Annotated in this window: 45 protein-coding genes (2 of these 45 running past the window's edge); 21 read left to right on the top strand and 24 right to left on the bottom strand. The window is 44.6% G+C overall.

Annotated elements, in window-relative coordinates:
* The 3 genes from NCI00_RS22385 to rsmA form a co-directional block, all read right to left on the bottom strand.
* A protein-coding gene (locus tag NCI00_RS22385; RefSeq protein WP_253531421.1) for a DNA cytosine methyltransferase crosses the window boundary here: on the bottom strand, positions 1 to 959 show its 5' portion. The gene continues 46 nt to the left of window position 1, outside the view; the window shows 959 of its 1,005 coding nt (coding positions 1–959); its start codon is at positions 957 to 959; the stop codon falls past the left edge of the window.
* 102 nt (positions 960 to 1,061) lie between these two features.
* A complete protein-coding gene (gene mgtE, locus NCI00_RS22380) occupies positions 1,062 to 2,411 on the bottom strand; it encodes a magnesium transporter (protein WP_166560729.1) in 1,350 nt (449 codons plus the stop codon).
* A 75-nt stretch (positions 2,412 to 2,486) separates the two neighbouring features.
* Entirely contained in the window at positions 2,487 to 3,362 is an 876-nt protein-coding gene (rsmA, locus tag NCI00_RS22375; RefSeq protein WP_253531418.1) for a 16S rRNA (adenine(1518)-N(6)/adenine(1519)-N(6))-dimethyltransferase RsmA, read from the bottom strand.
* Between the two features lie 313 nt (positions 3,363 to 3,675).
* On the opposite strand from rsmA, the gene NCI00_RS22370 reads away from it, so the two are divergent.
* From NCI00_RS22370 to NCI00_RS22360, 3 genes are all read left to right on the top strand, one after another.
* Positions 3,676 to 7,293: a PAS domain S-box protein gene (locus NCI00_RS22370; RefSeq protein WP_253531415.1), complete on the top strand. Its 3,618-nt coding sequence runs from the start codon at positions 3,676 to 3,678 to the stop codon at positions 7,291 to 7,293.
* Between the two features lie 307 nt (positions 7,294 to 7,600).
* A complete protein-coding gene (locus tag NCI00_RS22365; RefSeq protein WP_253531412.1) occupies positions 7,601 to 12,649 on the top strand; it encodes a 3-coathanger stack domain-containing protein in 5,049 nt (1,682 codons plus the stop codon).
* 167 nt (positions 12,650 to 12,816) lie between these two features.
* A complete protein-coding gene (locus NCI00_RS22360; RefSeq protein WP_253531410.1) occupies positions 12,817 to 13,794 on the top strand; it encodes a 3-hydroxyacyl-CoA dehydrogenase family protein in 978 nt (325 codons plus the stop codon).
* 36 nt (positions 13,795 to 13,830) lie between these two features.
* Here NCI00_RS22360 and NCI00_RS22355 read toward each other — a convergent pair whose 3' ends face one another.
* Together NCI00_RS22355 and pdxA are read right to left on the bottom strand one after the other, a co-directional pair.
* Positions 13,831 to 14,718: a YicC/YloC family endoribonuclease gene (locus tag NCI00_RS22355; protein ID WP_253531409.1), complete on the bottom strand. Its 888-nt coding sequence runs from the start codon at positions 14,716 to 14,718 to the stop codon at positions 13,831 to 13,833.
* A gap of 118 nt (positions 14,719 to 14,836) precedes the next feature.
* The gene (pdxA, locus tag NCI00_RS22350; protein ID WP_253531408.1) at positions 14,837 to 15,922 is read right to left on the bottom strand and encodes a 4-hydroxythreonine-4-phosphate dehydrogenase PdxA; all 1,086 of its coding nucleotides are present in this window, start codon (positions 15,920 to 15,922) and stop codon (positions 14,837 to 14,839) included.
* Between the two features lie 166 nt (positions 15,923 to 16,088).
* Between pdxA and NCI00_RS22345 the strand changes: the two genes are divergently transcribed.
* The gene (locus tag NCI00_RS22345) at positions 16,089 to 17,027 is read left to right on the top strand and encodes a 2-hydroxyacid dehydrogenase (RefSeq protein ID WP_253531407.1); all 939 of its coding nucleotides are present in this window, start codon (positions 16,089 to 16,091) and stop codon (positions 17,025 to 17,027) included.
* Positions 17,028 to 17,139: 112 nt separating this feature from the next.
* Here NCI00_RS22345 and NCI00_RS22340 read toward each other — a convergent pair whose 3' ends face one another.
* The 4 genes from NCI00_RS22340 to NCI00_RS22325 all read right to left on the bottom strand — a co-directional run bounded on the left by NCI00_RS22340 (position 17,140) and on the right by NCI00_RS22325 (position 20,019).
* On the bottom strand, positions 17,140 to 18,621 hold the full coding sequence (locus NCI00_RS22340) for a cryptochrome/photolyase family protein (RefSeq protein WP_253531406.1): 1,482 nt from the start codon (positions 18,619 to 18,621) through the stop codon (positions 17,140 to 17,142).
* 69 nt (positions 18,622 to 18,690) lie between these two features.
* The gene (locus tag NCI00_RS22335; RefSeq protein WP_253531405.1) at positions 18,691 to 19,314 is read right to left on the bottom strand and encodes a succinate dehydrogenase/fumarate reductase transmembrane subunit; all 624 of its coding nucleotides are present in this window, start codon (positions 19,312 to 19,314) and stop codon (positions 18,691 to 18,693) included.
* Between the two features lie 3 nt (positions 19,315 to 19,317).
* Positions 19,318 to 19,536: a helix-turn-helix domain-containing protein gene (locus tag NCI00_RS22330; protein ID WP_166560738.1), complete on the bottom strand. Its 219-nt coding sequence runs from the start codon at positions 19,534 to 19,536 to the stop codon at positions 19,318 to 19,320.
* A 3-nt stretch (positions 19,537 to 19,539) separates the two neighbouring features.
* Positions 19,540 to 20,019, bottom strand: coding sequence for a DUF2975 domain-containing protein (locus NCI00_RS22325; RefSeq protein ID WP_253531404.1), 480 nt, complete (start codon positions 20,017 to 20,019; stop codon positions 19,540 to 19,542).
* 202 nt (positions 20,020 to 20,221) lie between these two features.
* Here NCI00_RS22325 and NCI00_RS22320 point away from each other — a divergent pair, with 202 nt between their 5' ends.
* Positions 20,222 to 20,647 (top strand): transposase, encoded by a 426-nt coding sequence (locus NCI00_RS22320; RefSeq protein ID WP_253531403.1) that lies wholly within the window; start codon positions 20,222 to 20,224, stop codon positions 20,645 to 20,647.
* 264 nt (positions 20,648 to 20,911) lie between these two features.
* Here the strand turns inward: NCI00_RS22320 and NCI00_RS22315 are convergent, their stop codons facing one another.
* The 9 genes from NCI00_RS22315 to NCI00_RS22275 all read right to left on the bottom strand — a co-directional run bounded on the left by NCI00_RS22315 (position 20,912) and on the right by NCI00_RS22275 (position 28,836).
* Positions 20,912 to 21,541 carry a hypothetical protein gene (locus tag NCI00_RS22315; RefSeq protein WP_253531402.1) on the bottom strand — a complete coding sequence of 210 codons (630 nt, stop codon included), beginning with the start codon at positions 21,539 to 21,541 and terminating at the stop codon, positions 20,912 to 20,914.
* Positions 21,542 to 21,739: 198 nt separating this feature from the next.
* Positions 21,740 to 22,480, bottom strand: coding sequence for a hypothetical protein (locus tag NCI00_RS22310; RefSeq protein ID WP_253531401.1), 741 nt, complete (start codon positions 22,478 to 22,480; stop codon positions 21,740 to 21,742).
* A 31-nt stretch (positions 22,481 to 22,511) separates the two neighbouring features.
* The gene (locus NCI00_RS22305) at positions 22,512 to 22,712 is read right to left on the bottom strand and encodes a hypothetical protein (protein WP_253531400.1); all 201 of its coding nucleotides are present in this window, start codon (positions 22,710 to 22,712) and stop codon (positions 22,512 to 22,514) included.
* Between the two features lie 2 nt (positions 22,713 to 22,714).
* Positions 22,715 to 25,297 (bottom strand): calcium-translocating P-type ATPase, PMCA-type, encoded by a 2,583-nt coding sequence (locus NCI00_RS22300; protein ID WP_114237598.1) that lies wholly within the window; start codon positions 25,295 to 25,297, stop codon positions 22,715 to 22,717.
* The gene (locus NCI00_RS22295; protein WP_114237599.1) at positions 25,294 to 25,770 is read right to left on the bottom strand and encodes a DUF2062 domain-containing protein; all 477 of its coding nucleotides are present in this window, start codon (positions 25,768 to 25,770) and stop codon (positions 25,294 to 25,296) included. Before NCI00_RS22295 ends, NCI00_RS22300 begins: the two co-directional genes overlap by 4 nt.
* Entirely contained in the window at positions 25,767 to 26,597 is an 831-nt protein-coding gene (locus tag NCI00_RS22290) for a universal stress protein (RefSeq protein WP_114237600.1), read from the bottom strand. The genes NCI00_RS22295 and NCI00_RS22290 overlap by 4 nt, the downstream gene beginning before the upstream one ends.
* Before the next feature lie 51 nt (positions 26,598 to 26,648).
* Positions 26,649 to 27,116: a DUF2062 domain-containing protein gene (locus NCI00_RS22285; RefSeq protein WP_114237619.1), complete on the bottom strand. Its 468-nt coding sequence runs from the start codon at positions 27,114 to 27,116 to the stop codon at positions 26,649 to 26,651.
* 300 nt (positions 27,117 to 27,416) lie between these two features.
* Positions 27,417 to 28,496, bottom strand: a complete 1,080-nt coding sequence (locus tag NCI00_RS22280) for a tyrosine-type recombinase/integrase (protein WP_253531399.1) — start codon at positions 28,494 to 28,496, stop codon at positions 27,417 to 27,419.
* A complete protein-coding gene (locus NCI00_RS22275) occupies positions 28,489 to 28,836 on the bottom strand; it encodes a single-stranded DNA-binding protein (RefSeq protein WP_253531398.1) in 348 nt (115 codons plus the stop codon). The genes NCI00_RS22280 and NCI00_RS22275 overlap by 8 nt, the downstream gene beginning before the upstream one ends.
* Positions 28,837 to 28,977: 141 nt before the next feature.
* Between NCI00_RS22275 and NCI00_RS22270 the strand changes: the two genes are divergently transcribed.
* The 9 genes from NCI00_RS22270 (at position 28,978) to NCI00_RS22230 (ending at position 40,170) form a co-directional block, all read left to right on the top strand.
* Entirely contained in the window at positions 28,978 to 31,377 is a 2,400-nt protein-coding gene (locus NCI00_RS22270; RefSeq protein ID WP_253531397.1) for a penicillin acylase family protein, read from the top strand.
* Positions 31,378 to 31,461: 84 nt separating this feature from the next.
* Entirely contained in the window at positions 31,462 to 32,673 is a 1,212-nt protein-coding gene (locus tag NCI00_RS22265) for a glycosyltransferase family 4 protein (RefSeq protein ID WP_253531395.1), read from the top strand.
* Positions 32,670 to 33,776, top strand: a complete 1,107-nt coding sequence (gene wecB, locus NCI00_RS22260; protein WP_253531393.1) for a non-hydrolyzing UDP-N-acetylglucosamine 2-epimerase — start codon at positions 32,670 to 32,672, stop codon at positions 33,774 to 33,776. The genes NCI00_RS22265 and wecB overlap by 4 nt, the downstream gene beginning before the upstream one ends.
* A gap of 29 nt (positions 33,777 to 33,805) precedes the next feature.
* A complete protein-coding gene (locus NCI00_RS22255; RefSeq protein WP_253531391.1) occupies positions 33,806 to 34,537 on the top strand; it encodes a class I SAM-dependent methyltransferase in 732 nt (243 codons plus the stop codon).
* Between the two features lie 2 nt (positions 34,538 to 34,539).
* Positions 34,540 to 35,649, top strand: a complete 1,110-nt coding sequence (locus NCI00_RS22250) for a glycosyltransferase (RefSeq protein WP_253531388.1) — start codon at positions 34,540 to 34,542, stop codon at positions 35,647 to 35,649.
* Positions 35,634 to 36,902: a LamG domain-containing protein gene (locus tag NCI00_RS22245; RefSeq protein ID WP_253531386.1), complete on the top strand. Its 1,269-nt coding sequence runs from the start codon at positions 35,634 to 35,636 to the stop codon at positions 36,900 to 36,902. Before NCI00_RS22250 ends, NCI00_RS22245 begins: the two co-directional genes overlap by 16 nt.
* Positions 36,903 to 36,954: 52 nt before the next feature.
* Complete coding sequence (locus NCI00_RS22240; protein WP_253531384.1) at positions 36,955 to 37,851, top strand: class I SAM-dependent methyltransferase; 897 nt, start codon at positions 36,955 to 36,957, stop codon at positions 37,849 to 37,851.
* A 69-nt stretch (positions 37,852 to 37,920) separates the two neighbouring features.
* Positions 37,921 to 38,658, top strand: a complete 738-nt coding sequence (locus NCI00_RS22235) for a TylF/MycF/NovP-related O-methyltransferase (RefSeq protein WP_253531382.1) — start codon at positions 37,921 to 37,923, stop codon at positions 38,656 to 38,658.
* A gap of 9 nt (positions 38,659 to 38,667) precedes the next feature.
* Positions 38,668 to 40,170: a lipopolysaccharide biosynthesis protein gene (locus NCI00_RS22230; protein WP_253531380.1), complete on the top strand. Its 1,503-nt coding sequence runs from the start codon at positions 38,668 to 38,670 to the stop codon at positions 40,168 to 40,170.
* Positions 40,171 to 40,256: 86 nt separating this feature from the next.
* Here the strand turns inward: NCI00_RS22230 and NCI00_RS22225 are convergent, their stop codons facing one another.
* The 6 genes from NCI00_RS22225 to NCI00_RS22200 form a co-directional block, all read right to left on the bottom strand.
* Positions 40,257 to 40,736: an META domain-containing protein gene (locus tag NCI00_RS22225; protein ID WP_253531378.1), complete on the bottom strand. Its 480-nt coding sequence runs from the start codon at positions 40,734 to 40,736 to the stop codon at positions 40,257 to 40,259.
* Between the two features lie 94 nt (positions 40,737 to 40,830).
* Complete coding sequence (locus NCI00_RS22220; RefSeq protein ID WP_253531376.1) at positions 40,831 to 42,849, bottom strand: alpha-amylase family protein; 2,019 nt, start codon at positions 42,847 to 42,849, stop codon at positions 40,831 to 40,833.
* A 60-nt stretch (positions 42,850 to 42,909) separates the two neighbouring features.
* Positions 42,910 to 45,303, bottom strand: a complete 2,394-nt coding sequence (locus NCI00_RS22215; RefSeq protein ID WP_253531374.1) for a glycoside hydrolase family 127 protein — start codon at positions 45,301 to 45,303, stop codon at positions 42,910 to 42,912.
* Between the two features lie 143 nt (positions 45,304 to 45,446).
* Positions 45,447 to 46,181, bottom strand: coding sequence for a carboxypeptidase-like regulatory domain-containing protein (locus NCI00_RS22210; RefSeq protein ID WP_253531372.1), 735 nt, complete (start codon positions 46,179 to 46,181; stop codon positions 45,447 to 45,449).
* A 135-nt stretch (positions 46,182 to 46,316) separates the two neighbouring features.
* Positions 46,317 to 48,608, bottom strand: a complete 2,292-nt coding sequence (locus tag NCI00_RS22205) for a S9 family peptidase (protein WP_253531369.1) — start codon at positions 48,606 to 48,608, stop codon at positions 46,317 to 46,319.
* Positions 48,609 to 48,752: 144 nt separating this feature from the next.
* Positions 48,753 to 49,796 (bottom strand): helix-turn-helix domain-containing protein, encoded by a 1,044-nt coding sequence (locus NCI00_RS22200; protein WP_253531366.1) that lies wholly within the window; start codon positions 49,794 to 49,796, stop codon positions 48,753 to 48,755.
* Positions 49,797 to 50,220: 424 nt separating this feature from the next.
* Here NCI00_RS22200 and NCI00_RS22195 point away from each other — a divergent pair, with 424 nt between their 5' ends.
* From NCI00_RS22195 to NCI00_RS22165, 7 genes are all read left to right on the top strand, one after another.
* Complete coding sequence (locus NCI00_RS22195) at positions 50,221 to 51,480, top strand: DEAD/DEAH box helicase (RefSeq protein WP_253531363.1); 1,260 nt, start codon at positions 50,221 to 50,223, stop codon at positions 51,478 to 51,480.
* 121 nt (positions 51,481 to 51,601) lie between these two features.
* Positions 51,602 to 52,762 carry an aldose epimerase family protein gene (locus NCI00_RS22190; protein WP_253531360.1) on the top strand — a complete coding sequence of 387 codons (1,161 nt, stop codon included), beginning with the start codon at positions 51,602 to 51,604 and terminating at the stop codon, positions 52,760 to 52,762.
* A gap of 218 nt (positions 52,763 to 52,980) precedes the next feature.
* The gene (locus NCI00_RS22185; RefSeq protein WP_166560782.1) at positions 52,981 to 53,943 is read left to right on the top strand and encodes an alpha-E domain-containing protein; all 963 of its coding nucleotides are present in this window, start codon (positions 52,981 to 52,983) and stop codon (positions 53,941 to 53,943) included.
* Positions 53,944 to 54,049: 106 nt separating this feature from the next.
* Positions 54,050 to 54,784 carry a proteasome-type protease gene (locus NCI00_RS22180; RefSeq protein WP_114463022.1) on the top strand — a complete coding sequence of 245 codons (735 nt, stop codon included), beginning with the start codon at positions 54,050 to 54,052 and terminating at the stop codon, positions 54,782 to 54,784.
* Between the two features lie 65 nt (positions 54,785 to 54,849).
* Positions 54,850 to 55,692, top strand: a complete 843-nt coding sequence (locus NCI00_RS22175; RefSeq protein ID WP_253531357.1) for a transglutaminase family protein — start codon at positions 54,850 to 54,852, stop codon at positions 55,690 to 55,692.
* Between the two features lie 151 nt (positions 55,693 to 55,843).
* Positions 55,844 to 57,184, top strand: a complete 1,341-nt coding sequence (locus tag NCI00_RS22170; protein WP_253531353.1) for a proprotein convertase P-domain-containing protein — start codon at positions 55,844 to 55,846, stop codon at positions 57,182 to 57,184.
* Between the two features lie 284 nt (positions 57,185 to 57,468).
* On the top strand, positions 57,469 to 57,671 hold the beginning of the coding sequence (locus tag NCI00_RS22165; RefSeq protein WP_253531349.1) for an SdrD B-like domain-containing protein. 3,001 nt of this gene lie beyond the right edge of the window; only the first 203 of its 3,204 coding nucleotides appear in the window; the start codon lies at positions 57,469 to 57,471; its stop codon lies beyond the right edge, outside the window.

Raw genomic sequence — 57,671 nt, 5'->3', positions numbered from 1 at the left:
ACGTTTTTTTGCACCAGATAATTTTTTATGTTTTTGGCCAGATGAAATGCGAAATACGGGGCGACCGCATTGCCAATTTGATTATATTGGTTTGTTTCAGTTCCTGAAAAGCCAAACCAATCGGGAAAACTTTGCAGCCTTGCCGCTTCCCGAACTGTAATTCGTCTTCGTCTTCCGTCACTTAATCTTACTCGGTGCATATCTCCAGTGGCTCCGGCCAAATTTCGGCAGGTCAATGTTCGCGCAGGTCGGTCTAAATATAAATCGCGTGGATTAATGCATTTTGAAGCCTTTTCATAGTTAGCGACATACCTATCCATAGATTCGGTGAAAAATTTTGACTCCTGATCAAATTGGAAAGCAAGCTCACCTAAGGCTTGTCCAGCGGTGATTATACGATTTGCTTTGCTTGGCAAGTTGATTTTGTTTTTAGAGCCAATGACAATGACTCGTTCTCGATTTTGGGGCACTTCATAGTTTACGGCATTGAGCAAAGCATAATTAATGTAATACCCTAGTTTTTCCAGTTCTTCAATCACTTCTTTTAAGTACCACTTATTTTTATAAAGCATTCCCCGTACATTTTCAAATAGAAGTACTTCGGGATTTAATTGTCGGATGGCGGATAGGAAGATAGGGAAACCGTCTCGTGAATCTTTAAGACCAAGTTGCTTGCCACCCACACTGAACGGTTGGCAAGGCGGGCCTCCTATCACAATATCTGCTCTAGGATAGGTTGAGTCCGTGGTCAATTTTTCATTTATACATGCTCCAATTAGATTTTGATTATAGGTTTCGCACGCGTTTGCATCCATTTCATAACCTATTGTTTTAAATCCATTTGCTTCAAAACCAAGGGAAAGCCCTCCACAACCAGCAAAAAGATCAACCACTGTTTTGTTCAAATCAGGATCAACCCAAGGCTTTAATTTTACATTTATTTCTTCCCAATATTCCATGTAGTAAAGTTACAAGTTTCTTTTATTTCTGTTACAATGAATAACGCTGAGATTATAGGTTGTCTTTTTGAACTGCTTGTCTAGTTGTTAATCCTCCTGTTTTTATATCTTCAACAAAAAATGCGCAATCATGAAGTAAGTGCCAATACCGACCAAGTCGTTGGCGGTGGTGATGAAAGGGCCAGAAGCCACGGCGGGATTGATGCCAAAGCGGTTGAGAATCAGTGGCGTAATGGTTCCCATGAAAGAAGCTAACAACACCACGGCCAATAATGATAAACTCACGACCCAGAAAAGCTGGGTTTCGCTGAAAATAAGTACGTATACACCCGCCAAAATACCGATAATCAGGCCGTTGAGGGAGGCAATGGCTACTATTTTTAGTAAACGTTCTTTCCAACTTATTTCCAGACCTGTTTTGTCGGCGAGGGCTTGTACGATGAGCGAAGCGGTTTGGATGCCTACGTTGCCACCCGTAGAACCCATGATGGGAATAAACATGGCCAACGCGGCGATTTTGGTCAATTCTCCTTCAAAAAAGCGAATGACCGTGGCGGCCATCAAGCTGCCGATTACGCCCACGATGAGCCACGGTAAACGCGCCTTCACTTGGTCCCAAAGGCTGTCGTCTTCTTCGACCTCGCCCGTAATACCCGAAATCGCCTGAATGTCTTCTTCGGCTTTTTCGGTCACTACGTCCAAAATATCGTCAATCGTAATTCGGCCCAGCAGGCGTTTTTGGACGTTGACGACGGGAATGGCTTCCAAGTCGTAGCGCTGCATGATTTCGGTGACTTCTTCTACGGGGCGGTAGGTTTCGACATAATGAATGTCTTCGTCAAAAATGTTGCTGATTTTGGTGTTTTTGCGGGCCAGCACCAAGTTTTTTAGTGAAATTAGGCCTAAGAGCGTTTGTTCATCGTCGACTACGTACACGGCGTAGACTTTTTCAACGTCTTCGGCTTGTTTTCTGATTTCTTCGATGCACTCGTTGACGGTCCAGTTGGCGTTGGCTTTGACCAACTCTTTTTGCATCAATCCCCCCGCCACGTCTTCGTCGTAGGGGAGAAGGTCGATGATAAAACGCGCTTGCTCGCGGTCTTGCAACAAACCGATGACCTCTTCGCGAATCTGGATGGGCTGCTCTTTGAGCAAATCCACGGCGTCGTCGGAGTCAAATACCTCGATGTAACGGGCGATTTCGACGGAGGAAAAATCCTGAAGAAAGCGGCGGCGGTCATCTTCGTCGATGTTGGCCAGAATCTCCGCCCCAATTTCCGTCGTCAACAAGCTAAACAGATAATGCGCTTGTTCGGTATCGAGTTCGTACAAAATGCTGCTGATATCGGCTGGATACAATTCCTCCATGGCCGCGCGCAGATACTTTTCGTCGTGCGCTTCAACGGCTTTTTCAATTTCCTCAAGGTATTCTTTGGTCAACTCAAACGTCATTGCGCGTCAATGGTCAGGATGTGGGGGGTAAGTTTGGAAAACAGACGGAATGTTGACTCCGGACGATATATTAGACTAAAAAAGGTCTTCTTCAAACGATAGATTGTCAGCCTCAAGCTGCGGACTTTTATCAGCGGTTGTTTGACTATGAGTGGTGACTAAGTTTGTCAGTAATACAAATTCTGCCACGCCTAGTTGTTCGGCCCGTTTGTCCAACAAAGGATGGTCAAACTGAATTCCCAAGGGTTTTAGGGCGTTTCGCAGGGTTTTGCGTCGTTGATTGAACCCTGCCTTTACGACCTGAATAAACTTCTTTTCGTCACATTCCAAGTGCGTTACGGCGTTGCGTTTCAGTCGAATCACGCCAGAAGTCACCTTTGGAGGCGGTTCGAAGGCTTCGGGCGGAACCGAAAAGGAATATTCAATGTCGTAGTACGCCTGCAACAAAACGCTCAAAATTCCGTAATCTTTTTTTCCGGGTGGCGAGGCAATACGCATCGCCACTTCTTTCTGGAACATACCGACAATTTCGGGTACGAAATCTTTGTATTCCAGTGCTTTAAACAAGATTTGGGACGAAATGTTATAAGGGTAATTGCCGATAATAGCGAATTTGGGCGATTCTCCGTCAATTGCGTTCGCTTCTTTTTGGGTCACAGATTCTATCCATTCTTTCAAATTCATGCGCAGAAAATCACCTTCAATGATGCGGCCTTCCAGCGCAGGAAAATTGACTTTCAGGTAAGCGACCGACTCGCGGTCTATTTCGATGACGTAGGTAGTATATTCTGATTTTGGCAATATAAATTGCGTCAGTACGCCCATTCCGGGGCCAATTTCCAGAACAGTGTCGTACTTTCCGTGTCCTGACAACAAATCAGCGATGCGTTTTGAGGCGTCAAGGTCACGCAAAAAATGTTGTCCTAAGTGTTTTTTGGGTCTTACTTTCATGCTTTCGGGGGCAAGCCATTGGCTTGTTTAAGCGATTATGGCACGAAAGTACGTTAGTTTTGGCTAAATTGAATCACGCAAAGACGCAAAGTATTAAGGCGGCCGCTCTGCCTTGGCTTGTCTGCGGGTTGAACCTTGATATAGTCTGGTATAATTTCAAGAAATGATTGATTTTATTCATAAACGACCTTGCCCTAGCACAAACAACGTTAGAATTTAATAATTTGCTGCCTTAATGTTGGATGACGAAAAATAGTGGCCGGAAATCGGCAAGCAAAAATCACCCATTGTAAATCACAAATCGGAACGCATTGTGGAAACCCCAATCATTATCGAATCGAACCCTTTTCTTGAACAACTAAACCTTTTTGGCTTAACGGTCACGCCCGGCGGGACCATCCGCTACGCCAATGCGTACACCATCAGGATGTTGGGATGGGGAGTGGAGGACCTGCAACGGTTCAATTTTTTTGAAGATTTGCTCGCAACTGAACAAAGGGATGAAATACAGGCTTTTTTAAACGAATCGCTCGAACGTGGGCAATTGGCCGAGTTTCGGGAAATTCCGCTGGTAGCCAAAAACAAGAATTTAAGGAGAGTTCAGGTCAATTCGTTGATTATCAATAAAAAATCAGGAGATGTTGCCGACTTTACGTTGATTGGCGAAGATGTGACCAACAAGTTGCGCGTCACCAATGCGCTCAATAAATCCAATGCGCAGTTGCAAGATTTAATTGACAACACCAGCGACTTGATTCAATTGGTATCGCTTGACGGACGGTTTTTGTTTGTGAATCGGGCGTGGCGCGAGCGACTTGGGTATGAGCTAGACGAGCTCGTGTCACTTTCGCTCAAAGACGTGCTGTGGCCCGATGCCGCAGACGCAACCCTGCAACTGCTCAAACGGGTGGAAGAAGGAGAGAAAGTTCCTGATTTTGAGACCATTTTCTGGAGCAAACAACGCAAAAAAATCTACCTGACGGGGAGTGTGACCTGCCGCTATGAAAACGATAAACCGACGGCTTTTCGGTGTATTCTTCACGATGCCACTAGTCGGGTACGGGCCGAGCGTTCGCAAAGTTTGTACTATAGCATTGCCAACTGGATGATTAAAACGCAGGATTTGGACGAGTTTTACGCCCGGGTCCACGAAGAATTAGGGAAGGTAATCGACGCCCGGAACTTCTTCATTGCGCTCTACGACCCTACTAAAAGCTTTATGTATTTTCCGTATTACGTGGATGAATATTTCAAAGGAAATGTTCGATTTACCAAACGTAAAATCGGTAATGGACTCACCGAATACGCGATTCGAGCCAATAAACCCTTGTTTTTGTACGAAAAAGACATTGAAGAACTGGCCGAAAAACAAGGTCTTTATATGTACGGGAAAATCCCCAAAGTGTTGCTGTGCGTCCCTTTGCGCATCGGCGACCGGGTCACGGGAATCATTGGCGTAAAATCGTATTCAAACCCCAATCAATACCGCCCGCGAAACCTCGAAATGTTGGAGTTTATCTCGGGGCAGGTGGCGTTGGCGATTGCCAGAAAGCAAAACGAAGCGGATTTGAACCGCCAAACGGCACGCCTAAACGCCATTTTTGACAGCAGTGCCTACCTGATTTGGTCGGTAAATAAGGCACTGCAACTCACGTCATTCAATAAAAATTATTCGGCTTTTTTGCAACAGCACCTTCGTACCACGCCGGCCATCAACACCACCACCGAGCGTTTGGGGTGGCAATTGATGACCACCGAAAATCGTCGGCAGATGGAAGAGCGCTACCGGCAGGCGTTTAAGGGAAATCCACAGGGGTTTGAAATGAAAATAGAGACCCGTAACGGAGAAGGCGATATGTGGCTAGAATTCAGCTTAAACCCGATTCAGCCCAAAGAAGGAGTGATAGAAGAAGTATCGGGTGTGGCGCGCGACATTACTCCGCGCAAATTGGCCGAACTGTCGATGCAACAAAGCGAAGAGAAGTTTAGAGGGATTTTCGTTAATCTTCAGGATATATACGTGCGGACCGACCGCAGCGGCAAAATTACGATGATTAGCCCCTCCGTACTCAAGCGCACGGGCTACACCATTGAGGAGGCGATGGGGACCAATATTACCGACTATTTCGTAGACCAAGGTCGCATTCACGCGGCGCTTGTGCGACTTCGTCGGGATAAAAGTCTGCGGAATTTTGAGGCCGAGCTGCGCATCAAAGATGGCACCGTTCGACAGTTTATGTTTAATATGCTCCTTCTGCGCGATGAAGACGGAGCGCCTATTGTGGCAGCCTTGGCGCGGGACATCACCGAATTAAAACGTAACCAAGAAGAACTCGTCAAAGCCAAAGAAGAAGCCGAACGCTCCTTGAAAGTGAAGGAACGGTTTTTGGCCAACATGAGCCACGAAATCAGGACGCCCATGAACGGCATCATCGGGATGATTGATTTGCTGAACGAAACCCCGCTGAATCCCGAACAAAAAGATTATATCCTGACCATGCGCCGCTCGTCGGGCACGTTGCTCAATATTTTGAACGATATTCTGGATTTGTCGAAAATCGAAGCGGGCAAAATGGCGCTCAATGAAGCCCCCGTGGCCTTGGAAGAAATATTTGAAAAACTGACGGCGTTGTTTGCCCAAACCGCCCGTAATAAAAACAATACGCTCAGCTATCATTTTGCCGAAAACCTGCCGCAGTTTATCATTGCCGACCAAACGCGTTTGCTGCAAATTCTTTCTAATTTGACCTCAAACGCCATTAAATTTACGGAAAACGGCGCGGTAAAACTCAAGGTGTCGTCGGTCTGGACGAAAGGTAAGTTCCATAAAATCAAGGTGGAAGTGCAAGATTCGGGCATTGGGATTTCGACCGAGAACTTGAATCTACTGTTTAATGCCTTCAGTCAGGTCGATACTTCCTCGCGCAAAACCTTTGGCGGAACGGGGTTGGGGTTGGCCATTTCAAAGGAGCTTTGCCGCCTGATGAAGGGCGAAATCGGGGTGGAGTCAAACGTAGATCGGGGCAGTACGTTTTGGTTTACGTTTGAAACCAAAGAAACAATGATCAGCCCTACTCAGCAAAAAGCCGACAATCAAGAGATTAGATTTGAGAATTTCTTTAGCGATTTTCACCCCCGACTTTTGTTGGTAGATGACAACTTCGTGAACCGAAAAGTAGCGAGCGAAATCCTCAAAAAGTCGGGATGCGTGGTCGATACGGCCGAAAGCGGCAAGCAGGCCATTCAGTTGGTGAATGATAATTTTGCCTCGGCGGGGCCTTATTATAACGCCATATTCATGGACATACAGATGCCCGACATGGACGGCATCGAAACCACCCAGCGCCTACGCGAGCTGTTTGGTACCAAGCTCCCTACGGTAGTGGCCATGACGGCCTATTCGATGAAAGAAGACCGCGAGCGCTTTCTGAGTCAGGGGATGGACGACTACGTGCCTAAGCCGATTCGGGCGCAGGTGTTGATTCAAAAAGTAAAGGAAATCATTGATGCAGGCAAAACCTTTCAGGAGGGAGTTGTTTTGCAGAAAAAGCAAAAAGAAATTGCGCAGGAGCTTCAATTGCCCATCGTTGATTTAGAGATTGTTGGGCAGTTGCGACAACTGGGCGGCATGGAGTTGGTCAGTTCTATTTTTGAAGATTTTGTGGCCGAGGCTACCGAGTTGGTCAATGAAGCCGTGGCGGCATTTGCAGACCATGACATAGCCACGGTAAAAAGCAACCTGCACACGCTCAAAGGAAGCGCGGGCACCATCGGGGTAGCGCGCGTGGCCGAGATTGCTCGTATTGGCGAAGGGAAATTAAAAACCAACGATACGAGCACGCTAGGCAAGGATTTGCCAAAACTAGAGCAGGAATTCAAGGTGTTTTTGAAGGAATACCAGACCATACTGGAAGAATTTACGCAGAAATAGCGGAATAGGTTGGGGGTGAGAACACCCTCCAAAGGCAAAATTTACGCATAAATGATAAAATAGATTGTGGGGGGAAATACTCCGCTAACGGCAAAAAAGTAGATAAATTAGACCCACTAGACACCGCCAACTTCTGTAATGAAGCATTGGCGGTGTTTTTTATTCCAAATGGGTTCAATAAAACCTTGTTTAAGTTATATTTTAATAAAAAAAATGCTATTATTGTTTTTAAGTATATAATTCCTGCTTTCTAGGGCTGAATTTTAGCTTATTCACTTCACGATTGTTAAACTCTAAACCTCAAAATATGAAAAAGTTACTTCTATTATTATTCTGCTTATATAGTTTGGCGAGTGTTGCCCAAAATCCCGCTAGTAAACTTAGTTATGAGTTGCAAAGACTGGTCCCAGGGTTTATTCCTATTCAAACGGAAGGAGATGAGATGGTCTTTGATCAAATCATGTACGATACCAAAGGAAATATAGTGGTACAGTTACTTGCAAAAACTGGTTCTGAGGTTTTGGTGAATGAATTAAGAGCCAAAAACTTCGAAATAATAGTAACCACTAAGTTTACGGTAACCATTTCGGTTCCAGTTTCCCGGATCAATGAACTGGAGAATGTTCAGGAAATGCGAAAAGCTAGAGCTGAATATAAGCCGGGCCACGGGGCGGTGGTTTCTCAGGGAGATACCGCCATGAAAAGCCATCTGGCGCGCGTTACCTACGGGGTAAACGGAGCCGGGGTAAAAGTCGGTGTCCTTTCTGACAGTTACAATCGTCTGGGAGGCGCCGCCGCAGGGGTTACCAATGGCGAATTGCCTGGTCCCGGTAATCCCAACGGCTTTACAACCCCCGTTGAATTATTGCAAGAAGGCCCCAGCGGTTCCATTGATGAAGGGAGGGCCATGATAGAAATAGTACACGATGTGGCCCCGGGGGCCACCAAAGCATTTGCTACTGCTTTTGTAGGCGGACAGGCCGGTTTTGCCAACAACATCATTGCCCTAAAAGATGCGACCTGCAAGGTCATCGTCGATGATGTTTTTTACTTTGCCGAGCCGTTTTTTCAAAATGGCTTCATTGCCCAAGCCGTCAACACCGTCAAAGCGGCCGGAGTTGCGTATTTTTCACTCGCAGGCAATCACGCCAGAGCGGCTTATGCCAATTCCTTTCGAGCGGGTTCTTTTACGTTTCCGGCGGGGGTAACTGCGGGAAATGTTCCTGCCCATAACTTTGCCGCTCCCGGAGATCCAGACGTGTATTTGTTGCAACTAACGGGATTAGCTGCCGCCCGCTATACGATAACCCTTCAATGGGATGAGCCTTTCCCTTCGGTAAGCGGGGGAGCAGGAGCGCAGACTAACATGGATATGTATTTGTACAATTCTGATGGTACAAGTATATCGGGTTCCGCAACCACCAATAATCTTGGAGGGGATCCGATAGAGATAATACAATTAAATCTCAGCGGAGGTACAAGAAATATCGCGATTCGACATACCGCGGGTCCAGCGCCTCAAAATTTGCGCATTGTCATTTATACCAATGGACTGCCGCTTACTTTTGGCAACACTGCTGTGCCGGGTATTAATGCCTCTACCCTCGTAGGTCATCCCAATACTCCAGGAGCTATATCGGTTGGTGCTGTACCTTGGTTTCGCACCCCAGCGTATGGGGTCAACCCACCAGTCATTGAATCGTTTTCATCTCTTGGCGGTACACCCATCTTGTTTGATGATGCTGGAAATCGTTTACCAGCACCCATTGTTTACTCAAAACCTGAAATTACGGGCCCCGATGGAGGAAATAACTCTTTCTTTGGTGGTGATAGCAACCAAGATACGGATACATTTCGTAATTTTTTCGGGACTTCGGCCTCGGCACCCCATGCTGCGGCAGTAGCGGCCTTGATGATTCAGTCGCGCAATGGACAATCACCGCTTACGCCTGATCAAATCAAAACCGTGATGGAGAACTCGACCATCGACATGGACGACCCCGACATTGCGGGCTTCCAAACGGGCTTTGATTTCCGTACAGGCCACGGGCTTTTGCAAGCCGATCTTGCGCTTGCGCAGGTAAATTGTACAACCCCTATCACCCTCACTACGGGTACTATTCCTAATATTTGTCAGGGAACAAAGTCGTTCACCATTCCTTACACGGCTACTACTGGCAGCCCCATAAGCTATTCAATTTCTGGCCCGGGGATTACTTCGGTCAACGATGTAGCTTTAGCAGCAGCGCCTTCTTCGATTACGGTTAATCTCATAGGTGGTGCAACTTTACCATCTATGGCGTTTAATCTGCAACTCAAGAATGCAAATGGTTGCTTTTCCGATACCATTAAAGGCACGGTAACCGTTGACCCCGCGTCGATAGTCGATGCGGGACCCGACCAAACCGTCTGCGATTCGGATACGATTTATCTCAACGCGACGCTTTCGGGGGTAGCTACCAACATGGTTTGGCAGAAAAATGCGGCATTTGGCACGTTCATAGGCCCTGATACACAGCCTCAAGCCAAGTTTGTGCTCAATGCGGCGGGAAAAATGCTAGATAGCCTGAGTTTCGGAGCTATGAGCAACGACCCCGGGGGCAACGTGTGTCAGGGGGGATTGGATACGGTCAAAATTTATATTATACACGGTCCTACGGTTGAGGCAGGGCCTGAACAGAGGGTTTGTGCAAGCAGTCCAACGGTTACTTTAGCGGGTAGCAAGGGCGGTACGGCCACGGTGGCGACATGGAGCGGCGGTGCGGGTACATTTCTTCCCAACAATACTACGCTCAACGCCACCTACACGCCAACCCCCGGCGAAATCGCGGCGGGAAGTGTGAAACTGAAATTAACCACCGACGACCCCGCAGGCATCTGCAAAGCCGCTGTCGATTCGGTTGTTATCAAATACGACCCAGCGGCCATTGTCGATGCGGGGCCCGACCAAACCGTCTGCAATTCGGACACGATTTATCTGAGTGCGACGCTTTCGGGGGTAGCTACCAACATGGTTTGGCAGAAAAATGCTGCCTTTGGCACGTTCATAGGGCCTGATACACAGCCTAATGCAAAATTTGTGCTCAATGCAGCGGGAAAGATGCTGGACAGCCTCACTTTTGGCGCTATGACCAACGACCCGGGGGCCAATGTGTGTCAGGGGGGATTGGATACGGTCAAAATTTATATTATACACGGGCCTACGGTTGAAGCAGGGCCTGAACAAAGGGTTTGTTCAAGCAGCCCGACGGTTACTTTAGCTGGTAGCAAGGGCGGGACGGCTACGGTGGCGACATGGAGCGGCGGTGCGGGGACTTTCACCCCCAACAATACCACGCTCAACGCCACCTATACGCCAACCCCCGGCGAAATCACGGCGGGAAGTGTGAAGCTGAAATTAACCACCGACGACCCCGCAGGCATCTGCAAAGCCGCTGTCGATTCGGTCATCATTACTTACGACCCCGCGTCGATAGTCAACGCGGGGCCTGACCAAGCCATTTGCAATACGGATACAATTGTGTTGAACGCGACGCTTTCTGGGGTAGCCACCAACATGGTTTGGCAGAAGAACGTCGCCTTTGGGACCTTTATCACCCCTGATACACAGCCCTTCGCTAAATTTGTGCTCAATGCCACGGGAAAGCTACTGGATAGCCTCAGTTTTGGCGCCATGAGCAACGACCCAGGGGCTAATGTATGTCAAGGGGGATTGGACACGGTTAAGATTTACATTTTGCATCCTGCGGTGCCCCTAGTGGCGGAGGGCGATACCATTAATGCGGGCAGTTCAATAAACTTGACAGCCACTGGATGTACTGGGCCGAGTTTCACGCTGCGTTGGTACCAAGTCGCCGACGATGCTCCCGTTTCGATGCCAGTCAGTCCCTTGCAAACTACCGCTTATTATGCCCGTTGCGAACAAACCCGTCTCAGTGTAACTTGTCAAAGTGGCAAGTCAACGGAGTTTATTGTGACGGTTTTACCCAGTTCTACCAGCATAATTTATGTCAACGTGGCCAACAACGCTCCTGCTCAGGACGGCAGTAGTTGGAGCAAAGCCTTCGCCTCCTTGCAACAAGGACTGACCGCCGCCGCCGCCTTACATGCTTCGGCAAGCATGGTGCAGGTTTGGGTGGCGCAGGGTACTTACAAGCCTGGCACATTGCGCAAAGATGTTTTCTCTATTCCATCAGGCGTGAAAGTATTCGGCGGATTTGTTGGTACAGAAACCCTCCTTGAAGAACGCAACTGGAAAACCAACCTGACCATCCTCAGTGGCGAGATTGGGACCAGCGTTCCAGATGACAATACGTACCACGTCGTTTTGTTTAAGTCTACCAACGACACCACCCAACTCGACGGATTCCGAGTCGTAAGAGGTTTTGCTGAATTTTTCGCAGGCAACCAGACCAATAACTTGGACGACCCTAGTATTCAGGCCTCAGGAGGAGGTATTTTGGCGATTGAAAAAAGTAAAGGACTCATTATCAATTGTACCATCACTGACAACCGAGCTACTGGCGGTGGTGGGATGCACCTACGCGACAGCTCCCATCTTCACATCATCCAGAGTGTTATTTTTGGCAATGAAGCTACCTTTGGTGGTGGGGTGTATGTGTTGGGTGGAAGCCAACCGTATTTTGAAAACGTATTGTTTGCCATCAACAAAGGGTTGGGGGGAGGACTGTACGTCAACCAAAGCCAACCTAGGTTGATGAATTGCACGATTGCTTCCAACAAAGATGGAAGCAATAACGTGGGTGGCGTTTATAACTCCAATGCGACAACGACGATTCAGAACAGTATTTTGTGGGGCAATACGCCGCTGCAATCCACCGCTGGCAGCAACATCACCAACAGTATTGTGGAGGGAGGCTATACCGGTACGGGCAACCTGAGCCTGAATCCGTTGTTTGTCAACCCCAATCCTACAGGACTGGCCCCTATGGGTGTGTTGGGTGATTATCATTTGCAGGTTTGTTCTCCAGCCATCAACTCGGGCAGCAATGCTGGTGCACCAAATGTAGATTTGGACGGTAATGCACGTCCTTTTCCGATTGGTATCGGTATTGCCGACATGGGCGTGTACGAAAGTCAAAGTGCGGGTAGCAGCGGACCCAATAGTCTGACCGTGACGGAGCCCATTACCTCAGGCACAGTGTTGAAAGTGGCGGGTAAGATTACGGCGACCAATCAGATTTCGGGCGCGAAGGTGGTGTATCAGGCCACCAATTCAGTGACACTATCCCCTGGTTTTTCAGCCACTGGGAATAGCTTTCTGGCAGTCATTGGTGATTGTTCAACTCCAGTTCCAGCATCAGCAGGTTCGGAAGAAAGTTTGAACCAAAAATAAATTACTGTCAAATACCTCCTCATCCCTTTGGTGAAAGCATGACAAATTTGACGTCATGCTTTGCCAAAGGGATTGTTTATTTGCGGCCAAACTCTTTTATCTTTAGCAGATTACCACCTATATTGAAGATTTTTAAGGTTTAATTTTATTGGAATTAAAAAAAACGTATGAACCCTTCCCAACTTTCTATCGGCGTCGTTGGACTCGGCTTGATGGGCTGCAGCATCACAACTTGTTTGTTATTGGCGGGGCACCGAGTGGTGGCCGTGGCGCCGCTCCCGCTGGATGTACCCACGGCACACCCACGCATCCATGAACACCTCAAAAAATCGTTGGAAGAGGGACTAACCACGCAAACCCCCGACCATTTTTTTGAAGCACTGTTGATTTCCGAAGACTACGGTGCGCTTGTCGATTGTCAACTGGTGATTGAATGTACGCTAGAAAATCTTGACATCAAGAAATCCGTGTACGAAAAAATAGAGGCTGTGGTGACGACGGAGGCCGTGATTACGAGCAATACGTCGGCCATTCCCATCAGTATTTTACAAAAAGAAGTACGTCGTCCTGAGCGTTTTTTGGGGTTGCATTGGGCAGAACCCTCCCATACAACGCGCTTTTTGGAGGTGATTTGCGGAGACCTCAGCGACGTGACCAAGGGCGAGTGGCTGTACGAACTTTCTCATGCTTGGGGCAAAGAACCCACGCTTGTACGTAAAGATATTCGGGGTTTTATTACCAATCGCCTCATGTATGCGCTGTATCGGGAAGCGTTTAATCTGGTCGAAAATGGCTACGCCACGGTCGAAGATGTAGACCGTGCCTGTCGCAACAACGGGGGGTATTGGATGACCTTGGCTGGGCCTTTTCGTTGGATGGATTTGACGGGCGTACCCGCCTATCATACGGTGCTGAAAGATTTGTTTCCCACCCTAAGTACAAGTACCGAAGTGCCTGCGTTGATTGACGACATCGTGAAAGCGGGTGGTAAGGGGGTGGCAAATGCCCACGGATTTTATTCGTATACGCCCGAAGAAGCCCAGTTGTGGCGCGAAACGTTTGAAGCCTTTAGTTATGAAATTCGTGAACTAGCGCTCAAATACCCCGCCGACGTGGTCAAAAAGAGGCTAAAAAGTAAGGAGTGAGTTGGGCACAAATACTCACTCCTTACAACGGATTGCTTAAATAATATTGGCCGTTTGTTCCTTTATTTTCTCCAATTCATCTTTCATCTGCACCACCAAGTGCTGAATGGCAGAGTCGTTGGCTTTGGAGCCGATGGTGTTGACCTCACGGCCGATTTCTTGTGAAATAAAATTGAGTTTTTTGCCGTTGCTCTCTTTGCTTTGGAGGGTTTCGATAAAATACGTAAGGTGGTTTTTGAGACGAACTTTTTCTTCGGAAATATCAAATTTTTCGATGTAATACACGAGCTCTTGCTCAAAGCGATTTTGGTCAAAAGATTCATCGCCGAGTAAATCACGGACGTTTTTGCGGAGCCGTTCACGAACACCCGGGATGCGAAATTTGTCTAATTCCTCAATTTCGACAAGTATATCAGTGATTCTCTGAATGGCATCTTTGAAGGCTTTGTTGAGTGCAACGCCTTCTTGGATTCTAAATTCAGTGCATTTTCTGAGGGCTTCGTGTACCGTTTTTTGAATCAACGCCAAATCCGCCACTTGTTGGTCTTCGGTGGTGGCGTCGGTCAGATAAGTATTGGGCATCATGAGCGCCATGCGGAGCACGTCGGTGGGAACGGGCGCAAACCCTAAATCCTCGGCGGTTTGGTGCAAATCGCGGTAGTAGGCTTTCACCAGGGCACGGTTGACGATGGTGCCCGAGCCGCCCTGTCCTACGGGTGTAACGGTGAGATTAAACTCTACTTTGCCGCGTTCGAGGGCTTGGGTGATGAGGTTTCGAATTTCGATTTCTCGCTCTGAATAATTACGCGGAATACGGCAGTAAATATCTAAGAATTTGGAATTCAGGGACTTCACTTCGGCCGTAACCGAAATGCTTTCTGATTCGAAGGTGGCTTTTCCGTAGCCGGTCATTGATTTCAGCATAATTTTAAGAGCGAGTAGACAGAAGCGAGTAGGGGGCTGCCCGCGCTGTCGGTAATTAAGAAGTAAATTTTTATAATTTTTCAATCGCAGGAGGAGAAGTAAGAAGTTGCAAAACTTCTTACTTCTCCTCCTGCGACGTCATTTTTTCAACGACAGGGTTCTTTTTTAACGCATTTTTTTCGAGTTCGGCTTGTTCTTTTCGGTGCTTCACTACGTCACAGGCGGTATAAATGGCTTGGCGCATGGAGGTTTCGTCGGCTTGGTTTTTGCCCGCGATGTCGTAAGCAGTGCCGTGGTCGGGCGACGTGCGAACGATGGGTAAACCCGCCGTAAAATTCACCCCTTCGCTGAATGCAATGGTTTTGAACGGTGAAAGCCCTTGGTCGTGGTACATCGCCAACACCGCATCAAACTTGCGGTAGGTTTGGGCGGCAAAAAAACCATCGGCGGGGTACGGCCCGTAAATGAGCTGCCCTTTGTTGCGCAGTTCTTTTAGCGCGGGGGTAATGATTTCTTCTTCTTCCGAACCCAAAAGCCCATTTTCGCCCGCGTGAGGGTTCAGGCCTAGCACCGCAATCCGAGGTTTACGGATGCCAAAATCGCCACGCAGCGACTTGAGCATGGCCTGAAGTTTAACGACAATTTTTTCTTTGGTGATTTGGCTCGCTACTTCAGACAGCGGCACGTGGCCCGTTACGACCCCAACGCGTAGCACCTCGCTCACCATAAACATGAGCGGCTCTTTGATGTTAAAGGCTTCGGCTAAGTATTCGGTATGACCCGGAAATTTAAACTCGTCGTTTTGGATGTTGTTTTTATTGATAGGGGCCGTTACCAGCGCGTCTAATTTACCCGCTTTTAGGTCTTCCATGGCCCGTTTGAGGCTTTCAAAAGCCCCTTTTCCTGCTTCGGGTGTTACTTTTCCGGGCTGAATATCCTCGTCGGTATTAGGCCAACAGGTGATGACGTTGGTGACTTTTGGGTTTACCTGCTCAATTTTTTGGAGGCCAAACAAGTTCCAGTCCTTCATGTCCATCTGGTTGCGGTAGCGGTTCAGAAGGCGCATGGAGCCATAAATGACAGGGACACAAATGCGGTTTAATTGGTTGTTATACAGTGCTTTCAGAATGACTTCAGGTCCTACGCCGTTGTAGTCACCCATGGTTATGCCAATGACAGGTTTATCAAGGTTTGATTCGCTCATGATGCATCAAAAAATTAGATTTGAGAGGAACGGGCTGATTCAGCGGATAAATATTTGCCGTTTTTGCCACGTCAACCCCAAAAATCAATAAAATCGTTTTAGTAATGACGCTGCAATTTACGAATAAACCGCACTATTTTTGTGCCGATTACTAACTGACACTGTCGTGAAGATTTTAATAGTTGACGAGATGCATCCCTCCTTGTTCCCGATGTTGGACCAAGCGGGCTTGTTGTATCGTTATGAACCTACTTTTAAACGTCCCCAAATTTTAAGCCACATTGGTGAATATGAGGGGCTTATTATTCGGAGTAAAACCGTTATTGATGAAGAAGTATTGCAACATGCTCCGCTCTTGCGTTTTGTGGCTCGGGCGGGAGCGGGGTTGGATTTGATTGACTTGGAGGCTGTTCAACAACGGAATGTTCAGGTTTTTGCGGCCAACGAAGGAAACCGCGACGCCGTAGCCGAGCACGTAGTCGGGATGTTGTTGGGGTTGTTTGCCAATATCGTCAAAGCGGACCGCGAGGTGCGGCAGGGAATTTGGGACCGTGAAGGAAATCGCGGAATTGAGCTAATGGGAAAAACCGTGGGCCTCATTGGCTACGGGTTCAACGGCAGTGCCACCGCCCGACGATTGAGCGGGTTTGGTTGCCGAGTGTTGGCCTACGATAAATATTTGGTCAACTATGGCGATAAATATGCGCAAGAATCGTCGTTGGAAGAAATGATGGAACAAGCCGATGTCATCAGCCTGCACGTACCACTTACCGCCGAAACCCGACTCATGATCAATGATGATTTTGTGGCAAACGTAGCGCGCCCATTTTTTTTGCTCAACATCGCGCGGGGCGAAATTGTCAACATGGAAACCATCGTCAAAGGGTTGGAAAGCGGCAAAATCAGGGGGGCTTGTTTGGATGTGCTTGAAAATGAAAAATTAAGCACCTTGACGCCCGAACAACAAAAATCGTTTGACTACCTCTGTAATTCGTCGCGGGTAATACTGACCCCCCACGTGGCAGGCTGGACGCAGGAAAGTTACGCGAAAATAAACGAGGCGTTGGTAAAACAGATTACGGCGAGCTTGTCGGTCGAAAAATAGCCGGGGCGTGCTGAGACTAAAAAAATGACCAGTTATTTTCTGGATTATGTGTCCAAAAAGTTACGGGATCAATTCTAGGAACCTAAGGTGAATATGGTCTTGAGTGCGGTATTTAAGCCAAGCCTGCAAGATAGTCACTTGCGTTTTGATGGATTGATTCCTTCTTACTTTCTTCCCACTTATCAAAGGTCTTAACCAGCATACTCAACCTTGGGTTTTTGAGGAAAAAAGTACGGTGATTGTCTAAAAATCGCCAAAATAAAGCATCCCAAGTGGCCTGCCAGTCACCCTTGGGATAGTCACTCATTTTCATCAAATAATTACTGCCGCTTATATAGGGCTTGGTGGCCATTAATCCTCCATCGGCAAATTGACTCATGCCGTACACATTGGGCACCATCACCCAGTCATAGGCGTCGATAAATAGCTCCATAAACCAGCGGTATACCTCGTCGGGGTCAAACTCACAAAGTAACATAAAGTTTCCGAGTACCATAAGTCGCTCAATATGATGGCAGTATCCTGTTTTTAGAATCTTTTTAATGGTGTCATCCACGGGGACAATTCCAGTGCTACCATCATAAAAACTTTGTGGGATTTTTCTGGTGAAGCCCCAATGGTTTTTAGTTCGTTCTTCATTTCCCTTCGTAATATAAACTCCTCTGATGAACTCCCGCCAACCAATTATTTGGCGAATGAACCCTTCAAGCGAGTTGATAGGAACACTGTTGTCACGACTATAATCTAAGGCCTGATTTACAATCTGGTCAGGTGTAAGCATACCGACGTTGAGCATGGGTGTCAACAAACTATGGTTGAGCAGCATTTCTTTGCGCAAAATGGCATCTTCGTACTCACCAAACTCGGCCATACGATGTTCAAGAAATTGATTTAGCCATTGCGCACTTGCTTCGTATCCAATGGGGTAAGTTACGCTATCATTTAGGCTACCAATATTGTCAGGAAAGTATTGATGAGTATAGCTATGAGCTTCCTGGGTATAATTGTTTATTGGCGGGAACTCCACCTTTATCACCGACTTACCCTTTGGATATTTTTTTCGATTTTCTACGTCAAAAGTCCATTGACCACCGACGGGTCCTTCTGATGAGTCGATTAAAATTTTTCTTTTGATTCGTTCCTGTTTATAAAATTCAGTTTGAAAAAATTTCTTTTTATTGGGGTTGAAAAAAGGCGCTAATTCTTGAGATGTATTCAGAAACATGGGGGATTCCAGTATCTTAAGATTCATCTTTAGCTTTTCGCAACTGATTCTAGTTCTTTTTAATAGCCACTCGTCAACAGGGTCAATAATGACTAAAGAATTGACGCCTAGGCTGTGCAAATGAGTGAGCAAGAGCCTAACGTCTGCTTCTTGCTGGGTAGCCTGAACATATTTTACAGAAAATCCCTTTTGGAGCAGGTAATTTTCGTAATATTTCATGGTTGCGCGGTGGAAAGCTATTTTTTGCTTATGAAAGTTGTACTGCTGAAAAAATAAAAATTCCTCTATCAGATAAATATCACCTTCAATGGAAAATAGGGGATTAAACTGAAATAATTGGTGTGGAAAAACGAGCTTACAAGTTTGCATTCTTTAGGTTTATTTCAGTATGTTTCTACGGACGTTTTGTCATCATTCAATGATACTGTCCAACTACGATTAGAGGCTTTTCCCAATAAGCACTTCGTATTCTTTGGGGATTGTTACGCCGTTAAAATGGTTCGTTAGTCCATAAAATATGAACATTGTCACAATGAAACCCAAAGCCAAGATGAGGGCAGATTGTTGGTTTGGGGTCAAACCCAAAACAGATTTTTTCATTTTTTTGTTATGAATCGCAGCAACATGTCCAAAAAAGGAAAGAATTGCCAGTCCATAATACGGAACAAAAAAGAGGTTGAAAGGAAATGCATTCAGGCCCGCTACTCCAAAATAAAAATTTGTGTCAAGTTGCAGAACGTGCCGCCCACCCAAAACGGCGCTTAAATGAATGATGAAAAAAAAGGCCAGGTAAAGCCCCGTCCAAATTTGAAGTTTTTCAAAATAAGAAACGGCTGTTTTTCGGTTCGTTTTGAAGAGCTTCAGGCCTGAAACAATTTGAGCAAATACGGCAAGTAATAAAATTGTTTCAACTAAGAGGTTACGATAAAATAATCGCAAAGTATTCATCATTTCAATGTGCTTTTCAGCGCCCCAAACGCTCAACGAATGATTAAACAAATGAAGCCCTACAAAAAGCGTGATTGTCAGTCCTGATATATAATGAATTTTCTTTATAGTCATACCTTAGCGGTTTGTTTCGTCATTTACATATTCCAAAATATCACTTGGTTGGCAGTCTAATGCTTTACAAATTGCCTCCAAGGTGCTAAAGCGTATTGCTTTTGCCTTCCCTGTCTTTAAGATAGAAAGGTTAGATAATGTCAAATCAACTCTTTCAGAAAGCTCATTCAACGAAATTTTTCGCTTTGCCATCATCACGTCTAAGTTTACAATAATGGGCATAGCTTAAATTGTTAAGTCATTTTCAGATTTCATATCTATGGCACTTTGCAAGAGTTTTTCAAATATTGCCGCAGCAGTTGTAAAGACGACCGAAACAAAAGTAGCGACGATACAAATGGCAAGAAAACCCGCAGGGTCGTCTTCTTTATGGTGAAATAGCCTTATGTATAGTCCTGCTAACACAATTAAAACACCCACTACGATAGCACAATACTTAATACTCTTTAAAGTCTTAACGGCGTTTGAAGAGAAAACTTTATTTTGTCCGATGTATCCGAGTAATTTGAACGTCTTGTACAGTGCAACAAAAAAAGCGATTGACGTTGCGTATCCATACAAGATAAACGGGTCAGAATAAATGCTGAACAAGTCTAAGTTTGCGGCTCTTCCCTCAGTAGAAGGGAACCAAAGCAAAATGACAAGTGCCACAATGCCGATAAGCACGATGACTGCCTGAAGAAATACGGCTGAAATTCTTTTCATGATGATTTTAAGAGATTGTTTTATGCTGCAAACGTAATAAATTTTTATTGATAAACAATAAAAATTTAGTGTTTTTAGGGAATAATGGAGAAGTAGCGTCTTTTGTCTTATCGGAGATGTCAGACAGTTAGGATTGGCTGGGTTAACGTATGGGTATTGAAGAAGTGAGTTAGAAAGCACAAAAGCCCAATTTAGGGCTAATTTGGCCCGCCGATGCGGGCCTTATGCGCAGAAGGTTACTATTAGCAACCATCGCATAGAGCAGGTGGATGCAGAAAACGTTAGTTTTTCCTACAAAGATTACCGTCAAAATGGCCTCAAAAAAAGCATGACATTGAGCCATCAGGAGTTTACCTGTCGTTTTGCTCAACATATACTACCCAAACGCTTTGTCAGAATACGGCATTTTGGGTTTTTGAGCAGTACGTGGAAGCGTGCAAAGTTCAAGAAGTTGCGGGAGCATTTTAAGCTAAAGCCGGCAGAGGCATCCGCACCTAAAACGCTGCTTAGAAAATGTCATTGTTGTGGCGAAGGGAATTTGGTCACCATAGCTACTTTCGATGGACGTGGTCTCCCTGCTGAATACATGGGCGTTTGCCAAAGTGAAAGCAGTGATCCCGTTAGCTAACGGGATGGGTAGGGGAATTTATGCTCTAACATCAAAAAAAAACATAAAAATGGTGCATAAACAGCCTTAAAAGCACAAAGCAGGTCTAAAACCTGCTCTGAAAATAGTTGCCAGCTCGACGATAACTCCATAACAAAAGAAAAGGGTTTGGTGAGCACTCACCGCCACCGAAGGTTCCGTTCAACAGCGGTTTCATTTCATGTGCTTCGCACAAAACGAAACCTTAGTTATTGGCTGTTCGTTGTTTTTAATCATTTCCATTCGTTACCAAAATTTCCACCAAGGTTTTTCTTGTTCGATATGAGTTTTAGTTTCAATTTTGTCTTGCTTTTGATTTATATTGTCAGACGAAACTTGGTTTTTATTTTCTGATTGATAAAACAATTCTCCTTTGTCCGACATACCAATTGGAAACTCTGTTCTTTGTTTCCATTCTTCTGATTGAAGTTCGGGAATTGGGTCTGTATCTATTTTGTTGTCAAAACTATCTCTTGCTTTTTTGATTATATCTTCTTCAATGTTAGAAGTAGCACTTGCAAAAAAGTCAATTGCATTTGCTGGAATTTCTAAAAGGAAAACTTGTGTCTTGTCGCCAATTTTATAAATGTCCAAGACTTTAAAAAATGCGTTCGACGATAAAACAATGTGTCCGAACTGTGCAGAATTTGGATTAAATGCTGATAAGTCCTTTCCGTTTGCCGAAGCTATTAAGTAGCGAAAATTTGTCGAAAGTCCGCCACCTTTGTATGTCATATCAGTAAATCCTCGTTCAGTCAAAATCTGTCCAACTTGATATTTTGAAATCAAATTTTCTGAAAGTGTTGTGTCCCTGTAAAAAAGTGTCAAACCACCAAAAGTTTGATTGTAAATTTCTTCTATTTGTTTGTTGTCCATTTTTGTCGTTAATTTATTTCTTTACGGTGTCGTTTTACAATGACAGCCAACGGCGGTTCGGGTATTGCCGAAGGCGGGGAGTTTTAGCACAAAAGTTCAATAGAATTACTGCTGTTGAACCTTGCACAAATGTTTCATAGAAGTACTTTAGCCCCGCTTTTGGCAATACCTTGTTGGTGGCTGGCGTTTGATTTGACTTTAAAATGCGTCCCAACCTAACAAATTTAATTCCAAAACAATTCCCATAGGTTTTGGTGTATTAGGATTTGGAACTAATAAGCCTGCACACAGTTGTACTCGTTTGGTTAAATTATACATTCCGCCAAATACACCAACAGATGAATCATTGTTTCCACTTATCCAGTCCCCCATCAAGTACCAACGTTTTGAAAGATTAATTTCATAGCCAAGTTGTGCACCAAAAGTGCTACCGTTTCCGACAAACATTCGATTAGTTTGATATAGTCCACCAACAATTCTACTTTTACCTTTCATAAAATAGTATATCCCAATGCCGTACAGATAATAGTTTATTTCTTTATTGGCAAGTTTATTACTTAAATTATAACCACCTTGTCCACCAACATTAATGGCGAAGTGTTCATTTATTTTGAATTGTTTTTGGAGAGTCCCCATTAAAATTGGATATAAAGCACCTTTATTTGGGTCATCGTTAAGTAAAGCCCTCCATTCAGGGGAAAAATAAAATCCTTTGCCAACTAAATTAATACCAGCATCCCAACCTTTCCCAAGTCCATAAACTAAATGAGCCTTGGATTCTAATTTATCAGAATAAAGATTAAGTTGATGTTGATAGAATATTTTTTTGGAGTTCGTTATATCTCCAGATGGGATGTTGAACAAGTTCTGTTGTCCCAAAATGTCATTGGAAAAAAGTACAAAAAATATGCTAACTAAATATAGATAATTTCTTTTCATTGTCATTCTTGCTTGATTAAGTATGTGGTTTTTACGCTTGCCACCAACGTTTTCGGGCTTGGCGAAGGTGGCGATTATCACCACAAATGTTGATGCGGAGAACCAAACTTTGATTAACCACAAATGTGTCTGCGGAGCACTGAACCGCCACTTTTGCCAAACCCGTGTTATAGCCAGTGGTTCTTGTCCACCATCCTTGCAAACCATTGTCAGTATTGAGTTTTAGTGTCATGATTATTTCTTAGACCTTGAGATGTTTAGACTTCTCCGTTTAATCCATTTTTCTACTTCTACTATCCAGAAAACAATACTTGATAGTCCTATACAGATTAATAGTTCAATAACGGTCAAAGATTTTGTAATGAAAATGTCCTGTAAGAAAGGAACATAAATTACTGCCATTTGCAAAGCAAAGGTTAGTAGAACAGCACCAACCAGTTGTTTATTGGTAAAAACTCCCTGTTGAAATAGTGATTTTATGTCGCTTCTAATAGCCATGGCTTGCCCCATTTGGCTTATACATAATACTGTAAAGACCATAGTTGGCCACTTATCGTTCCCAATATGAATCGCCCATGCTTGTATAGATAAACAAATGGTTGCCATTAATAAACCTACCCAAAAAATATGGAAACCTAAACTCTTTGTGAATATGGTTTCATCTGTCCTTCGAGGTGGTCGTTGTAAAATGTTTTCTTCAGCAGGTTCAGCTGCATAGGCTAATCCTGGTAGTCCATCTGTTACCAAGTTAATCCATAAAATTTGTATTGGTATAAGTGGAATGGGCATTCCGACAAGTGGTGCTAAAAGGATAATAGAAATTAAACCACCCTTACTCGTAAGTGTATATTTTATAAATTTTCTGATGTTATCATAAATTCTCCTACCTTCTTTTACTGCCTTAATGATGGTAGCAAAATTATCATCCAGTAAAATCATTTGGGCAGCTTCTTTGCTTACATCAGTTCCTGTAATACCCATAGCAACACCAATATCAGCTCTTCGCAAAGCAGGAGCATCATTTACACCGTCTCCCGTCATCGCTACAAAATTATTTTTCTTTTGTAACATTTTTACAATTTCTAATTTTTGCTCAGGCGATACTCGGGCATAAACTTTTATGTATTCAACTTCCTTTTCAAACTCTTCATCAGAATAGCTCTCTAATACTGCACCCGTAATTACTTTATCTGTTTTTTTGTAAATAATACCCGTTTCTAATGCAATTGCGTGAGCTGTTATAGGATGATCACCTGTTATCATTACTGGTGTAATGCCTGCTGAATGGCAATCGGCAATTGCTTGTTTGGCTTCCTCTCTCGGAGGGTCTATCATAGCAACTATGCCAATGAAGTTAAGATTCTGTTCTGTGTTTTGGATGGTACTTTTTTCAGGTAATTTATCCAATATTGAATAAGCGTAAGACAAAACTCGTTTACCTTGTTGTGCAAATGTATTAACGACTTTTAAAATTTCGGTATCGTCTTGTGTTGTACAACATTTTAATACCGATTCTACAGCACCTTTTGTAATAGCTATATATTTACCATTGTATTCGTAAACGGTTGTCATTCGTTTTCTTTCAGAGTCAAAGGGTAATTCATTAACTCGTTTATTTTCTCGCCATGATTCGTTGTAGTGCTTTTGTTTTCGGGTGTATGTTACTAAAGCAATTTCTGTTGGATCTCCATTAAATTTATTCAATTCATCTACAGAAACATCATGGTTTAGTTCCATTGCAAACAATAACAACTCTTCTTCTTTGAAGTTTTGATAGGATACTATTTCATTTGGTTGCCAGATGTCAGTAACCGTCATTTTATTTTGGGTAATTGTACCTGTTTTATCTGAACAGATATAGGTAATTGAACCTAAAGTTTCAACCGAAGGAAGTCTGCGAATGAGTGCATTCTTTTTTACCAATCGTTTAGCACCGATGGCCAATGAGATTGTGATAATAGCTGGTAATGCTTCGGGTATTGCTGCAACCGCTACAGAAATTGTTATGAACAGCATCTTTATAGAATCCTCGCCTCTTAGTAAACCCAAAACATACACTATAGCACAAATAATCAATATAATTAAAGATAATCTTTTAGTGAAATTTGCTAGCTTAATTTGAAGAGGAGTTAGATTTTCTTTTTCCTGTAAGAGTGCAGCAATACGTCCTATTTCGGTATTCATTCCCGTTGCGACTACAATGCCTTCGCCTCGTCCATAAGAAACGATGGTGCTTTTGAATGCCATATTACTTCTGTCGCCAATGGGTAGGTTTTCCAAATGGAGTTGATGGGTTTGTTTATCTATGGCATAAGATTCGCCAGTAAGAGAAGATTCTTCTAATTTAAGCGAATGTGTTTCAGTAAGTCGAATGTCTGCAGGAACAATGTCGCCAGTCTCTAAAACAACAATATCACCAATTACTAATTCCGATGTTGCTATTTCAATAAGCTTACCATTCCTTCGAACCAAAGAGTTTAAAGCAGACATCTTTTTTAATGCAGCCATTGCCTTTTCAGCTTTGTATTCTTGAATAAAACCAATGAGTGCATTCATTAATACGATGCTTATTATCAGTACTGCATCCTTGACATCTCCGATTGCGATTGATATTCCGGCTGCAACGAGAAGAATCACTATCATTAAATCTTTAAATTGATTTAACATAAGAATCCAAAAAGGGTTTTTCTTTTTTTCAACTAATTCATTCCTTCCATTTTCAAGCAACCGTTCTTCGGCATCAGATTGATGCAAACCATTTTTGCTTGTGTTAAGCAATTGTTGGGTTTCATGAACAGATAATATGTGATGATTCATTTTGTCTTTTGAATTGGGTTGTTAGCTTTTAGGTTACGCCTGCGCTCAACAGTATATTTAGTGATATAATAAACAAATAATCCCATTACTGAACTAACTATGGTAGAACCAATAATTAAAACATATCCCATTTGGGGTAAATTTTTATACCAATTGTCATAATCAAATTGAATATCAGTTTTAATAAAATAGCTTCCAACTTTATAGCTTATCATCAATAAAAAAGGACTTGTTAAAGGATTAGAAATAAATGCACCTGATATTGCGGCTACTATGTTAAAACGAAAGATTTTGTATAATAGTAGAGATAAAACTGTACTTAACCCAAAGGTTGGGAATACACCCCAAAACGCTCCAATTGCTGCTCCTAATGCAATTTCATGAGCACTCCCTCTTGCATAGTATATTTTTAAAAAGCTAATCTTTGCTTTTCGAAAAATATTTACAACAAAGTTACCTTTAGCCGATTTCATTTGGAATATATCAATACTGGTATTTTAGTGGTATAGGTAAGTTCAGCAGATTTACTCGGCAGAAAAATTGTCTCAAAAAAACTCTTTTCTCTTTTTGTAAACATGATTAAAAGTTCAGGTTTCGATTTAGAAATAAACTGAGAGATTCTGTCTACAAGAGATAATTCCAGATTATTTTTTACAATGTTTAGTTTAATGTTTTTATATTCCTCTGTACTAAATAAACTTTTATTGCGTTCAAATTTATTTTTGTCAAAAATAATAGATGAGTAATGCAATACATCTAAACCGCATTTTACAGTACCCGAAAATTTGGAAACCTTATCTATTTCTTTCTTTAGGTTTTCAAAATCTGATAAGTAAGTTACTTTTTTTAATACTTTAGCACGATAATGACTAGGAATAACCAAAACGGGAGTTTTAGAATTATTTACAATGTAGGATGTATGAGTACCCATTATCTTTCTCAATACACCAGCACCTTGTGTTGCGATACAAATAAAATCCATTTTGTTTTTTTCGGCATATCTTATAATGTCTTTCTCGGTTGAGATAGCAGAGTCAATAACAAACTTAATATTGGCAAACTTATTTTTATCTTCTCCAATTGTTGAATAAACAAACTTTTTAAGCTCAGCAGTAAGTCTTTCTATTTCTTCTTGTTTAAATGTTTTATAGAAAATATCACTCCATTTAGTTGGCTTTAAAAAATGTACAGTGTGGTAGAATGTTGCTTCTATTTCATTTGATTGCTTTGCTAGCATTTGAGCAAACCTAATTGCTCCTTTTGAATTTACCGAAAAATCGGTCGTTACTAGTAGTTTCATTTTTATTTTTTTTAAATGTGTGTTTTACTCTTTCTAGTCTTTTCCTATTGGTCAATAATTCTCAGAACTATTGCTCTGCCTATTTCTAATATAAATTACAATATATTTTGTAATAAAATATGTTGCAAAGCTACAGAAACTACTTACTGCTATTGCACCTATAAAAATCGAATAGCCAGCTTCTTTTAAATTTGCAGACCAATTATGCATGTCAAAACGAACATCTGTGTTAAGTAGCAACTCTCCAGTTTCAAAACTTAACAGCATAAACAGTGGACTTGTTAGAGGATTAGAAATTAAACTACCTGTTGCTGCTGCAAAAATATTGAATTTAAAAAACCTATGTAATAGAAGTACCGTTAAAAATCCAAAACCAAATGATGGGAAAACACCTGTAAAAGCTCCCAATGCCGCCCCTGTAGCTATTTCATTTACACTTGAATTTTCCTTTGCCAATTTAATAAATCTTGTCTTGATTCTTGTAGTGAAACTTGTCTTTATTTTTGGTTTATTATTCATCAAAGTTGCAAATTATGAATGTTGTCTGTGTTTTTTACCATTGGCTATAACTCGCTAATTGACGCATGTTTTATGCATTTTAACTGCAAAGTAAAAGCTTCCGTTATTAAATGCAAACTTTGAGACTTGTATTTTTAATGTACTGATATTCAACATATTATGTGTAATTTTTTTGCATTTTTCTCTAGGCGTAAGCTTTGGACAATACAATATGCGCATCGCGCATATTGTAACCATCCATTATTTAAACAATACAAGATACGCATTGCGTGTTTTGTATTGTTTAAATACCCGCCTCTTTTAGAGGCTATCCAATGGACTTTTGATCTTCTTAATATCTTTTTGACTTACATGTGTGTAGATGAGCGTGGTCTTGATGTCGTTGTGACCCAGTAACTCTTGGATAAACTTTACATCTGTCCCCGCCTCCAGCAAATGGGTCGCAAAGCTGTGCCTTAGGCCGTGAATACCCACGTCTTTGTTGATAGCTGCTTTCTTGAGTGCAGCTTTAAACACCTGCTGGGCACTGCGCTTACTATATTGGTCACCGTATTGTCCCTCAAAGAGATATTTTTTGGGTTTATAAGCTTTATAATACTCCCGCAGTTGGAGCAGAATACTTTCTGGCAGATTTACATAACGATCTTTTTTACCCTTGGCTCGCGCTATTAAAACCTGTCCGTTTTTACTGTCTATGTCGGTAATTTTGAGGTTAACAATTTCGCTTACACGCAGTCCCATACCATAGCAGAGTTTGAGCATGGTGTTGTGTTTGAGGTTTGTCGTAACGGTAAAAAGCTTTTTTATGTCCTGTGCATTGATAACTTTGGGCAAAATAGAGGGTTTTTTGGGGCGAGGTATTTCAAAAAAGAATTTCTCTCGATGCAGTACCTGCTCATAATAAAACTTTACAGCGTTGATGCGACTATGTAGGGTGTTTTCTGAGAGTTTCAGGGTTTCAAGGCAATACAAAAAATAACTTCGGAGCCGAGCGATATCCAAATCTTCAACGGGCTTGTCTTTAAGGGCATACAACAATTGAGCAAACTCGTTTCGATACGTAGTAATGGTACTTTGGCTGTATGCCTTCAACTTTAAGGTTTCGATGAAAGTATATAAAGCGGGTTGATTTATTGGGTGAATGTGTAATAGCACTTCTTTGCCCACCGGTTCGGTTTTGAGGCCAAATCGTTGGCGGTACATGGGCGTATCGATTACATACCAAGCTTTTTGAGTACGGCTCCAGCGTGTACCTGTTATGCTGCGAACGAGGCGGTTGTACTCAGGCTGGTATTCAAACTTAATCAAAATCACGGATTTGCCTTCGTGTTCTGTCAATTCAAATCGCCAGTCAGTAGGGAGTTGGGTGGGATTACTCATCGGATTCTGATCGTTTATCCAACATAATCAACTGCTCGGCAATGATCTCGGTGACGTACCTTTTGCTGCCGTCTTTATTTTCATAATTACGTGTTTTGATTTTTCCTTCAATGTAGACCAAACTCCCTTTTTGTAGATAATCACGTGCCAACTCGGCCAAACTACGCCACAAAACGATGCTGTGCCATTCGGTTTCCGTACGTGTTTTCCCATTTTTGTCTTTGAAAGTTTCGTTGGTTGCCAGCGAAAACTTAGCTACGCTTACGCCACCTTCTAAGACCTGATATTCAGGTACATTTCCAAGGTTCCCAATTAAAGTTACGCGGTTAAGTCCTCTCATATTGAAATAAATTTAGTGACAATATGCTCTTTAGAACACATTCTGCCCAAATAGTCACTCACCAAAACTGTTTCGTCGCTTTTTCTTGAGAAATCTTCCAAATTTTACTAACATTAGGTTTCATTAACCTAACTCTATCCCTTGAAACCATTTATACTGCTGCTTGCGGTGGGGTTGTTTGTGCGTTGCACGGCTTCCTGCGCCCAAACCCTCACCATCAAAGGTCTCCAACAACCCGTCGAGGTTATCCGCGACGGCTGGGGAATCTCCCACATTTACGCCCAAAACGACCATGACCTGTTTATGGCGCAGGGCTACGTGGCCGCTTCCGACCGCCTGTTTCAACTCGAAATCTGGCGGCGACAAGCCACAGGAACGGTGGCCGAACTCCTCGGAAAAAAAGAATTGAAACGCGACATGGGCAGTCGATTGTTTAAATTTAGGGGCAATCTTACGGCTGAGTTGGCACATTACCATCCCCGCAGTGCGCTCATCATCAATGCTTTTGTGGAGGGAATCAACGCCTACATTCGTGAGATGCGCCAAACGCCCGAAAAACTTCCGTTTGAATTTAAAGTCCTAAACACCCTGCCCGACTACTGGACGCCCGAAATCGTCATCAGTCGGCATCAGGGGTTGCTGAGCAACGTCAAAGACGAACTCAACAATGCCCGAATTGTGCAGTTGGTGGGTGCCGAAAAGCTGCGTGATTTGCAGTGGTTTCACCCCGCCAAAACCGCCAACGAACCCGATTTGACTTTGGATAGACTCGTGCAGGACGAAGACCTTTTCCAACCCATTCTCGAATTGTACGAAGCCTTTCGTGCGCCGTTGAAATTTGTTAAAGACGATAAAAAAGCGAGTCACACGCCTGCGTTTGATTTTGACAGTTGGTACGAAGAAGAAAAAGCCAACGTTGGCTCCAACAACTGGATTATCAGCGGCCACCGCGCCCAAAGCGGCTATCCGATGCTGGCCAATGACCCGCACCGGGCGCAATCGGTGCCGTCGTTGCGGTATTGGGTACATTTGCACGCCCCAGGCTGGAACGTCGTGGGGGCGGGCGAACCCTCCTTGCCAGGCGTGTCGATTGGCCATAACGAAGTGGCTTCGTGGGGATTGACCATTTTTGAAACCGACAACGAAGACCTGTACGTCTACGAAACCAATCCCCAAAATCCGAATCAGTACAAATACCAAGGGAAATGGGAAAACCTTAAAATTCTGAAAGACACGATTAAAGTAGCCAACGGTTCGCCTGAGGTGATAACGCTCAAGTACACCCGCCACGGGCCGGTGGTGTTTGAAGAGGGGGCCAAAAACAAACTGTACGCCGTTCGGGCGGGTTGGCTGGAGGTGGGTTGTGCACCCTATTTGGCGAGTTTGCGCATGAACCAAGCGCGTACTTGGGAAGAGTTTCGGACGGCGTGCAGTTTTAGCCGTATTCCGGGCGAAAACATGATTTATGCCGACAAAAACGGCCACATCGGCTGGCAGGCAGTGGGGATTTCGCCCATTCGCAAAAACTGGACGGGGCTTGTGCCCGTGCCCGGTGATGGCCGTTACGAGTGGGCGGGTTATTTACCCATTCAGCTGTTGCCCAACAAAAAAGACCCCACCGAAGGCTACGTGGTCACGGCCAACAACAACATGACACCCGTTGATTTTCCCAACCGCAACGCCATTGGCTGGACGTGGGCCAACCCCGTGCGGGCGCATCGCATCGAAGAAGTGCTGAACGCTGGGAAGCGTATGTCGTTGCAGGATTTCGCGACCTTGCAAACCGATTATCTCTCTGGAACGGCCCGAACGCTGGTGCCTGTTTTAATCAATGCGCTCAATACCAATGCGGCCAAAGAAAGCAACGAAGTGGCGAAATCCCAAGCGCTTTTGCAGGCGTGGGATTATCAACTAAAGCCCAATTCGACGGCGGCGGCCATTTACGTACAATGGGAAACGGAATTAAAAAAGGCCGTTTATCAACTGACCGTTCCCCAAAATATTCAGACCTATTTTAAAACGTTGCCCACCAAACGGCTCGTAGATTGGGTCATTACGCCCCGTCCTGAGTTTGGTATAGATCCCATTCAAGCGCGTAATGAGTTGTTGGTGAATAGTTTAGATAAAGCGATTCAAGCACTCACTGCACGGTTGGGCAATGACATGAACCAATGGCAGTACGGACAAGCCAAAAACAAACACATCAAGCTCACGCACGCGCTCAGCGAGTGGGTGGGTGAGGAGCAACGTGCCAAAATTAACCTCGGCCCTTTGCCGCGCGGCGGCTACGGCGAAGTGGTGGGCAACACGGGCAATAACCTCAATCAGGAGCATGGCGCTTCGTTTCGGATTTTGGTAGATACCGAAAACTGGGACAAAACCTTGGGAATCAACAGCCCCGGTCAATCGGCCAACCCCGACGATCCGCATTATGCCGATTTGTTTGAATTATGGGCCAAAGACGGTTATTTCCCCGTATATTTTTCCAAAGATAAAATTAAGCAAGTAGCCGACCGAACTTGGACGCTGAAGCCTAACTAGAAATTTGTACATTTGCGCCTCCAAAATAACGCCGACGGGATTTTTTTAACCTAGCTCGTCGGCGTTATTCTAATTCAGAACGAGATGCGTGTTTGTTTTGTAATGCCCGCTTTGCCCCACTACTTTAAGCTCATCCTGAACAAGATTGTGGCGGGAACGGGGTACGAGATTTTGATGATAAAACCCGCCCAAAAAGGGAAAGCAACGGGGGCGGCCGTGAAGGAGGAAACCGACAATGCGCTGTTTCGGGTGGTTGAGTTGGAAGAATACCGTGCTTGGTATGGCAAACCTTTTTTTAAGGATTTATTGCCCACGCTCAAAGCCTTTCGTCCTGATATTGTGGTGATTACTACTTGGCCGTATTTTCTCTACCTCACCCTGAATCCGTTCTTTTATTGGCGGTTGCGGGGGTTGGGGGCCAAGCTCATCGCTCGGGATATTCCCTTCAACTACGCCATTTGGGGGCGGGTCAAAGAGTTCTATTTCTCTCCTCAGTTTCTTTCCGAAAATTTTCAGGATTCTAACAAAACTTGGATTGGCTATATTCTTTTTTGGATTGCTTCCTTACTGCGCCGTTTGAATTTGCCTTTGGCCGATGCCCACATCAACTACATCGACGAAGCCCACGAAATCATTGGTAGCTACGGTGTGCCATCAGAGAAGATATTTGTCATTTCCAACTCCCCCGATACCGACGAACTATTGGCGGCGTTTGAAACGGTTAAGAAACGACCTTCTATCTTGCCGACCAATCCCCACCGCCTGATTCACGTGGGGCGCTTGGTGCAGTGGAAACGCGTGGATTTGATTATCGAAGCCGTAAAAAAACTACAACCGACCTATCCCGACATTGAGTTGGTGGTGGTAGGCTTTGGGCCAGAGCTGGAAAAACTGAAAATACAGGCGGCAGAGGCAGGACTGGCAGAAGCTGTGCGTTTTGTGGGAGGAGTATACAATTCAGTAGATTTGGGGCAATATTTGCACGAGTCAGCGGTGTATGTGCTGGGCGGTATGGGCGGCCTGTCTATCAACGATGCCATGTGTTTTGCCAAACCGGTGGTGTGCTCGGTGGCCGACGGCACCGAAAAACGCTTGGTACGCGAAGGAACCAACGGTTATTATTTCAGCAACGGCAACGCCGCTGATTTGGCACGAGTTTTGGACTTGTTGTTGGCAAATCCTGAGCGGGTTCGGGCCTTTGGCCAACGTTCATTAGAGATTATTAAAGAGGAAATAAATATACAAACCGTTATCGAAGGGTATCGTAACGTATTTGAATTCGTAACCAAGAAATGAAGATTCTTAACATTGTAGGCGCACGGCCTAATTTTATGAAAGTAGCGCCGCTGCATCGTGCTTTTCAGCGAAAAAGCGAGGTTGAATCAAAAATCGTTCATACGGGGCAGCATTACGACGCCAAGATGTCGGACGTATTTTTTAACCAACTCGAATTGCCCAAGCCCGATTATTTTCTGGGAATCGGCGGCGGCTCGCACACCCAACAAACGGCCAAAATCATGTTGGAGTTTGAAAAGGTGGTAGAAGCTGAGCAGCCTGACTTGGTGTTGGTGGTGGGCGACGTTACCTCCACCATTGCCTGTGCGTTGGTAGCCACCAAAATGCACATTCCAATCGCGCACGTTGAAGCGGGATTGCGGAGCGGCGACCGCCGGATGCCCGAAGAAATCAACCGTATTTTGACCGACAGTATTTCGGATTATCTGTTTGTAACCGAGCAATCAGGAATTGACAACCTCAAACACGAAGGCGTGCCCGACGAAAAAGTATTTATGGTGGGCAATTGCATGATTGACTCGCTGGTGTATTATCGTCAGAAAGCTGGCCTTCTGGACATTATGCCTTCATTGGGCGTAGCCAAAGATGATTTTGTGCTTATGACCATGCACCGCCCCGCCAATGTCGATACCGCCGAAGGGCTGACGAGTATTTTGCAGATTATTGAAAACACGACGCCGTACAAAAAAGTACTGTTTCCGATTCACCCCCGGACCAAAAATAACATTGAGAAATTTGGCTTAAAAGCAAAATTAGACACGATTGAGGGCCTGATTTTGACCGAGCCGCAGGGCTATTTGGAGTTTTTAAATTTGATGGAAAACGCTGCTTTGGTCATCACCGATTCGGGCGGTATTCAGGAAGAAACGACCTATTTGCAGGTGCCTTGCCTGACCTTCCGCGATAGTACGGAGCGCCCCGTGACGGTCGAACTCGGAACCAATCAATTGTTGGCCGATTTGAACCCCGTGACTGTGCACGAAAAGGTAATTGAAACCCTCGAAGGTCGGGCCAAGAAAGGTGTTATTCCGCCGCTTTGGGACGGCCACGCTGCCGAGCGAATTGCGGAGATTTTGGTGAAAAGAGCAAAGCTGCTTTCTTAATTCTTATATTCGACAATCGTACTTCTTTTATGTCGCAACCTATTCGCGCCGAAGCACTTCCCGACAACCCCGACGAGCATTATCGTATTAAGCCCCCGTTTGGGCATCCGCGTTGGTATTACCTCAAAAAACTACGACAGTTGGTGGAGTGGGGAAGAAATCAATATGTTCGGCAAAAAACCGCCCAAGGCCCGATTAAACTGGCGGATTATGGCTGCGGAACCAAGCCTTATGTTTCTCTTTTTTCGGATAAAAATATTGACTATCTAGGCATTGACTTGGCGTGGAATCCCCACGCAGATATTATTGTGGGCAACGATAGCGTAATTCAATACCCTGATAATCAGTTGGATGTGGTGCTCTCGACGCAAGTGCTTGAGCACGTAGACGACCCCGAAGGCTACCTCCGCGAAGCGCAGCGGATTCTTAAACCCAACGGGCTGCTGCTGCTCACCACGCACGGGTACTGGATGTATCATCCTGACCCCACGGATTATTGGCGTTGGACGTCGACGGGATTGCGTAAAATCGTGGAGCGCAATGGTTTTGAGGTGATTGCCTTTCGAGGTATCATTGGGCGGGCGGCCATGGGATTGCAGTTGTTTCAGGATGGATTGTTGTTCAAAATACCCAAATTCCTACGCCCTTTGCTGACAATTCCGATGCAGTTTTTGATTGTATTATTCGATAAAATCAGTTCTCAACAAGCCACCGACACCGACGGATGTACGTATTTGGTCGTGGCCAAGGCGAAGAAATAACGATGAAATTGTGCATTGCTTATCCCAATCGGAATAGTTACTCCGAAACATTCATTCACAATCATTTATCGTACCTAAAACCAGAAATTACCTTGACGGGTGGCTGGCGACCTTACATTACAAAGGAAGGGGAAAACATCATTTCTATTCCCGCAGGGGAGTTGATTCGGATAGGAATTAAACGCGTGTTTTCGGGGCTGTACCCCCCTTTTTATACTTATTTTTTGACAAAGTACTTGCAAAAAGAACAACCTGATGTTTTACTGGCAGAATATGGAATTACGGGTTTGGGTGTAATGGAAGCCTGTAAGAAGACAAATACGCGTTTGGTGGTTCATTTTCACGGCTTCGACGCTTCCCATCGTCCGACCATTGAAAAGTACAAAAAAGACTATCGAAGTCTTTTCGAAATTGCGGATAAAATTATTGTAGTGTCGAAAGATATGGCGGCTCAATTGATGGGAATGGGTGCTCCTGCCGCCAAAATTATCAATAACCCCTATGGTGTTGAAACTGAAAAGTTTTACGGAGCCAATCCACAGCAGGCCGAAAAAATAGTACTGTCGGTGGGACGTTTTACGGGAAAAAAAGCGCCGCACCTGACGTTGCAGGCTTTTGATAAGGTACTCGAAAAACATCCTGATGCCCGACTGGTGATGATTGGCGGAGGCGAACTTTTTGAGTCATCAAAAGCACTGGTGGAAACGTTGGGTATGAAACATGCTGTTGAATTTGCAGGGATAAAATCACCCGAAGAAGTGGCAGAATGGCACCGCAAAGCAAGGATTTTTGTCCAACATTCCATTACTAATCCCGAAAATGGGGATTCAGAAGGTACGCCAAATACGATTTTGGAGGCTTCGGCGGCAGGATTACCAATTATAAGTACGCGTCATGCGGGTATAAAAGAGGCTGTTGACCATGAAATAACTGGTTTTTTAGTGGAAGAAGGAGATTATTTGAAAATGGCTGATTATATGTGCCTTTTGTTGGATGATTCGGCTTTGGCTCAAAAAATGGGTGAACAGGCCAGCATTAAGATGAAAATAGAATATGAAATACGACACAGAATAAATAAACTAAATGAAATTCTTCTATGTGGTACAGGGTAGTTTTATGTATTCTTTGTTGTGCTGTTAAACAGACATTTGCTCAGAACATACGGCAGGGCATTATAGCTTGTTACTCATTTGACGGGAATGCAAAAGATGGTATTGGAAATAACGATGGATTAGTAAGAGGGGCAACACTTACTGAAGATAGATATGGAAAAGCTAATAGTGCATATAGCTTTAATGGGATAGATAACTATATAGAAATAAAGGGGGATAATTTTAAAAATACGACTTATACTCTTGCTTTATGGGCTTATCCGATAAAAAATCCAGCTGGTAATCAATATCATTATGCGATTTCCATTGGTGGGGCAGGTGGTGACCAATCTATTGATATCAGTAATGGAGCTTTCAACGCAATTGGTTGGACAATAGGTACTTATTTGGTGAGTCCAACTCCATTGACAACTTTCTGTGCAGCAGGTGTTTTGCCTGAATTAAATAAATGGTATCATATAGTAGCTACACGAGATAATCAAAAAATTAGATTATACGTTGATGGAGCATTTATTTGCGAATCTTCTACACAGGGGCTTCTACCAAATTATGGAACAAATACAGTAATGACCATTGGAAGAAGAGCCCAAGGTGGACAGTTCTTAGCGGCAAAAATAGACGATGTTGTTATATACAATCGTGTTTTATCCGATGCAGAGGTGGTGGGGCTTTATAATCAGCTTCCTTGCGGTGTACAACCAAGTCTATCTCAATCTACCATTACAGAGCCAGGGTATTTTTACATGGAGGGGAATAGTTATACTGCTACGCGTACTCCAACAAGTGACAAAAGAACTTTCCTGCAACTTCGAAATAATTCATTAGACCCTTCGTCATGGGTCGGTATTAGCCTTTCTGCGGGAAGTAATACCAATCCTACTGTTTTAGAACATTTTGCTCGTGAATATTCTAATCCCTCAGTCCCAAGCCCATTCGCTGGATTTGGGCAACTATATTCTAGAGATAACGGTCTGATTTTGAGAACTGGAAGCCCTTCTAGCCCCAATGGTGTCATTAAGTTTATGACTGGAAATTTAGGAGATTTTTCGTTGGAGAGAATGCGCATAGACGCAAACGGTAATTTAGGGGTGGGTACTCAGAATCCAAAATCAAAATTACAAATAACGAGTGGCGATGTATATGTAGAAAATCCAGACCGAGGCATTATCCTTAAATCCCCCAATGGTTCTTGCTGGAGAGTAACGATTGATGATTTAGGGAATTTTGTTCGGACTAGCATTCCTTGTCCATAAATACTCAATTGCGATACGTTTTAGAAAATAACCAACTGGATTAAATTATAAAATGACCGTTATTTCACCCCTCACTGGCAGTACTGAGGTTGCCCTCGAAAGCCGACTTTTACCAAAACAGATTATCAGCCAGTATAAAACCCAGTTTGGCGTTGATGTAAGCGGCTATTTTAAGGGCTTAAAAACGGTGGATATTTACCGTTGCAAGACCTCTGGGCTTCGTTTTTACTACCCATTCAATTTGGCGGGTGATGGGCAATTTTATGCCGATTTGGCACGGGTCTACAAGGGCTATTATTCGGTTTGGAAATGGGAACACGAAAAAGTGAATGGTCTGATTCAATCTGAACAAAAAGTACTAGAAATTGGGTGCGGGAGGGGCTATTTTTTAGCAAAATTAAAAGAGAAAAAAGCGCAGGCAACGGGTTTGGATTTTAATCCCGATGCCGTAGAATATGGTAAAACCCACGACCTCAACATTGTGGATGAAACGATTACGGCCCATGCCCAAAAACAAGCAGGGGCCTACGATATGGTATGCGCTTTTCAGTTGTTTGAGCACGTCAATGAAGTCGGAGATTTTTTGAAAGATTCCATCGCGTGTTTGAAAAAAGGCGGGCTTTTGGCCATTGGCGTTCCCAACAATGATTGTTATATTTTCAAAGAAGACCCGTATCATACCCTCAATGTGCCGCCGCACCACATGTTGTTATGGGCGCCAGATTCTCTGCGTTATGTTGCACAATTGTTTGATTTAGAGTTGATTGAGGTGGCCGTTCAGCCTTCGGTTTCTGTCAATAAAAGTACGGCGTATTTGCTTTGGCTCAAAAAACAATTTGGAGATTCAGCCGTGGCAAATTTTCTGCACCTTACCACTCGTTTTTTGGTAAAACGCTTGCCCGTATTTACGCAAGGCCCCACGGTGGTGGCGGTTTACCGAAAAAAATAAAAAGCTAAATCGCTTAAATAGAAATGCCAAGATTTAATAAGTAAAGTATTTTTGCCCAAAATTATTTAGATGAAAAAAATCATTCTTTCGCTCATTGAAAAAATGGGGTACGAAGTTGTGAAGGCAGGAACGTACCGTTTTGCCAACATTGACATTGAAAATGACAAAGATTTTGGTCGTTTGATGAATCAATGTCGCCCATTTACAATGACTTCCGTTCAACGACTTTATGCCCTGAATCAAGCGGTCAATTATATTTCCAAAAATAAAATCAGCGGCGATATTGTTGAATGTGGGGTTTGGAGAGGAGGGAGCTCCATGATGAGTGCCCTTACATTGTTGGAAGGCAAAGATACTTCACGAAATTTATACCTGTACGACACTTTTGAAGGCATGAGTGAGCCAACAAACGATGATGTAAGTATGACGGGTGCTCTAGCGGAGAAGACTTGGCAAAGTATTGATAAATGTGATGCAGATTTGAACGATGTCCAAACCAACATGAAACAGACCAATTACCCTTTTTCTAAAATACATTTTGTACAGGGTAAAGTAGAACAGACAATTCCGGAAACAATACCGTCTTCGATTGCCTTGTTGCGTTTGGATACCGACTGGTATGAATCCACGTACCACGAACTGGTTCATTTGTTTCCCAAACTCGTGACGGGGGGAGTGCTAATCATTGATGACTACGGACACTGGCAGGGTGCCCGCAAGGCGGTAGATCAATACTTTGCCGAACAAAAAACGCCTATTTTGCTCAATCGAATTGACTACACGGGTCGTATTGCGATAAAATCATAACATATATTCATGGGAGTTATCATTCGCCAAAGTCTTAAAAATTCAATTGTCACGTATTTTGGCGTAATCATCGGAACCGTCAATGTACTGTACTTGTACAATGCCTTTTTGTCGACAGATCAGATGGGGCTTTACAGTGCCATTACGAGTTTTCCGTTGGTTTTCGCTTCGTTTACCCAGTTGGGCATTCCGCTGATTGCAGTACGCTTTTTCAATCGGTTTAAGGACGAAGCCAAACAACACAACGGCTTTTTTGCTTTTTTGATGGTTGCGCCGCTGGCGGGGTGCTTGATTTTCAGTGTGTTGTATGTTTTTGGGCGTGATTTGTTTCGCTGGATTTATCAAGATGGTTCCCCACTGTTGGTTCAATATTATTATTATTTACTTCCACTGACCATTTGTTTGGTCTACATGACCGTTTTGGAAGCCTACGCGCGCGTACATCTGCGGATTGTGGTTCCTGCTATCATTCGCGAATTGGGCGTTAAGCTAACAAACTCGGCCTTGGCGGTGGGCTACGGAATGCACTGGATTACTTTCGATCAGCTTATTATGGCGTTGGTACTCGTGCATTTGTTGGCCGTTTTTGCGTTGTTGGGCTATTTACAATGGCTGGGCAGGTTGTACTGGAAAGTCGATTTTAGCTTTTTGCGCAAGCCTATTTTCAACGAAATGTGGCAGTATGGCTTGTGGGTCTTAATGGGTGGGATAAGTGTCAATCTGGCGGTCAACATTGAAAAATTTTTCCTCCCAGCCTACTCCAACGGGATGACCAACACCGCAATTTTTGACATTGCGGCCAAAATTGCCCTTGTCATCGCCATTCCAAGAAACGCCCTGTCGTCTATCAGTACGCCGCTGCTAAACGAGTCGTGGAGTCGCAATGATATGGAACACATCGACGAGATTTACAAAAAATCTTCGCTTAATCTGTTGATTATCGGTGGGTTATTGTTTTTAGGGATTTGGTGCAATATCGACAGTATTTTCAAAATTATTCCTAAATCGGAGGTGTATGAGCAGGGGAAATGGGTGGTGCTTTTTGTTGGGCTGGGTAGGGTGATTGATATGGCCACGGGGCTCAACTCTGAAATTCTGATTGGTTCAAAGTATTATCGTTACGACCTCGCATTTTACATTTTTCAGACCGTTTTGCTCGTGATTGCCAACGCCTTATTGATTCCCATTTATGGGTTCAACGGAGCCGCCTTGGCCATGTTGGTGTCGCTCACGCTCTACAACGCCATTAAATTCTGGTTTATTTACTCCCGTTTTGGGCTTCAGCCTTTCACCCCAGCTACCGTCAAAACGGTTGCTTTACTGGCGGTTACGTACGGAATCACCCAGGTGATTTCCATTCCAAATGATAGCCTCGGGATGATATTTGTCGGCATCGCGGTCAAATCATTCGTGATTCTGGTGGTACTAGGCGGTGGGGTTCTGGGATTAAGAATTTCCGAAGATGCCAATCAAACGCTGTTGGGTATTTGGCGTAAGTACAGAAAGAAATAATCTCCATTTTTAAGATTGAATTCATAAAAAAACACTGGCTTGGAGTACCAATCCCCCAAGCCAGTGTCTAAAAATAGAAATGTATTTTAGCGTTTAAAATACATAATTTCAGAAACAGGCTCTCCCACGTAAAGTTTAAGCGAAGTGCCGTCGACCGAAAATTTGGTCACGTTTTTCAGATTATTAAGGAAATTATACTCGGCTTTCATCATTTCGGGCGTGCCAGCCATTTTGGTCGTACTGACGGGCGCTACGAACTCAATGCTAGATTTAGCTTCGTTAAAAGTAAATATAGTATTGTAAAAATTTACAAAGGCTCGTCCGTTCACTTGCAATTTATCAGTGGTCTCTGAAGCGGCAAATTCGATAGAGGCTTCGCCGTCGGCGGGGATCGTTTTGTCTTTCAGGTATTCCGTAAACGTCCATTTCCCAGACAGTTTATTGAAATTTACGCGAGCATTGGTTACGTTTTTGGCGGCTTGCAATTCATCTTCAATCGTAACGCTCGTTTTCGCACAGCTCACACACAGGAGCAATAGCACGGCAAAAAAGGGGATTTTAATCATGGCTAAAAGCGTTTTTTTGGTTGTTTATGGTCCTGCCTGATTGTTCAACGCAGGGTCGATAAAAAGACGCAACTCGGCCTTTTTTGGTTGGAATCTACTTCCTGATTTTATACACTTGCCCACTAACGGGTGCAATTTGGTCTTCTGGTGCGGTAATAGTTTGAAACACCAAATCGTAATCAGTAAGGTTGATGTTTTCTAAAGATGCGCCCGATTGACTGTCAAAATTAGCAACAAAAATATACATAGGAGCGGTGGCTTGGGTCCATGCGATAAGTGTTTTTGTGGCATCGGGTGGTAAAATCCACTTGATTTGTTGGTTGGCGATTTGTTTCCAAATCATTTCTGCAAAAATACGTAAGTCGTTGATTTCACGGAACTGCGCCATGTTTTCACCCCATTCAAACGGTCCGTGGGTTACTTTGTCGGTTTCGGCATCGTCGTGGATTTGAAAAACGTACAGTTTGGTATATTCTTCGTTTTTCCCCCGCGTTAAGTGAAGGTTTCGCACCTCAAACCCAAGGCTGTAATAACTTGGCATATCGGTGAGGAATATTCCAACAAAATAGCGAAGGAGGTTGCCCGTTCGGTAAAATTCATCAAAACGCGGGTCGTCTTTGTCGGCCGTGATAATCGTAAAACTAGGGGCAAAAGTGCGACTGCGGAGCAATTGGTCGTACAAGGTAAAACGCTCCCGGAATTCGGGGGAGTCGATGGTCGCCGCCTGCAAATCCCCGAGCGTAGCGTCGGCGTGGATGGCTTCCAAATGGTCAAACTCATCACCATAGCCCATCACGTTGGGAGGAGCGATGAAGGTCTCGGCGTAAAACGCAAAGTGGGGTGTTCCGCGTCGTTGAATGTATTTTTTAACGGCACTCAGCGGGTCGTAAAAAGCATCGGGGTGGGCAGGAACACCATCGGGGCGCATTTGTACGTGAGCCATGTCGCCGCGCATAAAATCAAAATTGAATTCCTGCTGGCATTCAAAGTATTTTCTTGAAAAGTAATTCCACGCGTCCATATTTGGGCGCTCGAAATCCAGTTCCCAGTGCTGATTGTCATTTTTGGAATGATAAAAGCGGTAGCGCGTCAGCGGTCCAAATACCCTCGACATACCTTCAGGATGGTCAAAATCGTATTGAAACCACTGCGTTCCGCGCTCGTCAAGCACAAAAACTTCTGGATTGATATGCAGCCCCCGGTAGGGTGGCGCCATGGTCATGGGCAGGGTTTCGAAGCCGTGGGCAAGCAAATCCTTCATCAACTCAATGCGTCGGTGCAATCGTTGCTGTTGGTCAAAACCAAAAATAATTTCCTGCCGTCGCTTATCCGTTAGCAAGGGAATGCTAGGGTCGAAAAGGATGGATTTATCAAAATGCAATCCACTGCCGTCGGCGGTGCCGCAGTTGTGGAGGTGTTGCCAAATCACTTCTTCTACTTGTTGCCAAACATGCTCCGAATGGTCGGTCAGTCGGCCACCCTCGCGACGCACCCACTCAAAAAGGCGGGGATGAATCAGCGCAATTTCCGAAAAACGGTCGGTGTGAGGAATCACGTCCAAGCCCACCGTTTTGCCCAGCGCGTGCAGTAAATTAACGACCGCTTTCAGTTGTTTTTCCACGGAGTCCAACCATGGAATGGCCTGTTGAAGCGGCCAACTGTAAAATTCTTGGTTGATGTTCCAGCTCACTTTTCCGTACAAACTTCCCACCACGCCCGGCTCCCAAATGGGTAAAAGGTGAATAGAATCGTGGAACTTGGGCAGGGTAAGCGCATAGCCGACGACGTTCCAAAAGCTACCAATTGTCCGCACATTGACGCCGACCATGTTGGATTTTTTGAGCCATTGGCTATCTTTTTGGGTGGCCAATGGGGATAAAATTGTTTCGTTTGGGTTGAGCGCCCGCATCATCGTCTCGGCGCCGAGTTTTTTTTGCAGGATGTTTAACACCTGAAAAACGTCGAATTTGGTGGCGAATTCGGGCAATAAACCAGCTACAAACGAAGCTCTGGAGCGCTCATAGTCAGTAAGATGCAGGTGATAGGTGTTACGCCAATCTGTCACGTACGCGTCGCGCGTATGTGTACTGGTGGTGTCGAGAATATTCATCATAGGTTGTGTAAGGCAGCAAAATAATATTTTTATGGGGAAAAGTGCAAAAAATCCCGCATATTACTTTACAGACCATTCAATAATCCCTCCGGCAAACTCCTTAGGCAGCATCACTTCCATTTTCAACGCTTTGGCCGTTACGGGTTCAAAGTAAAGCTCATTGTATTGGTCTTTTGCTATCCCAAACGGGCCTTTGGGTTGAACGGGTTTCCATTCTCCTGATTCGTTTTGGTATAGTAAACGCCACGAAGCAGGCACGCGGCACCCACCCCACGGGCCGTCGTCAAACCAATAAACGTTGGTGGATGAAATGGTTTCGGGTTTATCAAACGTGTATTGGACCCATTGAAGCGTATCTTTCATGGGCCACCAGTGGTAGTAAATATTGTAGTGGTCGTTGGAGTTTTTGGGCTCGGCTTGGTCGTTGAGCGCGATGAGGGTTTTGGTCACGTGCGAGGCCGACAGCTTACTTCTGGAGGCAATAGTAGGAGCGGGAAGGGGGCGCGAAGCGGAAGGTTTTGTGCCAAACCAAACAGCCATTTCACCCGGCCCACGGTTGGCCCATGCGTAATAAGGAATGGCTTCAAAAGTAGCCTTGGAGACGTTGATTTGATTGTCCATTGTCCGTTTGGATTGTTCAACTTCCGCTTTAATCACCGTGACACCGTCCAGAAAATCTGGCCGATAACTGGCCGTGAAAGCGGTTTCGGGGTTGACCACCAAGTTGAGCACCCGACCTTCCGAATGTTCGGGCCATTCGGCACAATACACAATCGGGCCGCGTTGAAGCGCAATTTTGTCTTGGTCAGCAACCACTTTTTTATTGGCGGCTACTTGCCTAATGGGCATCGGTAAAGTCAGTTGGATAACGTCCCCTTTTTTCCATTCACTTTTGATAACAGCGTATCCATTTTCGAGTTGGTACGCGGCGGGTTTGCCGTTGACCATCAAGGTAAAAGGAGTATCATCTTTCTTCGTAAAAGAATATAAGTCGCTCGGTAGTGGTTGGTTTTGCGCCCAGCCGGGTATCCGAATGGCCATCTCGAAGTTTTTACGTTTGGCGGGGTTCAAAGTGAAATCAACCGTGCCGTTCCACGGATAATTGGTCGTTTGGGTAATTTGGACTGCGGTTCCGTTGAGCATGATTTCGGCGTTACTGCTCATGAACAAATTGGCAAAAACGCGGTCATTTTGTTGGGCATAAACATAACCCGGAACCGACGGGATAAACCGACACACGTTGCTCGGGCAACAGGCGCAACCAAACCACGCACTCCGTGAATGTTGTCCCAAGGATTCGAGCGGATTGGGATAAAAAAAGCGGTCGCCGCTGAGCGATACCCCCGACACCATGCCGTTATACAGCGTGCGCTCTAGCACATCGTAAAAACGGGCATCGCCGTGGAGCAGAAAAAGGCGGTAATTCCAATAAATATTGCCAATGGAGGCACAGGTTTCGTTGTAGGCCGACATATTCGGTAATTCGTACGGTGCGCCAAATCCTTCGTGGCCACCCGCCGCGCCGATGCCCCCCGTGAGGTAAAATTTGTCGTCGATGATGTCTTCCCAGATTTTGTCAATGGCGTTGAGGTAGGCTTTGTCGCCCGTGATGGCGGCTACGTCGGCCATGCCAGCGTACATATAGGTGGCGCGAACGGCGTGCCCAACGGCCTCCGTTTGTTCCGTCACCTTTTTATGGTCTTGGCTGTATTCTTTGCCTTTGCCCCGCACGTCCAGAAAAAATTTGGCCAAATCAAGGTACTTTTTCTGGTTTGTGGTGCGGTAGAGTTTCACCAGCGCCATTTCGATGATTTGGTGACCAGGCGCGTGGTCCAACTTACCAGGGCCAAATTCACGACAGAGCAAATCCGCGTTTTTGATGGCAATGTTTAACAATGTTTTTTTGCCTGTGGCCTGAAAATGGGCCACCGCGGCCTCAATCAAATGCCCGCTGTTGTATAACTCATGACTCAAATCAGACTCTTTTTCCCAGCGTTTCAGGCCCGACCAAGGGTGCGTGTGCAGTGGGTCGATGGTTCGATTGGTATATAAATAACCGTCGGGCTCCTGTGCTTTGCCCACGTATTCGATGAGCGTGTCAAGGCGGGCTTCCAAATGTTTATCGGGGAATGTTTGCAACGAAAAACTGGCTCCTTCCAAGATTTTGTAAATATCGGTATCGTCAAAAGGGTATTCGGTGCAAAACTTGCCCGATTTGATTTTGGCGGCAAACAAAAAATTGTTGACCCGTCCTGTATTGTAGCACTGCTCTAGGGCAATCGGAATCGTGACGTCGTGGTTGCGTTTGATGCGCGGTGCCCAAAACTGATCATTGACCTTTACGGCCGTAAACGGCACGGGTTGAATCGGATAATCGCCCTTGGGTTGGCTTTTGACGGTGTTCGTAACGAAAATGACGAACCAAAAGAGGACTGCCGTTTTTAATTTTACCATGTTTATCATTAGGAAGCCGATTTTATCATTCTGAAAAAAACTGTTTTTGCAGTGTTCAAAAATAATGATATTCTCGTTCTCATCCGCACAAAAAGGGCAAATAGGAAGGCCGTGCTGCTTTTCTTTTGTAATGATAGATTTGGCTAGGGTAGCTTCACCTCCAAGGTAAGCTGATAACTGCCCGTAGCGCCTGGGTAAGCAGGGTCAAAACTAGCCGTGACCGAGTTTTTGTAGGACTGATTGGCATTGCGCTGACGGAGGAGCATAGATTGATTGGTGGGCAGATAACGGGCCGTAACGGTATATTTTCCGAGGGGAATGTCCTGTGCATTTTCTTCGCCCGTTTTTACCGTCAGGGTTTTACCCGCGCTGCCGTCAATGAGCGTTCCGACGGGTTTAAAAGTAAATTCGACGTTGTCGGTGTCGAAGAATTCTCCGATGGCACCGTACACATCCAATGACCCGCCATAGTGCCCCGACATACCAAATTCTTTTGGTTTTTCTCCCGTCAATTTCCAACGCAGGTTACGAATAGCGCCTTCGGTGCCCGCAAACGCCCCCGTGGTTTCGGGAAATAAATCAAGGACGTAGGTTTTGTTGTCAAAACGGACAGTCACCGTACCCCGAACGTACCACGAGCCAGCATTGACCGATAGGCTATAATGCCCGTTGGCATCGGTTTTACCCAAGATGTTATTGTTGTAAAATTGGGCGTTGTTGACCACTATATCGGCGTTGGCCAAAGGTTTACCGTTGGTGTCAACGACGCGGCCCGAAACAATCCCTTTTTGGGGGCTGTTCGAATCAGGATGTACGTGTGCGTGGGGAGGAATGCAGGACGAAAGCAGCGCCAGAGCGGCGTAGAGCAATGTTTTCATGATTGGCTGTTGTTTTTGTTCAGGGCAAAATTGCCCTTCTCCGTGCGCACAACCAACCATGAAATTGATGAAACGGAAAAAGCGACGGCTGAAACGGGATGCCGCCGCTTTTTTCAGTTGAGTGTCTTTCCTGATTTATTTCGTACCTTCATTGACCGTAATCGGCAAGGTCCATGCGGGGGGCTCAATTCCCAGCAAATGCCGTACGAAAAAATCGCGCCGCTTGCGCTCACCGTACTCGCCGCCGGTGGAGTGGGCCATGTTGGGTACCATCAAAAAATCAAAATCTTTGTTGGCTTTGATGAGCGCATTCACCAACTGCATGGTCGATGCAGGGTCAACGTTGTCGTCTACTTCACCCAGAATCAGCAACAGTTTTCCTTGTAGTTTTTCGGCGTGGGTCACATTGGAGCAGTCGGCATAATGCGGCCCGATGGGGTAGCCCATCCATTGTTCGTTCCACCAGATTTTATCCATTCGGTTGTCGTGGCAACCGCAGGAAGAAACGCCCACTTTGTAAAAATCAGGATAAAATAAAAGTCCCCCCGTGGAGCTTTGCCCACCCGCTGAGGTGCCGTAGATTCCTACGCGACTAAGGTCGAGTGAGGGATATTTTTTGGCGGCTTCTTGCATCCATAACATCCGGTCAGGAAAGCCCGCGTCTTTTAGATTTTGCCAACATACATCGTGAAAAGCTTTGGAACGGTTGGACGTACCCATGCCGTCGAGTTGCACCACGATAAAGCCCAATTCGGCCAGTTCAAACATCGAACGGTTGTAGGTCATAAACGATTTTGGCGTAAACGAACTGTGCGGCCCCGCGTAGATATTTTCAATGACGGGGTATTTTTTTGTGGGGTCAAAATTGGTAGGGCGAACGATAATCCCCCAAATGTCAGTTTTGCCGTCGCGCCCTTTGGCCGTAAATACTTCTGGGGCTTTCCAACCCGCTTTTTGCCATTCCGAAATATCGGCTTTTTCCAATTCCATGACGACTGAGCCGTCCGCAGCGGAGCGAAGCATGGTCAGTTGCGGCATATCAACGCGTGAGTAGGTATCAACAAAATACTTTTTGTCGGGCGAAAAATATCCCGTATGATTGGCGTTGTCAGAAGTCAGGGCGGTCAGGCCAGTGCCGTCAAAATTGACGCGATAGTACTGCACAAAGTACGGGTCTTGTTGGGGGTTCATGCCGCTTGCGGCAAAGGTTATGCTCCTTTTTTCTTCGTCGACGTTGACCACATTGCGTACCACCCATTCGCCTTTGGTGATTTGTTTTTTAACTTTTCCGGTCAGACCGTCGTACAGATAAAGGTGGTTCCAGCCGTCGCGCTCAGAGGCCCAGATGATTTCTTTTCCATCGGCTGCGTCGTAACGATAGCGTTTGCCGCTGTAATCGATGAAGGTTTTGCTTTGCTCCTCAATCACCGCCCGAACCGCGCCCGTAGCGGCATTTATTTCCAACACCCTGTACACTTGATGGCCGCGTTGGTTGTACTCGAACGTAAATGCGCGGCTGTCTTTGCGCCATTCCGAGCGCGACAAACCGTATTGGTGGTTAAACAGCGCATCATCAACGGGGAGTTGTTTCTGCTCGTCGACCAAAAATAACTGAGGGCGGCGCACTGGCAAGGCATCACCGGGTTTGAGATATTCGCGGCTTTCGAGTTTGGGTTGGAGTTGGTCTTCGGGCGACGAGCGCACGAAGTAAATCAGGTGTTTTTGGTTGGGTCTAACCTTAAATGAAATCAGTTTTTTGGAATCGGGTGACCACTGAACGTAGCCCGAATAATAGTCGCCTTCGGAGCCGTCGAAACTGAGTTGGGTCTCTTTTTTGGTTTTCTCAAAACGAACGTACAAGTTGTAATTCTTGATGTAAGCCGTTCGGGTGCTGTCGGGTGAGAAAACGGGTTTGTCGTTTTGGTCGTTGGCACCCGCGCCCCAATACCGCCGTTCTTCGGAGCGAACGGGTTCTTTTTTGCGCAATATGTTGGACGTGAGGCCGTAATTCCACACAAATCCCTCGGTGCTAAATTCGATTTCTTTGTCGTCTTTACTGTACGTAAATGTACCAAAAGGAAGGGCGTAGGGGGTTATTTTTTTGTTGGTTGCCTCAGAGAGTTTCTGGGCCAATTGTGCGTGGTCAAAGGCCGTTTGACGGGTTTTGTTGGTGGGGTTAACGGCCATGAATTCTTTTCCGCGAACGGTTTGCACAGAATACCATGCCCATTGACTGCTCGCCGACCAGTTGACCAATGCGGGGGCGTTGTAGACTTTGTCTTTGAGGCGGTTTTTGAGGGTTTCGGAGCGTTGATAATCTTCCAAACGCCCCTGCGCTCGCGAGGATTGGGAAGGAAAGTTTAAAAGAACAAGCAGTGCCAGAAAAAGCGACAGCTTGGGGTGGCGGGGAGGCGTCGGCAAAAGCATAGGATAAAAGGGTTAAGATACTACAAATTTAGGCTACTTTTTTGGGTAAATCTTCCCTCTTCTTGCCTAAATAAGATACTATTTTAACTTTTGTGCTACTGAACCGAAATCCCCACCTATTTTTAATACGCGCTTGAATGGTGCTTACTCTGGCAGATTCTCATCAGAAGATTTGATCCGATAAACCAGTTGATTTAAATGCTCATTGACAATCGCGGTGGGGCTCATATTGTACTTCTTTTTGAAAACCTTATTGAAGCTCGCAATGCTCGAATACCCCAATTGGGTCGCGATTTCTGCCACGGTCCATTTGTTTTGTAAAAGCAGTTTTTTGGCAATGTCTAGTTTAAGGTTAAGGTGGTATTCATAGGGGGCTGAGCCATAAATCTGCCTAAAACATTTCTTGAATTTGGATAAACTCATGTTGGCTTCTCTCGCTAAAAACTCAAGGGGAGGGAGCATTTCAGTGGCAATAAAATGGCGGTTTTCCACTTCCATCACATGCTTAATGTCGCACTGGCTGAATTTGTTGTTGGAAAGGTCGGATTTTATGGTGGCGATTTGACTGATAAAATCAACGATTAGTTCATAGCATTGTGCTTCTACCGAAAGCGCCCAGTTCAAAGAACGGGCATCACTAAAGAGGTTATCAAATGAAACAATTCGTTCAAAAAGCGAAATTCCCTGAAAGTAAACGCCGTTTTCGGACTGCAACATTGTCACAAAAGGCGAGTTGGACGAGGTGGTTGCATCTACGCCGAGTTTTTCACAAATCCAATCCCGGTGGAATCCGATGGTGATAAACCGAGAACGTTTGCCAGTGGGCCAAATCGTATCTACGGTCATTTTGGAACTGTAAAAAAGCGTTGATTTAAGCGCCTTTATTTGGTGCGTTGTGTTGTTATGGATTAAAGAGTACGTGTGAGGAGCTTCAGAAAGGACAAAACTTAAAATCCAATAATCGTTGGTATCAATTGATTTTTTCAACGTATTGAGGGGAGTCGCCCAACGTATTTCGCCCAAAATAACGGCTACTTTGTCGGGTTCAATAATGAGGGAATTTAATTTAAATAATAAATCATCTTTTTCATAACTAAACTCATTAGGTGATTGTGGTTCTGTGCCAAATTGCTCAGCTACTTGTGCCATCCAGTTGTGGGAGGGCCTAAGTCCTAAGAGAATTTCCATAACGTTGTTGAATTAACAAATATAAAACGGGCTATCTGAAAGGTGTGTTTACGATTATAGTGAGGGTGTTTGTATCCCAAATTGGTAGCAATATAAACCTATATTATGTAAAAATTACTTTTGTTTTGGGATAATATTTATTTTATTTAATAAACATGAGGTGGCACAAGAAAGTGATGGTTTAGTTAAAATTCGATTTTAAAAAATGGAAGAATTATGTTAGATTCGCGAAAAACAAAGCCTTACTAAAGAATAAGCACTAACTTCGCCGCCAACCCGTACACGTTTTATATGTTGTATAATTATGTTACCTATCTTTTGGGAGTCATTTTTTGGTTTAGAGGTTAATCGTTTGTAAACTTCGGAATGGCATTAATTTCCCAGTGTTATTTTCCTTATTCTTTCACCTCTAACGCTTCACCACTTGACTTTTGACGATTTTGATTTTGACGAAGAACTTTTAGATGGACTGCATTCTATGGGGTTTAACCAGCCAACTCCTATTCAAGCCCAAGCGATTCCGGCCATTTTAAATAATAAAGATTTGATTGCCTGCGCCCAAACAGGCACTGGCAAAACGGCGGCTTATTTGTTACCTGTTTTGAATAAAATCATTGATGCTACTCCCAATAACCGTCACCTCAATACGCTCATCCTCGCACCTACGCGGGAGTTGGCGATTCAGATTGACCAGCAAATTGAGGGGTTGGGGTACTTTACGGGCGTAAGTTCCATTGCAATTTATGGAGGAGGAGACGGGGCGGCTTGGAGTCAGCAGCGCAAGGCATTGGCCGAAGGCAGTGAAGTGATTATTGCTACGCCCGGGCGTTTGATTGCATTGTTGCAAATGGGTGAAATTAACTTCGGCAACCTCCAACACCTTATTTTGGACGAAGCAGACCGCATGTTGGACATGGGTTTCTACGATGATATTATTCGGATTATCAGTTATTTACCCCAGAAAAGGCAAACATTGCTGTTTTCGGCCACGATGCCGCCAAAAATCAGAACGTTGGCCAATACGATTTTGAACAAACCTGAGCAGATCAGTATCGCCGTGGCCAAACCCGCCGAAGGAATTTTGCAGCTTGCGTATTTGGTTTACGATGAACAAAAAATAGCATTGCTCAAAAATATCCTCAAAGAAGGACAGTTTGGTAGCGTAATTATATTCGCTTCCACCAAAGAGAATGTTAAAAAATTGGATGAAGAGTTGCGACGTAATAGGCTGACAGCCAAAGCATTCCATTCTGATTTGGACCAAAAAGAACGGGAAGGGATTTTGCGGGAATTCAAAAACAAAGCCCTGCCGATTTTGATTGGAACCGATATTCTGTCGCGCGGAATTGATGTGGAGGGAATCAGTTTGGTGGTAAACTATAACGTACCGCACGACCCCGAAGATTATATTCACCGAATTGGACGCACCGCAAGGGCCGAAACGACGGGTACCGCGATTACATTTATCAATGACAAAGACCAACGGAAGTTTGTGGCCATTGAGCGAATGATTGGGAAAGAAATCCCTAAAATGTCGTTGCCAGCAGCTTTGGGCGCAGGGCCGAGCTACCACTCGGGCGGGAGTGAAGTAAATTCGAGCCCTCCACGTAAGAAAAAACCGTTTAAACAACGAAGTAACAAGCCTCGTCCTGCGGGCTCTCCACGCCCCAAAAGCGGAACGTAAACGCCGAAGCATAAAAAAGTGAGTCGAGGGCTTTTCTGTTTTACCGAAGAACTTAAGGTTTTTGTGAGTAGGAAAGAAAAGCCCAGATGCTTTTTGTAGGGTTCTACTAAATCCGATTTCTATGCGTCCACTTGCTGTTTCCCTGTTGTCATTCTGCACAATTGCGTATTTATTTTTATCCTGTGGTGGCTCCAATCAGAAAGCCGAAACCACCTCTGTTGATACTATGAGCACGATTACAAAAACTACTTTTGGGCAATTGCCCGATGGCCAAACGGCCGACCATTTTACGCTTCGTAATTCAAAAGGTACAGAAGTTAAAATTACAAATTACGGAGGGTTGATTACCCATTGGACTGCCGCCGACAAAAATGGCGTCTTTGAAGACATGGTCTTGGGGTATGACTCCCTGAGCGGATACTTAAAAGCCAGTCCTTTTTTTGGGGCATTGGTGGGGCGTTATGGCAACCGCATCGGCAATGCCAAATTTACCCTTGACGGAAAAACTTACACTTTGGCGGCCAACAATGGCCCTAACAGCCTGCACGGTGGCAAAGTCGGATTTGACAAAGTACTCTGGAAAGCCGAGATTTTGGAAGATACCAAAACGTTGAAACTGACCCACACCAGCCCCGATGGCGATGAAGGTTTTCCGGGAGCTCTCTCGGCGGAAGTAACCTACCGATTGACCGAAGACAACGCACTAGAAATTGAGTACAAGGCCACTACCGACAAACCTACCATTGTCAACCTGACCAACCATACCTATTTTAACCTGACGGGCGGGAAGCGTGACGTTTTGGGGCATCAGGTACAGTTGAATGCCGATAAATTTGTGCCCGTTGACAAAACCCTGATTCCAACGGGACAATTGCAGGACGTGAAAGGTACACCCTTTGATTTTCTGCAACTGACCGAAATCGGTGCGCGTATCGACGACCCGAAAGATGAGCAAATCAAATTCGGCGGTGGCTATGACCATTGCTGGGTAATCAATAAGGGGGCAGATTCGCTTGCCCTGACCGCCACGGTATACGAGCCTACGTCGGGTCGGGTATTGGAAGCATTTACTACCGAGCCGGGCGTGCAGTTTTATACTGGTAATTTCCTGAATGGCTCTATTACGGGTAAAAACGGCGTTACCTACACAAAACGCTCTGGTTTTTGCCTCGAAACCGAGCATTTCCCTGATTCTCCCAACCAAGCATCGTTCCCAAGCGTAGTGTTACGCCCTGGAGAAGTTTACAAAACCAAGACGGTTTATAAGTTTTCGACAAAATAAATATTCCACGTCGAAGAAGCCGTAAGTTGGGTTTCTTCGACGTGTTGTTTTAGTATTAATTAGTTGATTTTTAATGCCTTATTGGGTATTAAAACGTTTTTTTGCCCTTCCGTTATCGCTTCAGCCTTAACATTTCCAGCCAAAAGTTGCCAAATATCGGATTATTGCATTAGTTTAGCGATTGTCAATAAACCAACCCCCACCTTACTGATATGGCCATGTTAAGCCGCGTTGCCGATTCCATTTATTGGATGAATCGCTACATCGAGCGAGCCGAAAATTATGCACGCTTCATAGGAGTCAATTTTAATTTGGCATTTGATTTACCTCCCAATGTGAACGAACAATGGGAGCCTCTTTTGATTGCAACTGCCGACAATTACCTTTTTTATCAACACTACGACGAACCTACCCGTGAGAATGTCATTAATTTTATGACGTTTGATAAGCGAAACCCCAACTCGATTTATAGTTGCTTATTATTGGCCCGTGAAAACGGTCGGACCATCCGGGAGTGTATTTCGAAAGAAATGTGGGAAAACCTGAATGAACTTTACCTGTGGATTAAAGATGTAAAGCCTCAGTCAGAATGGGACCTCAACCACATGCAGAATTTTTATACGCAGGTGCGCAATGGAACCCAACTTTACTACGGCGTAGTAGATGCCACCATCACGCGAAACGAGGCTTGGCATTTTGGTCGATTGGGGCGTTTTATGGAGCGCGCCGACAAAACTTCACGCTTTTTGGATGTTTCTTACTTTACATTATTGCCTGATTCTGACGTTACGGGTAGTACATTGGAGCTGGTTTTGTGGACGGCCGTGCTTAAATCAGTAAGCGCCTACAATATGTATCGTCAACAGTACCAGACGCTTACCCCAACGCATATCGTAGAGTTTTTGATTTTGGACAAACTTTTTCCGCGGGCAATGGCGCATTGTATTCGTCAAGCCGAGTTATCTTTGTACGAAATATCAGGAACACCAATTACCAACCGTTTCAGCAATCAAGCCGAAAAAATGATGGGCAAGCTCCGTTCAGAAATAGAATTTACGGAAGTGGAAGATATTTTTAAATTGGGCTTACACCAATACCTTGATCAGTTCCAAATCAGAGGGAATGAAGTAAGTAAAAGTATTTTTGAAACCTATTTTGATATAAAACCTGTTGAACAGTAAGGAAGCGTTTCATTCCTCTTTCTGTATTCAGTCAATGATTTTTGGTACAAATATCCATTGTTGCCAAGATAAGTGCATTTGAATTTACTTTTTTATTGATAAGATTATGACGTATTGTCTTGGTATTAAAGTCGCATCAGGCTTGGTGGCGATTGCCGACACTCGGCTCACTTCGGGCACCGAGGTCAGTACCAATAAAAAAATCTCCGTTCACCAGTTGGAGCACCACTCGATGTTTATCATGACGTCGGGGTTGCGTTCGGTACGTGACAAAGCGGTGACGTATTTTCGGGAAGTTCTGGAAGAACAGGACCATAGTTTTAATAAACTATACAAGGCCGTAAATGCCTTTGGGCAGCAGGTTCGTCGGGTGGCGCACGAAGACAAAGAAGCACTGGATGCGGCTGGGTTGAGGTTCAATTTACACGCGATTGTGGGCGGACAATTAGAAGATGATGGTGAGCACATGCTGTACTTACTCTATCCCGAAGGCAATTGGGTGGAGGTGGGTGAAACCTCTCCTTTCTTTGTGATTGGCAATTCCAATTATGGTAAGCCGTTGCTTTTCAGGAGTTTGAAGTATGGTTCTTCTTTGGCAGAGGCGCTAAAAGTGGGTTTTTTATCCTTTGATTCAACCCGGGTAAGTGCCAACGACGTAGATTATCCGATTGACGTGGTGATGTACGAGCGTGATAGTTTTCACGTTACGGAGCATCGTTTTCAGAAAGATGATTTGGCCCACCTGTCTTTGCAATGGAGTATGTTGCTCCAAAATTCCGTCCAGCGTTTACCCAACGACTGGATGGACCCAGTTTTTGAAAAACTACGTGAAAAAGTCTAAAGTAGCGGCAGGGATTTTCCCTGCCGTTGTGTTTTAAGTATATTGAGAAAGAAAGGCTCAACCCTATGATTCTGAACGTCAGTCATCGGCTATTTTACACGTATTCTGAATCGGTAATTTTAGAACCACATACGTTTTATCTTTATCCCAAAGCGTATCCGCACCAACAAATCGTCAGTTATACGATGACGATTGACCCGGTCCCCTCCATGTTGGTTCAAAACATCGACGCCGAAGGAAATCATCAGCGGATAGCCTATTTTCGGGAAGCTACTTCTTGGTTGAACGTGTCGGTCGAGATGGCAGTACGCTCCGATGATTTTAATTTGTTTGGCTTTGTGCTGTTTCCATTCGAAACCGAGCAAATTCCTTTTCAATACCCCGAGCCACTCAAAAAACTGCTTCAACCGTATCTGGTGCGGGAAGGCGTTACTACGTATGTGGAGCAATATGCGCGTCAAACGGCGGCTTCCGAACGTTGGAAGACCGTTGCTTTTTTGACCGCATTGTGTCGCGATATTTCTCAAAATTTTGTGTACGAGCGTCGTGAGGTGGGCCCTCCGATGTTGCCAGAGCACACGCTCATCGGTCGCAAAGGCACTTGCCGCGATTTTGCGCAGCTATTTGTGGCTTGTTGCCGCGCGTTGGGCATTGCCGCTCGTTTTGTCAGTGGTTATTTGTACGGCAATGCCCTCCAAGAGCATGATTTGCACGCTTGGGCCGAAGTCTTTTTGCCCGGAGCTGGGTGGAGGGGATTTGACCCAACAGAAGGCAACGCGGTGATTAATAATCACATACATTTAGCGGCCTCTGCCGACCCAGCGCTGATTGCCCCCGTCACGGGCGTGTTTAGAGGTCGAGCCAAATCTACGCTACGGGCCGAAGTGTCGGTGGGTGAAGGCATTTAAGGTTTTTTTTATGGGCGACTAAGAATTCAATTTGATATTTCTTGGGAGTGCTTCCAAATAAGTTTTGAAACATCTTATTGAACTTTATTTGTTGTGACTATGCCACGCGTTTAGATTCCTGCGTGGCCTTTCTTTAAAGTATTTCCGACGAATGAGATTTGTTATTGTACATATTGTTGGTACGTTGATTCTTTGGGTGACATTGGTTAATGACACTTTTGCACAGAGTTTTTATGCACAGGGAGGCCGTATAGCTGATTTTAACGGCAAAGAGCTTGCAGATACGTTTGCTGTCCAAATTAAGGGACTGCCCCCGCAAATAGATACTAATTTTGGTTTGACAAAAGTTTGCTTTGACATTACCCACGGTCGAGTATCCGACCTTAAAATTGAACTTATTAATCCCTCTGGGGCAAGTATTTGGCTGAGTAATAGGAACGGGGGAGATGTGGGGGGCAATTACAACGGAACCTGCTTTCGAGCCAATGGTTTTTCTGGGTATATTCAGGATGGGAAAGCGCCTTTTGAGGGAGAATATACGCCCAACGGACGTTTTGAATTTCTGAACAATCAAACCAATCCCAATGGTACTTGGAAACTACTCATTTCAGATTTGAAGACGGGGCTAAGAGGAAGCCTGAATTTCTTTACCCTTGAGTTTTCCCCAAATCCCATGCCCAGCTTAGCAAAAGGGCCATGTAGTATCGAAAATGGAGCGGGATGTACTTGTGGGGATGAGGGCGCATCGTGCGAACTTTTACCTGATTTTGTCATTCTTCCTACATTTACGCAGACACAATGGAAAGAATACCCCAAAGATGACCCCTACTATCCGGGTCAATTGCGTTTTGCGGCATCAATTGCCAATATCGGCGACGGCCCCCTCGAAACGATTGGCAAAGGAGAATGGTACTGTGGCAATACCCTCGTGGATTCGGCTTCAAAATGCGCCGATGGGGCTTTTCCAAGGCAAAAATTGTACCAGCGGGTATATAAAAAAAAGGGGGATAAAATCGAATGGTATGACTACGAAGCGGGCACCAATTACTTCGACGACCAGCCCGGTCATAATCACTTTCATGTTGATGGATGGGTGGAGTTTAGATTGATTAAAAAGCAAAAAAAGGGACTTATCGATAAAAAAGTGGTGATTGGTAAAAGCCGAAAAGTGAGTTATTGCTTATTTGATTCAGGAATTTGTAATAATGATGGCTTGTGCCAAGTAGACTTGGTGAATTTTGGACAAAAGAACCTCCCCAACTATGGAATGGGTAATTACGTAGACTGCAAATCTAAAAAGCAGGGAATTAGCGTTGGGGGCTACGATACCTACGGGATGATGTATGAAGGGCAATACATTCAATTGCCCAAAGGATTGAAAAGTGGCCAATACTTTTTAGAGATAGAAATAGACCCTTCGAGGATTTATAAAGAGAAAAAACGTAGTAATAACTTATTTACAATGCCAGTGGTCATTTCAAAACAGAGTTGATGAAAATGCTATTTGGCATGGATTCTGATAACTAATTAATAACTTATTGAAAGAAACGGTTTAGGTAGGGATAAACTTATTGGGTATATATTTTTGAAAAAATATATACCTTTTTTTGTACTTAAATTTTCTGGACTTATTGGAATATAAAATCCTGATATTTAGGTTTTTATGTTCCTATTTATTGATTTTTGGCATTAATGGGCATATTTATTGTCAGCTTTTTGTCTTTTTTTGGCAGGATAGTTGGTATGTTTTTATGGAATATGCAAAAGCCTAAAATCATGAAAATACCGTTTACCCTTTTATTATTTTTTAGTACCTTTTTAAGTCTTCATGCCCAATGCCCTGGTACGTGTACCTACACATATAATGGTTCAGGAAGTACCAACTTTACCTTAAATGGCGGAGAAACGCTATGTATTACTGGAAACGCACCCACTGGATTAAACATCAATTTCAATGGGTCGGGGGTCAATACGATATG

The organism is Runella salmonicolor (genome assembly GCF_024158025.1).
Taxonomy (GTDB): Bacteria; Bacteroidota; Bacteroidia; order Cytophagales; family Spirosomataceae; genus Runella; species Runella salmonicolor.
Note: the sequence above shows the minus strand (reverse complement) of the source record. Positions and strands in the feature narration are given on the sequence as shown.

What these genes read in the sequence shown, in the direction of transcription:
- NCI00_RS22225 (WP_253531378.1), bottom strand. Translation starts at nt 40,736, where the DNA reads ATGATTAAAATCCCCTTTTTTGCCGTGCTATTGCTCCTGTGTGTGAGC.
- NCI00_RS22305 (WP_253531400.1), bottom strand. Translation starts at nt 22,712, where the DNA reads ATGACACTAAAACTCAATACTGACAATGGTTTGCAAGGATGGTGGACA.
- NCI00_RS22255 (WP_253531391.1), top strand. Translation starts at nt 33,806, where the DNA reads ATGTCGCAACCTATTCGCGCCGAAGCACTTCCCGACAACCCCGACGAG.
- NCI00_RS22235 (WP_253531382.1), top strand. Translation starts at nt 37,921, where the DNA reads ATGAAAAAAATCATTCTTTCGCTCATTGAAAAAATGGGGTACGAAGTT.
- NCI00_RS22295 (WP_114237599.1), bottom strand. Translation starts at nt 25,770, where the DNA reads ATGAAATCGGCTAAAGGTAACTTTGTTGTAAATATTTTTCGAAAAGCA.
- NCI00_RS22340 (WP_253531406.1), bottom strand. Translation starts at nt 18,621, where the DNA reads ATGCAAACTTGTAAGCTCGTTTTTCCACACCAATTATTTCAGTTTAAT.
- NCI00_RS22205 (WP_253531369.1), bottom strand. Translation starts at nt 48,608, where the DNA reads ATGCTTTTGCCGACGCCTCCCCGCCACCCCAAGCTGTCGCTTTTTCTG.
- NCI00_RS22220 (WP_253531376.1), bottom strand. Translation starts at nt 42,849, where the DNA reads ATGATGAATATTCTCGACACCACCAGTACACATACGCGCGACGCGTAC.
- rsmA (WP_253531418.1), bottom strand. Translation starts at nt 3,362, where the DNA reads ATGAAAGTAAGACCCAAAAAACACTTAGGACAACATTTTTTGCGTGAC.
- NCI00_RS22250 (WP_253531388.1), top strand. Translation starts at nt 34,540, where the DNA reads ATGAAATTGTGCATTGCTTATCCCAATCGGAATAGTTACTCCGAAACA.
- NCI00_RS22265 (WP_253531395.1), top strand. Translation starts at nt 31,462, where the DNA reads ATGCGTGTTTGTTTTGTAATGCCCGCTTTGCCCCACTACTTTAAGCTC.
- NCI00_RS22175 (WP_253531357.1), top strand. Translation starts at nt 54,850, where the DNA reads ATGATTCTGAACGTCAGTCATCGGCTATTTTACACGTATTCTGAATCG.
- NCI00_RS22360 (WP_253531410.1), top strand. Translation starts at nt 12,817, where the DNA reads ATGAACCCTTCCCAACTTTCTATCGGCGTCGTTGGACTCGGCTTGATG.
- NCI00_RS22170 (WP_253531353.1), top strand. Translation starts at nt 55,844, where the DNA reads ATGAGATTTGTTATTGTACATATTGTTGGTACGTTGATTCTTTGGGTG.
- NCI00_RS22185 (WP_166560782.1), top strand. Translation starts at nt 52,981, where the DNA reads ATGTTAAGCCGCGTTGCCGATTCCATTTATTGGATGAATCGCTACATC.
- NCI00_RS22215 (WP_253531374.1), bottom strand. Translation starts at nt 45,303, where the DNA reads ATGGTAAAATTAAAAACGGCAGTCCTCTTTTGGTTCGTCATTTTCGTT.
- NCI00_RS22275 (WP_253531398.1), bottom strand. Translation starts at nt 28,836, where the DNA reads ATGAGAGGACTTAACCGCGTAACTTTAATTGGGAACCTTGGAAATGTA.
- NCI00_RS22180 (WP_114463022.1), top strand. Translation starts at nt 54,050, where the DNA reads ATGACGTATTGTCTTGGTATTAAAGTCGCATCAGGCTTGGTGGCGATT.
- NCI00_RS22190 (WP_253531360.1), top strand. Translation starts at nt 51,602, where the DNA reads ATGCGTCCACTTGCTGTTTCCCTGTTGTCATTCTGCACAATTGCGTAT.
- mgtE (WP_166560729.1), bottom strand. Translation starts at nt 2,411, where the DNA reads ATGACGTTTGAGTTGACCAAAGAATACCTTGAGGAAATTGAAAAAGCC.
- NCI00_RS22245 (WP_253531386.1), top strand. Translation starts at nt 35,634, where the DNA reads ATGTGGTACAGGGTAGTTTTATGTATTCTTTGTTGTGCTGTTAAACAG.
- NCI00_RS22310 (WP_253531401.1), bottom strand. Translation starts at nt 22,480, where the DNA reads ATGAAAAGAAATTATCTATATTTAGTTAGCATATTTTTTGTACTTTTT.
- NCI00_RS22315 (WP_253531402.1), bottom strand. Translation starts at nt 21,541, where the DNA reads ATGGACAACAAACAAATAGAAGAAATTTACAATCAAACTTTTGGTGGT.
- NCI00_RS22300 (WP_114237598.1), bottom strand. Translation starts at nt 25,297, where the DNA reads ATGAATCATCACATATTATCTGTTCATGAAACCCAACAATTGCTTAAC.
- wecB (WP_253531393.1), top strand. Translation starts at nt 32,670, where the DNA reads ATGAAGATTCTTAACATTGTAGGCGCACGGCCTAATTTTATGAAAGTA.
- NCI00_RS22335 (WP_253531405.1), bottom strand. Translation starts at nt 19,314, where the DNA reads ATGACTATAAAGAAAATTCATTATATATCAGGACTGACAATCACGCTT.
- NCI00_RS22325 (WP_253531404.1), bottom strand. Translation starts at nt 20,019, where the DNA reads ATGAAAAGAATTTCAGCCGTATTTCTTCAGGCAGTCATCGTGCTTATC.
- NCI00_RS22210 (WP_253531372.1), bottom strand. Translation starts at nt 46,181, where the DNA reads ATGAAAACATTGCTCTACGCCGCTCTGGCGCTGCTTTCGTCCTGCATT.
- NCI00_RS22230 (WP_253531380.1), top strand. Translation starts at nt 38,668, where the DNA reads ATGGGAGTTATCATTCGCCAAAGTCTTAAAAATTCAATTGTCACGTAT.
- NCI00_RS22355 (WP_253531409.1), bottom strand. Translation starts at nt 14,718, where the DNA reads ATGCTGAAATCAATGACCGGCTACGGAAAAGCCACCTTCGAATCAGAA.
- NCI00_RS22290 (WP_114237600.1), bottom strand. Translation starts at nt 26,597, where the DNA reads ATGAAACTACTAGTAACGACCGATTTTTCGGTAAATTCAAAAGGAGCA.
- NCI00_RS22280 (WP_253531399.1), bottom strand. Translation starts at nt 28,496, where the DNA reads ATGAGTAATCCCACCCAACTCCCTACTGACTGGCGATTTGAATTGACA.
- NCI00_RS22200 (WP_253531366.1), bottom strand. Translation starts at nt 49,796, where the DNA reads ATGGAAATTCTCTTAGGACTTAGGCCCTCCCACAACTGGATGGCACAA.
- pdxA (WP_253531408.1), bottom strand. Translation starts at nt 15,922, where the DNA reads ATGAGCGAATCAAACCTTGATAAACCTGTCATTGGCATAACCATGGGT.
- NCI00_RS22330 (WP_166560738.1), bottom strand. Translation starts at nt 19,536, where the DNA reads ATGCCCATTATTGTAAACTTAGACGTGATGATGGCAAAGCGAAAAATT.
- NCI00_RS22285 (WP_114237619.1), bottom strand. Translation starts at nt 27,116, where the DNA reads ATGAATAATAAACCAAAAATAAAGACAAGTTTCACTACAAGAATCAAG.
- NCI00_RS22365 (WP_253531412.1), top strand. Translation starts at nt 7,601, where the DNA reads ATGAAAAAGTTACTTCTATTATTATTCTGCTTATATAGTTTGGCGAGT.
- NCI00_RS22240 (WP_253531384.1), top strand. Translation starts at nt 36,955, where the DNA reads ATGACCGTTATTTCACCCCTCACTGGCAGTACTGAGGTTGCCCTCGAA.